Origin of the sequence: Pedobacter aquatilis, from assembly GCF_032678425.1 — a bacterium.
Lineage (GTDB): Bacteria > Bacteroidota > Bacteroidia > Sphingobacteriales > Sphingobacteriaceae > Pedobacter > Pedobacter aquatilis_B.
The window spans coordinates 1,268,772-1,326,442 of record NZ_JAVTSG010000001.1; the positions used below are offsets into that span (position 1 = coordinate 1,268,772).

General features: G+C 35.3%; 48 protein-coding genes and 1 pseudogene (2 of these 49 cut by a window edge). 28 read left to right on the forward strand and 21 right to left on the reverse strand.

Going from position 1 to position 57,671, the window contains the following annotated elements:
* From R2Q16_RS05390 to R2Q16_RS05405, 4 genes and pseudogenes are all read left to right on the forward strand, one after another.
* Positions 1–379: pseudogene (locus R2Q16_RS05390) on the forward strand (glycoside hydrolase family 9 protein); it begins 1,421 nt to the left of the window's first position.
* Positions 380–450: 71 nt separating this feature from the next.
* A complete protein-coding gene (locus R2Q16_RS05395; RefSeq protein WP_316735779.1) occupies positions 451–1,104 on the forward strand; it encodes a polysaccharide deacetylase family protein in 654 nt (217 codons plus the stop codon).
* A gap of 59 nt (positions 1,105–1,163) precedes the next feature.
* Positions 1,164–1,349, forward strand: a complete 186-nt coding sequence (locus tag R2Q16_RS05400; protein WP_316735607.1) for a hypothetical protein — start codon at positions 1,164–1,166, stop codon at positions 1,347–1,349.
* Positions 1,350–1,408: 59 nt separating this feature from the next.
* Positions 1,409–1,975, forward strand: coding sequence for a DUF2911 domain-containing protein (locus R2Q16_RS05405; protein WP_316735608.1), 567 nt, complete (start codon positions 1,409–1,411; stop codon positions 1,973–1,975).
* 238 nt (positions 1,976–2,213) lie between these two features.
* Here R2Q16_RS05405 and R2Q16_RS05410 read toward each other — a convergent pair whose 3' ends face one another.
* The 5 genes from R2Q16_RS05410 to R2Q16_RS05430 form a co-directional block, all read right to left on the reverse strand.
* Positions 2,214–3,074 (reverse strand): AraC family transcriptional regulator, encoded by an 861-nt coding sequence (locus R2Q16_RS05410; RefSeq protein WP_316735609.1) that lies wholly within the window; start codon positions 3,072–3,074, stop codon positions 2,214–2,216.
* A 115-nt stretch (positions 3,075–3,189) separates the two neighbouring features.
* A complete protein-coding gene (locus R2Q16_RS05415) occupies positions 3,190–3,816 on the reverse strand; it encodes a response regulator transcription factor (RefSeq protein ID WP_316735610.1) in 627 nt (208 codons plus the stop codon).
* A 26-nt stretch (positions 3,817–3,842) separates the two neighbouring features.
* Positions 3,843–6,758, reverse strand: coding sequence for a two-component regulator propeller domain-containing protein (locus tag R2Q16_RS05420; protein WP_316735611.1), 2,916 nt, complete (start codon positions 6,756–6,758; stop codon positions 3,843–3,845).
* Between the two features lie 47 nt (positions 6,759–6,805).
* Positions 6,806–9,181, reverse strand: a complete 2,376-nt coding sequence (locus R2Q16_RS05425) for a phosphocholine-specific phospholipase C (RefSeq protein WP_316735612.1) — start codon at positions 9,179–9,181, stop codon at positions 6,806–6,808.
* Between the two features lie 69 nt (positions 9,182–9,250).
* A complete protein-coding gene (locus R2Q16_RS05430) occupies positions 9,251–10,756 on the reverse strand; it encodes a glycerophosphodiester phosphodiesterase family protein (RefSeq protein ID WP_316735613.1) in 1,506 nt (501 codons plus the stop codon).
* A 432-nt stretch (positions 10,757–11,188) separates the two neighbouring features.
* On the opposite strand from R2Q16_RS05430, the gene R2Q16_RS05435 reads away from it, so the two are divergent.
* The 4 genes from R2Q16_RS05435 (at position 11,189) to R2Q16_RS05450 (ending at position 17,631) form a co-directional block, all read left to right on the forward strand.
* Positions 11,189–11,821 carry a GIN domain-containing protein gene (locus R2Q16_RS05435; protein WP_316735614.1) on the forward strand — a complete coding sequence of 211 codons (633 nt, stop codon included), beginning with the start codon at positions 11,189–11,191 and terminating at the stop codon, positions 11,819–11,821.
* A gap of 204 nt (positions 11,822–12,025) precedes the next feature.
* Positions 12,026–13,885, forward strand: a complete 1,860-nt coding sequence (locus tag R2Q16_RS05440) for an ABC-F family ATP-binding cassette domain-containing protein (protein ID WP_316735615.1) — start codon at positions 12,026–12,028, stop codon at positions 13,883–13,885.
* Between the two features lie 116 nt (positions 13,886–14,001).
* Positions 14,002–15,864 carry a tRNA uridine-5-carboxymethylaminomethyl(34) synthesis enzyme MnmG gene (mnmG, locus tag R2Q16_RS05445; RefSeq protein WP_316735616.1) on the forward strand — a complete coding sequence of 621 codons (1,863 nt, stop codon included), beginning with the start codon at positions 14,002–14,004 and terminating at the stop codon, positions 15,862–15,864.
* A gap of 123 nt (positions 15,865–15,987) precedes the next feature.
* Entirely contained in the window at positions 15,988–17,631 is a 1,644-nt protein-coding gene (locus R2Q16_RS05450) for an Ig-like domain-containing protein (protein WP_316735617.1), read from the forward strand.
* On the opposite strand, the gene R2Q16_RS05455 is transcribed toward R2Q16_RS05450, so the two are convergent.
* Positions 17,632–18,147, reverse strand: a complete 516-nt coding sequence (locus R2Q16_RS05455) for a gamma carbonic anhydrase family protein (RefSeq protein WP_316735618.1) — start codon at positions 18,145–18,147, stop codon at positions 17,632–17,634.
* Between the two features lie 58 nt (positions 18,148–18,205).
* A complete protein-coding gene (gene nadB / locus R2Q16_RS05460; protein WP_316735619.1) occupies positions 18,206–19,792 on the reverse strand; it encodes an L-aspartate oxidase in 1,587 nt (528 codons plus the stop codon).
* Between the two features lie 395 nt (positions 19,793–20,187).
* Here nadB and nadA point away from each other — a divergent pair, with 395 nt between their 5' ends.
* From nadA to thiL, 3 genes are all read left to right on the forward strand, one after another.
* Entirely contained in the window at positions 20,188–21,240 is a 1,053-nt protein-coding gene (gene nadA, locus R2Q16_RS05465; protein ID WP_316735620.1) for a quinolinate synthase NadA, read from the forward strand.
* Positions 21,241–21,324: 84 nt separating this feature from the next.
* Complete coding sequence (locus R2Q16_RS05470) at positions 21,325–22,557, forward strand: dicarboxylate/amino acid:cation symporter (RefSeq protein WP_316735621.1); 1,233 nt, start codon at positions 21,325–21,327, stop codon at positions 22,555–22,557.
* 90 nt (positions 22,558–22,647) lie between these two features.
* Complete coding sequence (thiL, locus tag R2Q16_RS05475; protein ID WP_316735622.1) at positions 22,648–23,688, forward strand: thiamine-phosphate kinase; 1,041 nt, start codon at positions 22,648–22,650, stop codon at positions 23,686–23,688.
* 95 nt (positions 23,689–23,783) lie between these two features.
* On the opposite strand, the gene rmuC is transcribed toward thiL, so the two are convergent.
* Positions 23,784–25,151, reverse strand: a complete 1,368-nt coding sequence (gene rmuC / locus R2Q16_RS05480; RefSeq protein WP_316735623.1) for a DNA recombination protein RmuC — start codon at positions 25,149–25,151, stop codon at positions 23,784–23,786.
* A 117-nt stretch (positions 25,152–25,268) separates the two neighbouring features.
* Here rmuC and purU point away from each other — a divergent pair, with 117 nt between their 5' ends.
* Positions 25,269–26,108: a formyltetrahydrofolate deformylase gene (gene purU, locus R2Q16_RS05485; protein ID WP_316735624.1), complete on the forward strand. Its 840-nt coding sequence runs from the start codon at positions 25,269–25,271 to the stop codon at positions 26,106–26,108.
* A gap of 9 nt (positions 26,109–26,117) precedes the next feature.
* Here the strand turns inward: purU and R2Q16_RS05490 are convergent, their stop codons facing one another.
* Positions 26,118–27,251, reverse strand: coding sequence for an FAD-binding oxidoreductase (locus R2Q16_RS05490; RefSeq protein ID WP_316735625.1), 1,134 nt, complete (start codon positions 27,249–27,251; stop codon positions 26,118–26,120).
* 85 nt (positions 27,252–27,336) lie between these two features.
* Here R2Q16_RS05490 and R2Q16_RS05495 point away from each other — a divergent pair, with 85 nt between their 5' ends.
* Positions 27,337–28,032, forward strand: coding sequence for a zinc metallopeptidase (locus R2Q16_RS05495; protein ID WP_316735780.1), 696 nt, complete (start codon positions 27,337–27,339; stop codon positions 28,030–28,032).
* A 680-nt stretch (positions 28,033–28,712) separates the two neighbouring features.
* Here R2Q16_RS05495 and apaG read toward each other — a convergent pair.
* Complete coding sequence (gene apaG / locus R2Q16_RS05500; protein ID WP_316735626.1) at positions 28,713–29,099, reverse strand: Co2+/Mg2+ efflux protein ApaG; 387 nt, start codon at positions 29,097–29,099, stop codon at positions 28,713–28,715.
* Between the two features lie 37 nt (positions 29,100–29,136).
* Positions 29,137–30,144, reverse strand: coding sequence for a tRNA dihydrouridine synthase DusB (gene dusB, locus R2Q16_RS05505; protein ID WP_316735627.1), 1,008 nt, complete (start codon positions 30,142–30,144; stop codon positions 29,137–29,139).
* A gap of 43 nt (positions 30,145–30,187) precedes the next feature.
* Here dusB and R2Q16_RS05510 point away from each other — a divergent pair, with 43 nt between their 5' ends.
* Genes R2Q16_RS05510 through R2Q16_RS05520 form a run of 3 tightly spaced genes read left to right on the forward strand, consistent with a single transcriptional unit; the run spans position 30,188 to position 32,158 of the window.
* Entirely contained in the window at positions 30,188–31,114 is a 927-nt protein-coding gene (locus tag R2Q16_RS05510; RefSeq protein WP_316735628.1) for a type II CAAX endopeptidase family protein, read from the forward strand.
* On the forward strand, positions 31,095–31,301 hold the full coding sequence (locus tag R2Q16_RS05515; protein WP_316735630.1) for a putative signal transducing protein: 207 nt from the start codon (positions 31,095–31,097) through the stop codon (positions 31,299–31,301). Before R2Q16_RS05510 ends, R2Q16_RS05515 begins: the two co-directional genes overlap by 20 nt.
* Positions 31,302–31,348: 47 nt before the next feature.
* Positions 31,349–32,158, forward strand: a complete 810-nt coding sequence (locus tag R2Q16_RS05520) for a phosphatidate cytidylyltransferase (protein WP_316735631.1) — start codon at positions 31,349–31,351, stop codon at positions 32,156–32,158.
* A gap of 373 nt (positions 32,159–32,531) precedes the next feature.
* Here the strand turns inward: R2Q16_RS05520 and R2Q16_RS05525 are convergent, their stop codons facing one another.
* Together R2Q16_RS05525 and R2Q16_RS05530 are read right to left on the reverse strand one after the other, a co-directional pair.
* A complete protein-coding gene (locus R2Q16_RS05525) occupies positions 32,532–33,200 on the reverse strand; it encodes a class I SAM-dependent methyltransferase (RefSeq protein ID WP_316735632.1) in 669 nt (222 codons plus the stop codon).
* Between the two features lie 66 nt (positions 33,201–33,266).
* Positions 33,267–33,653 (reverse strand): acyl-CoA thioesterase, encoded by a 387-nt coding sequence (locus R2Q16_RS05530; RefSeq protein ID WP_316735634.1) that lies wholly within the window; start codon positions 33,651–33,653, stop codon positions 33,267–33,269.
* A 310-nt stretch (positions 33,654–33,963) separates the two neighbouring features.
* Between R2Q16_RS05530 and R2Q16_RS05535 the strand changes: the two genes are divergently transcribed.
* The gene (locus R2Q16_RS05535; RefSeq protein WP_316735635.1) at positions 33,964–36,660 is read left to right on the forward strand and encodes a M14 family metallopeptidase; all 2,697 of its coding nucleotides are present in this window, start codon (positions 33,964–33,966) and stop codon (positions 36,658–36,660) included.
* 43 nt (positions 36,661–36,703) lie between these two features.
* On the opposite strand, the gene R2Q16_RS05540 is transcribed toward R2Q16_RS05535, so the two are convergent.
* Positions 36,704–37,351 (reverse strand): hypothetical protein, encoded by a 648-nt coding sequence (locus R2Q16_RS05540; RefSeq protein WP_316735636.1) that lies wholly within the window; start codon positions 37,349–37,351, stop codon positions 36,704–36,706.
* A 120-nt stretch (positions 37,352–37,471) separates the two neighbouring features.
* Here R2Q16_RS05540 and R2Q16_RS05545 point away from each other — a divergent pair, with 120 nt between their 5' ends.
* Positions 37,472–38,188 (forward strand): DsbA family oxidoreductase, encoded by a 717-nt coding sequence (locus R2Q16_RS05545; RefSeq protein WP_316735637.1) that lies wholly within the window; start codon positions 37,472–37,474, stop codon positions 38,186–38,188.
* A gap of 170 nt (positions 38,189–38,358) precedes the next feature.
* On the opposite strand, the gene R2Q16_RS05550 is transcribed toward R2Q16_RS05545, so the two are convergent.
* Both R2Q16_RS05550 and mfd read right to left on the reverse strand, forming a co-directional pair.
* On the reverse strand, positions 38,359–38,577 hold the full coding sequence (locus R2Q16_RS05550) for a DUF3820 family protein (RefSeq protein WP_316735638.1): 219 nt from the start codon (positions 38,575–38,577) through the stop codon (positions 38,359–38,361).
* 1 nt (position 38,578) lies between these two features.
* Positions 38,579–41,917: a transcription-repair coupling factor gene (gene mfd, locus R2Q16_RS05555; protein ID WP_316735639.1), complete on the reverse strand. Its 3,339-nt coding sequence runs from the start codon at positions 41,915–41,917 to the stop codon at positions 38,579–38,581.
* A 240-nt stretch (positions 41,918–42,157) separates the two neighbouring features.
* On the opposite strand from mfd, the gene R2Q16_RS05560 reads away from it, so the two are divergent.
* The 5 genes from R2Q16_RS05560 (at position 42,158) to R2Q16_RS05580 (ending at position 46,682) form a co-directional block, all read left to right on the forward strand.
* Positions 42,158–42,460: a DUF2752 domain-containing protein gene (locus R2Q16_RS05560; protein WP_316735640.1), complete on the forward strand. Its 303-nt coding sequence runs from the start codon at positions 42,158–42,160 to the stop codon at positions 42,458–42,460.
* A gap of 4 nt (positions 42,461–42,464) precedes the next feature.
* Complete coding sequence (locus tag R2Q16_RS05565; protein ID WP_290240845.1) at positions 42,465–42,833, forward strand: NINE protein; 369 nt, start codon at positions 42,465–42,467, stop codon at positions 42,831–42,833.
* 383 nt (positions 42,834–43,216) lie between these two features.
* The gene (locus R2Q16_RS05570; protein ID WP_316735643.1) at positions 43,217–44,314 is read left to right on the forward strand and encodes a Nif3-like dinuclear metal center hexameric protein; all 1,098 of its coding nucleotides are present in this window, start codon (positions 43,217–43,219) and stop codon (positions 44,312–44,314) included.
* Positions 44,314–45,057: a zinc ribbon domain-containing protein gene (locus R2Q16_RS05575; RefSeq protein WP_316735644.1), complete on the forward strand. Its 744-nt coding sequence runs from the start codon at positions 44,314–44,316 to the stop codon at positions 45,055–45,057. Before R2Q16_RS05570 ends, R2Q16_RS05575 begins: the two co-directional genes overlap by 1 nt.
* A 143-nt stretch (positions 45,058–45,200) precedes the next feature.
* Positions 45,201–46,682 carry a tetratricopeptide repeat protein gene (locus R2Q16_RS05580; RefSeq protein WP_316735645.1) on the forward strand — a complete coding sequence of 494 codons (1,482 nt, stop codon included), beginning with the start codon at positions 45,201–45,203 and terminating at the stop codon, positions 46,680–46,682.
* Here R2Q16_RS05580 and R2Q16_RS05585 read toward each other — a convergent pair.
* The 4 genes from R2Q16_RS05585 to rsfS form a co-directional block, all read right to left on the reverse strand.
* Positions 46,679–47,752: a ketoacyl-ACP synthase III gene (locus tag R2Q16_RS05585; RefSeq protein WP_316735646.1), complete on the reverse strand. Its 1,074-nt coding sequence runs from the start codon at positions 47,750–47,752 to the stop codon at positions 46,679–46,681. The genes R2Q16_RS05580 and R2Q16_RS05585 overlap by 4 nt on opposite strands.
* Positions 47,753–47,823: 71 nt before the next feature.
* Complete coding sequence (locus R2Q16_RS05590) at positions 47,824–48,468, reverse strand: lactate utilization protein C (RefSeq protein ID WP_316735647.1); 645 nt, start codon at positions 48,466–48,468, stop codon at positions 47,824–47,826.
* A gap of 89 nt (positions 48,469–48,557) precedes the next feature.
* Entirely contained in the window at positions 48,558–50,585 is a 2,028-nt protein-coding gene (gene ftsH / locus R2Q16_RS05595) for an ATP-dependent zinc metalloprotease FtsH (RefSeq protein ID WP_316735648.1), read from the reverse strand.
* A 25-nt stretch (positions 50,586–50,610) separates the two neighbouring features.
* Entirely contained in the window at positions 50,611–50,985 is a 375-nt protein-coding gene (gene rsfS, locus R2Q16_RS05600; RefSeq protein WP_316735649.1) for a ribosome silencing factor, read from the reverse strand.
* Positions 50,986–51,029: 44 nt separating this feature from the next.
* On the opposite strand from rsfS, the gene R2Q16_RS05605 reads away from it, so the two are divergent.
* From R2Q16_RS05605 to pfkA, 4 genes are all read left to right on the forward strand, one after another.
* Complete coding sequence (locus tag R2Q16_RS05605) at positions 51,030–51,806, forward strand: biotin--[acetyl-CoA-carboxylase] ligase (RefSeq protein ID WP_316735650.1); 777 nt, start codon at positions 51,030–51,032, stop codon at positions 51,804–51,806.
* 7 nt (positions 51,807–51,813) lie between these two features.
* Positions 51,814–52,263, forward strand: a complete 450-nt coding sequence (locus tag R2Q16_RS05610) for a protein-disulfide reductase DsbD domain-containing protein (protein ID WP_316735651.1) — start codon at positions 51,814–51,816, stop codon at positions 52,261–52,263.
* A 123-nt stretch (positions 52,264–52,386) separates the two neighbouring features.
* On the forward strand, positions 52,387–54,090 hold the full coding sequence (locus tag R2Q16_RS05615; protein ID WP_316735652.1) for a protein-disulfide reductase DsbD family protein: 1,704 nt from the start codon (positions 52,387–52,389) through the stop codon (positions 54,088–54,090).
* Positions 54,083–55,066: a 6-phosphofructokinase gene (pfkA, locus tag R2Q16_RS05620; protein ID WP_316735653.1), complete on the forward strand. Its 984-nt coding sequence runs from the start codon at positions 54,083–54,085 to the stop codon at positions 55,064–55,066. Before R2Q16_RS05615 ends, pfkA begins: the two co-directional genes overlap by 8 nt.
* Before the next feature lie 84 nt (positions 55,067–55,150).
* On the opposite strand, the gene R2Q16_RS05625 is transcribed toward pfkA, so the two are convergent.
* Positions 55,151–55,474: a heavy metal-binding domain-containing protein gene (locus R2Q16_RS05625; RefSeq protein ID WP_316735655.1), complete on the reverse strand. Its 324-nt coding sequence runs from the start codon at positions 55,472–55,474 to the stop codon at positions 55,151–55,153.
* A gap of 284 nt (positions 55,475–55,758) precedes the next feature.
* On the opposite strand from R2Q16_RS05625, the gene R2Q16_RS05630 reads away from it, so the two are divergent.
* A protein-coding gene (locus tag R2Q16_RS05630; RefSeq protein WP_316735657.1) for a VIT domain-containing protein crosses the window boundary here: on the forward strand, positions 55,759–57,671 show its 5' portion. The gene runs 1,117 nt beyond the window's last position; the window shows 1,913 of its 3,030 coding nt (coding positions 1–1,913); its start codon is at positions 55,759–55,761; its stop codon lies beyond the right edge, outside the window.

Below are 57,671 nucleotides of genomic sequence, written 5' to 3' on the forward strand. Positions count from 1 at the left end.
TAGTGATAATAGCTTCGAAGAACTCGAACAAGCTAATTTTGATTGGCTTTTTGGCTGTAATCCATGGGGAACTAGTATGGTTTACGGCTTGCCAAATTGGGGCGATACTCCGGTTGATCCACATTCTGCTTTTACACACTTAAAAAATTATCCGATTGATGGCGGCTTGGTTGATGGCCCGGTTTACACCAATATTTACAAAGGTTTAATAGGCATTAAATTAGCAGAAGAAGATGAATATGCTGAATTTCAAAGTGATTTAGCGGTTTACCATGATGATTATGGCGACTACAGCACCAACGAACCTACAATGGATGGAACGGCATCTTTAATTTATTTACTGGCGGCTAAGGAGGCTGCATCGAAGCCAAAAAAGTAGAAGCCCTCATAAATGGGGGCGAAAGTAAATATCTGGGTGCAATTGTTCGAGGAGATTCTACAAAGAAAAAAATAGCATTAGTTTTTACTGGTGATGAATTTGCTGATGGCGGACCATCAATTATCAAAACCTTAAAGTATAAAAAGGTTAAGGCGTCTTTCTTTCTAACCGGAAATTTTTATCGAAACGAGGCTTTCAAAAAAATCATCGAAAATTTGAAGAACAATGGTCATTACCTGGGTGCACACTCAAATAAACATTTATTGTATTGCGATTGGCAGAAAAGAGATAGTTTGCTCGTTACAAAAGCAGAATTTGATGAAGATTTAATATTCAATTATAACGAAATGAAACACTTTGGCATTTCCAGAGCGGAGGCAAAATATTTTCTCCCGCCCTACGAATGGTATAATCAAAAAATTTCTGATTGGACAAATGAACAACAACTTCAGCTTATAAATTTTAGTTCTGGTACACGCTCCAATGCAGATTACACCTTCCCCGAATTAGGCAAAGTCTATCGCGGCAGCGAAGAAATTTTTAAATCGATAACTACTTATAATGAAAGTAATAAAAATGGCTTAAATGGTTTTATCTTATTGCTTCACATTGGTACAGACCCAAAAAGAAAGGATAAGTTTTACAACAAGCTAGGCAATTTGATTACTTATCTGCAACGAAATGGTTATGATTTAGTTAGAATAGATAAATTATTAAACCATTAAACACCTAATCCAAAGTAAAATTTAAAATAAATATTAACTTTGCCTCAAATATTAAAAAAATGAGTGTACAAGAAAACAGCAGCAATAATTTTAATTGGCTTTATTACGCATTAGGTTTATTCTTCGGTATTTTAACAGGAGCTATAATTACTCAAAATTACATTTTTGCTCTTTTAGGTGGTGTTTTAGGTTTATTAAGCGCTGGCTTATTTTTAAACGCTATTGTTAAAGGCAGAAAATACTAAATCGAATTTTTGTCGATTTTACGTTCTGTTTGGTTATTAAATTTCTAAAAACTCAGCAAATGAGGAATATTTTCATTGTTGCTTTCGCATTATTGTGTTTTACAGCGAAAGCTCAAGATTCATCTGGTGATGTAAAATTTCCGGTTGCAGATCCAAGTCCTGCGGATATTGTTTATTATCCTTTAAATGCAGCTAAAGTAAAGGCAGAAGATGCAACATTGCCAATTGTTAAGGTTGTGTATTCTCGTCCTCAAAAAAAGGGACGTGATATATTTGGCGTGCTAGAACAATACGGAAAAGTTTGGCGTTTTGGTGCTAACGAGAGTACTGAGATTCGTTTCTTCAAAAAAGTAAGCATTGGTGGCAAAAAAATTAAAGCCGGAGTTTATAGTTTATTCGCGATTCCAAATAAAGATTCGTGGACAATTATTGTAAACAAGCAAACCGACAAATGGGGCGCTTTTAGTTACGATGAATCAAAGGATGTAGTTCGTGTTAATGTGCCTGCTAAAAGTCTTACAAAACCAATTGAGTATTTCTCTATAACTTTTAACCAAAAAGACGGTGGCGCAAATTTAGTTGCGGCATGGGATAAAACTCAAATAGAGTTGCCTATAAGCTTTTAAGCAAACAACAATATTTTACAAGGCTCCGAAATTTCGGGGTCTTTTTTTTGCCCATAATTTCCTGTGAGATAAGCAAATTCTATCAAAAATAAAAAGCAAACTCCAATCCTGGTAGCTTGCTTTTTTTCTATCATTATTAACCTATCAGGTAAAACTTCTACAAAGTCTAACTTGAAAGTTCTTGTAAAAATAGTGTTCGTTACCATTAAAAAATATGTAAGAATCACTTTTTTGTATTTTAATTTAGTCTACTTTTCTTGTATTTTGATGGTGTTGTGTTAAAGTTATTTTTAAATAATCTGATGAACGAGCTTGTGCATTCAAACCCAATCATCCCAACAATTTCATTTAACGAATAATTAGAATATTGTAACAAATCTTTCGCTCTTTTCAATCTAATTTTCACCAAATATTGATATGGTGTAATGTCATAAGCTTCCTTAAATGTTCTTAAAAAATGATTAACAGATAAGCAGCAATGTTCTGCAATACCTTCAAGTGTTAAGTTCTTATTGAAATTGCTATTCATATATTCCTTTGCAATCGTTAAACGCTTTAAAACATCTTCCTTTGTTTTTTCTCTAACAAAATTTAGCTTGCCAATACGTTTATTAATCTCTTCATCATAAATTTTATAATAATTCAAAAGTGTATCGTGCATGTATTCGTTAATCAGCAATTCATCATTTAAGCCATTGTCAAGATAGTTTTTCAAAGTATTTACCTTTTGCTTGATATCAGGAGTAAAAGGATAAATAGATGCTTTAAAAGTATGTGGTTCAAACACCTCTCCTACTTCAATTTGCATATTCTTTGAAAGAGATTTATGAAAATCGTTAATAAAGTGCTCGGTAAATGACAAAGAAAATGTTCTAACAGGTGTTGAAGATTCTATACGGCTACTAAAATTAGTGCCTGCATTAAGCACAACGAAACTATCTGGATAAATATTTAAGTTCTTATTTTTTATATCGCAACTTTCAATTCCACCAAAAACAAATTTAATGGTATAATGCATGCTTTTACGCTGATAGGAAGCGTCGCAAGAACTTTCACTAACGATTGTATTTCCGTTACTTAATACCTTTGCATATTTCATCTACTTGCTTGGAGAGGTGGTTAACAATGATTGATTTCAGAATTTGTAAAAGTAAATCCAAACAAAACGTTGTGTACCACCCAAAACGGGGGATTTATTAAGAAACTGTTGTGAATCAGATGAATCGCTTTTCTTTAGCAGTTTTTATCGCCGCTGATTTTGAATTCACGTCGAGTTTTATGTAAATGTTCTTTACATGGCTTCGAACGGTTTCTTGATCGATAAAAAGTTCTTTAGCAATTTGAGTTTTAGTTTGCCCGTTTACAATACGATCTAGAATTTCTGTTTCTCTTTTTGTAAGCGGCGAATTAAGGTTTTTTTGAAAGGAATGCATTACAATCCTGGCCACATTGGTACTCATAGCGCCACCGCCTGTGCTCACTTCCCTTATCGCATCAATAATTTTAGAAGAACTTGAGTTTTTAGTAAGGTAACCGCCAGCGCCTAAAGTTAGGGCTTCAAAAACCTGCTCAGGAGAATCAAAAACAGTTAAAATAATAATATTGGCTTTTGGTAAAGTTTTTTTAATGAGCGGGAGCGCCTCCATGCCACTTGTTCCAGGCATTTGCAAATCGAGCAGAATTACATCAGGATTATTTGTTGTTAATTGCTTTTTCGCTTCGTCATATGATGAATAAGAACTTACGATTTCAAAATCATCCTCATCCTGCAAAATTGATTCGTAACCCATCCTAAGAATATCATCGTCTTCAATTAAAATAATTCTTAGTTTCTTGCTCATCCCTTTGCTTATAAAACTGTATGACGCTAATTTCCGAATTTTGTAACAAAAATCTGCGTAGAAATTAAAATTTTTGTCCCTTCGCCAAGTTTAGTTTGAATTGTATAAGTAGAATTTATCCGTTTACTTCTGGTTTGAATATTATTTAATCCTCTTCCACTTTTAATTAATTGCGGATTAAATCCTTTTCCATCATCATGAGTTAGAATTTCTATATTATTAACCTCATTTCTACTAACCAGTATAACAACATTCTGCGCCTTAGCGTGTTTCAAGATGTTATTGAGCATTTCCTTGAAAATAAGAGTCAAGTTCCTATTAAACTCCATAGAGAGCGTTATTTTCTCATATTCGGTCAATATTCCTTCAATCCTAAAACTTATCCCTGTGTTTTGAAATAAATCGATACCAAAATTTTTGATATGAGTTAAAATAGCAAATAAATTATCGCTTTTGGGATCTAAAGCCCACAAAATATCTTTCGTTCCCGAATAAAGTAAATCCGCATTTTCTCTAATTAAACGAATAAGTTCCTTTTGGTCTGATCGTTCATCACCCACCTTTTTATCGAGAATTTCAGAAAGCACATTAATCCTGGTTAGTTTGTTACCAATATCATCATGGAAATCTTCAGCTGTTTGTTTCCTAATTTTTTCTTGTTCTTCAATTTTTATTCTTTCCAGTTGTATTTTTTTTCGTTCTCTCGCTTTAAAAATCATCGAAAAAATAAGCCAAATTAATAGAATAAGCAGAATGAAAGCACAGATTTTAAACAATAAGGTATCATAAATCGGAGGAATTATTGTAAAACTAAACTGCTCAATATTTGAAGCTTTGCCATCTGCAATTGCATAAACCTGAAATGTGTAGTTGCCAGGTTTTATCGATGAATATTCAATCTCGTTGCTGTTTATCGGTGCACTAAAATCATCATCCACTCCAACCATCTTATATTTATACAAAATGTTATCCGGATTGGATAGATAGATGGCTTTAAAGCTTATTGAAAGATGATTTTGATTATTGGAAAGCTTATTTAATGTTCGGTTCACAAACTTAGGAATTATGGAAATGTCCTTATTTTTATCACTTCTATGGAATACTTTTATAAAATCGATGTATGTATGTGGCCCTATATTTTTTTCGTAATTAGCATTTGTTTTACAGCGAATTAAACCATATACGGTGCCTACAACCATGCTACTTTTATAATTTATGATTGCGCCTTGGTTGCACTCCATAATCAGCGGACTGTTACTTAAAACCTCATAACTGCCAGTTGTATTACTATAGCTAAGTTTATTAATCCCTCTACCGGTTCCGATCCATAAATAATTGCTGCTATCAACAGCCATACTGTAAATATCATTGGAGTTTATGCCCTTACCAGCAGTATATTTCTTTACTAATCCCGTTTTCCGATTCCATGAAACCATTCCATCACCCAAAGTGGCAAACAAAATGTTGTCATTATGTTTAGTAATGTTTAAAATATAAATGCTTTTTAATTCCTTTATCTTAAAGTCAAAATCAATTTTTCCATTCCTTAGGAGATAAACACCAGACGAGGTTCCTAACAAAATGCTATCGGGTTTCAGCTCATATATGCACGAGTTGTAGCCTTTTAAGCCCCCTATTTTCTGTGTTTTACCATTTTTGATGTAGAGGGTTTCCATCGAGCTATTTACCCAATAAGCACCTTCAGTATCCTGCAGCATCGAATTAAAATCAGAAGTAGTTGGTTTTAATACTTGACCAAATTTAGTTCCATCATATTTCCATAGGCCTTTATCTTGAGCTGAAATCCATACATTTTTATTTCTATCTGTGTAAGTAAAAATTATATTTCTATCCCTAAGTTCGGGATTTGAAACCCGATCGATTGTTCTTCCGTTGTATTTTAATAAACCTTTATTAGAGCTGCCTATCCAAAGGTTATTGTGCTTATCTGCAGAAACACCTGTAATCGGAAAACCTAAATTTTGCCCCTTAAAAGTTACGTATCTTATAAAAGCATCACCCTCGTATTTATACAAGCCATCACTAAAACAAGAAATCCAGATGTTATCTTCCTTATCCTTAAAAACATCATAAACCCGGCTATCACTTAAACCATTTGTATCATTAAAATAAATGGTAGTATTATTTCTGTTGAGCAAATGAACGCCCTTATCTGTTCCAATCCATAGCCCGCCTTTGCTATCTTGAGCAATTGTGTAATAGTTTGAAGGATTATTCTTAACAAATACTCTTTCTAATTTGCCTTTTGTTATAGAAAATACGCCGAGTTTGGTCGATAATACATATAATTTATCTGTATCTACATTATCAAAAAGCATTTTAGAAACACCATTTGACACGATTTCCTTCCGAAATTCCTGATGCAACTTCCAGATTCCGTTTGTTCTCTTTAAAATTCCTTTTCCTTTTACAAAAGCAAATAGTTCTCCTTGATTATTTAGTGATAAACAGGTAACAATTTCAGATTTTATTTCAGAAAATATGGGTTTTCCATGTTCAATTTTGAATAATTTCCAATTGCTTAAGCCCCAGATTTCTCCCTTTCTATCTTTTTTAAGTTGAGATATAGAACTATTTGATAATATGGTTTTTATTTTCCCATCGGAGAGAATATTTAAGCCAATTTCAGTTCCGATGAAAACTTGTTCGTTATCGTCTTCAACAATGCTTGTAATGGAGTTAGAAATCAATCCATCAGCTTTGCTGTAAGATGTAAAAATTTTACCATCGAAATTACTTACGCCGCCAAAAGTACCAAGCCACAAGGTTCGGTTTTTAGCCTGATAAATTACACTTACCTGCGATTGAGGTAAGCCCTCTTTTAAGCCATATCTTGTAAAATTATAGCTTTGCCCATACAACTTAATGTGAGCTAACAAAAAGATAATTAGGATTTTAACTGTAAGATTTCTACTCTGCATGGATATGCAAAATAAGATATTTTATCTCAATAAATAGGCAAATGAAATTACGCTAAATTATTTCCCATGTAAGGATCTGTTTCTGTAATCCTTCCGTTTTCAATCTTGCCGGCATATTGTTGTTTGAAAACGCTATTTCCGGTTTGAATTATACTGAAATCGTACCAATTTCCATTTTTTGATAAGTTTAATATAATATTGATTGATGATTTTGGCTTTAAACTAACAGTTTTGGTTTGGTTATTATATTTATTATCAATTATTTGAATATTTAAAGTTGACGAACCTATATTTTCAAAATAGAAAATCAGATTCCCACTCACTTTTTTAGAAATTGTACCTGTAATTTCAGGTTTAGCGTAGATAATTAGATTAGGATTTTTATTATTTCCCTTAAAATTCCTATAAAAACCATTCGGCCCGTTTATTGCGAAATCATAAATTCCATTATCAAAATCATCAATGCTGATTTTATCTCTTATAATATCGCCACATTTAACAGCATAAGCCCAGGTTTTGCCAATTACGCCTTTATATTTCAAAATTGTGTTCATGTTGAATGGCGCTCCAACGTTTTCTGTTTCGCTTCCAAAAATACCTTTTGCAGCCTGAAATTTAAGCTCAATTTCATTGTTCGAAAACTCAGCATCAACCAATAATTGATAAGGCAAAGCACAAGCAGGCTTTGTTCCTTTTTCTTGCTTTGGTGCATACTTTGAAGTTTCATTTGCAAAATTTTCGAAACGGTTCATTTTAGCAACTTCAACTTTATTAAGTGCCGTTGGACCAAGTTGCGCTGGTTTGTTTTTTGCATTAACAATATTGGCCACAACGATTTCACGTTTTAAAGGTTCGGGAGATTTTATTTCCTCACCATTATAAGGTCTGAAAACGGAGGTTAAATCACCGCAAAAGTTTCTTCTCCAATCGCTTATATTATTGCTTTTTAAAGCTTTACCTATTTTCTTGGATAACCATTTTTCCATAAACATTAAGGAAGAAGTATGGTCAAATACCTGAGAATTTACGAAGCCACCTTTACTCCAGGGCGATGCGACAACCATTGGAACGCGATAGCCTAATCCAATCGGACTGCCTTTTCTATTCTCATAATCAGTTGCAAAATTTATACCTTCAGAAACTTTTCCGCTTGATGGATCGTCAGGATTTGGAACCACAAAAGGCGGTTGATGGTCGAAATAACCGTCGTTTTCATCATAAGTAAGGATAAAAATAGTTTTCTTCCACACTTCAGGATTCTTGGTTAAAATATCCAGTGCTTCACTAACATACCAGGTACCATAAAGTGGCGAGCTAGTATGGTCAGAGAAACGTTGTGGAGCAACCAACCACGAAACGGCAGGTAATTTTCCACTGTCAACGTCTTTTCTAAACTGATGAAAAATATCTCCCTTTGGGATGTTAACCGTCTCTTTATTTCCCTGATCATTGGTAAAAGTAAAAGGTTCTACATCAATGTAATCTTTCTGAGAAATGTTAGTTGTAAAAGCTTTGTCAACCAGGTTTTTTTCTCGCTGAGATAGTTTATCATATTTAGCCTGAACTTCAGCCGCTGTTAAAGGTGGTTTTACTGTATTGTCTCCATTTTTTCTGAAGTAAGCAGAAAGTTTTACGTTATGCCTGCTCACATATTCAATCGGATTATCTCCGTAATTACCGCACCAATCGTCTATTTCGCCCTCGGGTAATTTGGATGTCCACAATTCATTTTGGTAAATACGCCAATCGATTCCATTATCCTCCAGCTTTTCTTGAAAAGTAGGCCAGTCTACAAAAACATTGTTTTGCGATTCAGCCTGCTCGTTATTAACTACAGCAACACGATTCAAACTTTGTTCACCACGCACAGTTCCAGTAAAAAAGAATAGCCGATTTGGGGTTGTACCTGTTAACGAAGAACAAAAATGTTGGTCGCAAACTGTAAAAGCATCTGCCAAAGCATAATAAAATGGCACATCATTCCTATCATAATAAGATAATGTCATTGCGGTTTTTACCGGAAACCATTTATCATATCGTCCGCCATTTCTGGCAGCAACCTGATCATTCCATGAATGTGGCAAACCACCTTGCCAGGTAATTTTAGTTTTATTAATATCTACGTGAAATGGCGCATAAGTATAACCTTGTCCGTCTTTTTGTAACCAAACTTTATTTCCATCAGGCTGAATGTGAGGATGTGGATCGTTAAAGCCTCGAACACCTTTCAATTTTCCAAACATATGATCGAAAGAACGGTTTTCTTGCATTAAGAACACAATATGCTCCGCATCATAAAAAGTGCTCCCCGGCTCGGCATTTATAGCCATTGCCTTTAATATAGAACTCGGAAAAGTATTTGCAAAACCAGTTGTACCAGCCAATAAAGAGGCTTTTTTTAAAAATTCTCTGCGTGAATCCATTACGAAATATTATGATGCGAAAATGTAAAGGGCGATACCACTAATCCATCTCCTGCAAAAATTTTTACACTATTTTTGATAAACCCTAACGTAATCTACTTTCATTGTTGCTGGGAAAATGGTTTCATCAATTCCTTTACTTCCACCCCAATTACCGCCAACAGCTAAATTTAAAATTAAGTGAAAGTTTTGGTCAAATGGCCAATCGCCAGCGCCCTTACCGGTATTTTTAAACGTTAAATATTTCTGATCGTCGATGTAAAAATCTATCCTATCTTCAAACCATTCTACAGCATAAACATGGTACTCAGTATATGGATTTTCTACCTTTAAGGCCTTGCCAACCTGTGTATTAATAATGTGATTAAATTTTTCGGTATGAACCGTTCCGTGTACATTATCCGGATCGTATCCTACGTGTTCCATAATATCAATTTCGCCGCTTTTTGGCCAGCCACCATATTTTGCATTGCTTGGTAAACCCCAAAATGCTGGCCATAAACCCCTGCCTTTGGGTAAAATCATACGAGCTTCTGCCCTACCATATTTAAAATCGAATTTACCTTTCGTAACCAAACGAGCTGAAGTGTAATGATTTTTATCCTTATCCTCCTTTAATGCAACAATGTTTAAATTACCTTTTTTAACAATCGCATTTGCGCTATCGGCCTTTGTGTAATATTGGAATTCATTATTTCCATAGCCATCACCTCCAACATCGTAACCCCAGTTTTTTGCTAAAGGAAGTCCGGCGTCGTTAAACTCGTCGCTCCATTTTAATTTCCAGCCTTTTGCTGTTGGTGTATTTTTTAGCTCTTGAAAAAGTAGTTCAGGCTCGTTGGTTGTAATAAATTCTACATTATGGGCTAATAACCATTGCATTTCCGGAGCAGTATTTATCGTCCACGCGTTTACCGTTAAACCCAACTTCTGTGCATTTTCTATCCAATTGTCTTTCTGATAAACACTATAGTGATAATCTGCGCCGGTTAATTTATCTGCTTTCATTTGTTCGGCAGTAACATCACCTCTTAAATAAGCAACTTTGGCATTCGGAAGCAATTGTAAAACACGTTTACAATAATCATAATCGAAACTGATGTATTCTGTCCAATCTAGAGCTTTAAGTTTTTTAACCATTTCAACGCATTTATTGGTTACTTCAATACCGCGTTCCTTGCTAATTAAAGATGGTTTTATCTCCAGAATAAGTTTTGTAGTTTTTTGCTTCTTTCCGGCAAGCAGATAACTTTCAAGTGTTGGAATTTTTTCGCCATTACTCATGGTTTTGGTTAGCAATTCCTCATATTTTACAGTTTCGATTTTTAACCCTTGAAACTCCGGGTCGTGATTTACAACTAAAACACCATCTGCAGTCATCCAAACATCAAATTCAGAACCGTAACAACCAATACGCACGGCTTCATTTAATGCAGCTATCGAATTTTCGGGTAATTTATTTTTTTTCCAGGCACCACGGTGTGCGATAACCTGATTTTTGTTCCAGTTAAATTTTTGTGCGAAAGATGCGGTAAAAATGAAGACCATAAAGGCTGAAATAAATATTCGTTTCATATCTGGTTTTGACTGTTTTTTTGCCCAAAAGTATGGGTTTGTAATTAAAGTTAGTTAAGTTTTATGTAACCATAGTATTAATCGATTGAATTTCTTGGAAAGAAGTTGCTGCCTATTATATGCGTTAGTTGGGTAACAGGTTGAACCCAAAAACGATTTTCATTGAAGATTAAACCCGATTAAAGTGAAAAGCCCGCACGCGAGGTACGAGTGCGGACTTGTAACGAAAAGCTGGGCTGAAGTTTCCTATATCTACAGGAACTTGCTTTTTAAATTATTTTATTTCGGTTTCGTCTAATAATTACGGGCGTTCGTCTATAATTATTTCAATCTGGTATAATACAGCGAATTACTGTGCAACGTTTTCGCGGTATCGCAGTCTTATATTCAAAACAACAACAAAAAGATTTAAGAAATTTAAAATATAAGATCATGAAAAATTCTATCAAAAATTTATTCGCAGCAGCTTTAACAACAATTGTTTTAGGCGCTTCAAGTGTAGCAGCAATTGCTTCGGAAAACAACAACAGTTATACGAACTTAACTGCGGTTAAAAATATCAGCAAAATAAAAATCAGCGGTAATGTAAATTTAATTTTAGTTCAAGATGCTAAAGAAAGTGTTGAGGTTTATGATAGCTACTATACAAAAAATGCCCTTGTGCAACAACAAAATGGCGAGTTAAGAATTAGCTCTTTTAACAATGAGGCTTTAACTGTTATTGCGCATGTAAATAATATCACAGATATCGAAGCATCGAACAATGCATCGGTTAAAACATCGGGAAACTTTAATCTATTAAACCTTAATGTGGTTTTAAATGATAAAGCAACTGCTGATATTACTGCCAATACAATTAGTTTAAGTACAAATATTAATGGCACCAGCAAGCTTAACTTAAGTGGAACTACCGAAAATTACAATGCTATTTTAAGTTCATCGGCAAAGGTTGGCATGAATGGTTTCACTGCAAAAGATAGCAATGTGAGCGCTGCACAGATGGTAATTTATAATGCAAATCGTTTTAATGATATAAAATTAGAGTTATTGGAAACGATAATTTAATAGAAGATAAAGTTTAGTTTTAGTTAATGATAGAAGCAGCGGCGGAGCGATTCCTCCGCTGTTTTGTTTTTGGGGAATTTAGATAATCAATATTGTGCCATATTTAACTGTAAAATTGGCCTATAGAAATACAATTTATTCTTCCAAATATATTATCCGTACTTTTGTAGCAATTTTCCTTTATAAATTCGAAATACAAAGAAATTGAGCACACTAATTGCGGCAGAAGGCTTAGGTCATGGTTATCATGATGAATGGCTATTTAAAAATTTAACCTTAGGTATTAACTATGGGCAGCGGGTAGCGTTGGTTGGAATTAATGGTGCGGGCAAAAGCACACTTTTAAAATTACTAGCGGAACGTTTTCCTCCGCTCGAAGGAAAAATTGTAAAAAACAAAGCCGTTAAAATTGGTTTTTTAGATCAAGAACCTCAATTTACTGAAGGCTTTTCTATTAGTGACCATATCTTTTCTTTAGAAAATAAACAACAACAGTTGATAAAGGAATATGAAGAACTGATTGAAAATCCGAATCCGGATGAAAAAACACTTAACCGTTTATACGAAGAGTTGAGCGAGCATAATGCCTGGGAATACGAGCATGAGATAAAAACCATTTTAAACAGAATGGGCATTACTCACTTGCAACAAAAAATATCTACACTTTCGGGCGGACAAAAAAAGCGGTTAGCTCTTGCTAAGCTACTTATTGAAGATCCTGAAATTTTAGTTTTGGATGAACCAACCAACCATTTAGATATCGATACAATTGAATGGTTAGAAAAACTTTTAACTACCGGGCAAAAAACAATTCTCTTAGTTACGCACGACAGGTATTTTTTAGATAATGTTTGCAATACAATTGTAGAGTTAGATAGAGGCAAAATTTTTAACTACAATGGAAATTACGCTTACTTCTTAGAAAAGAAAGCTGAACGGGAAGCTTTAGACGCAACGGTTTTACACAAGAACCAACAGCTATTAAAGAAAGAATTAGAGTGGATGAGGCGCATGCCACAGGCTCGTGCTACGAAATCTCAAGCTAGAATTGATGCTTTTTATGATTTAGAGGCAAAAACCAAGAAAAAGTCTGACAATCAAAGTGTTACATTAAAAATGAAAATGTCTCGACAAGGAGGCAAAATTATTGAGTTGGAACACATCGCTAAAGCTTTTGATGAACGAAAAATTATAAATGACTTTAGCTATACTTTTAAAAAAGGTGACAGAATTGGTTTAGCTGGTAAAAATGGAACCGGAAAATCCACACTTCTTAATATTATTACCAGTCAACTTACTCCAGATTCTGGCTTAGTTGATACTGGTGAAACTACTGTTTTTGGTTATTACAAACAAGGCGGTTTAACTTTCGATCCGAAAGAACGAGTAATCGATATTGTTAAGTCTGATGCCGAATACATTAAAATGGCTGACGGTTCAGTGATTACTGCTTCTGCCCTACTTACGCTTTTCCTCTTTCCACCGAAGAAGCAACATGGCATGGTAGAAAAATTAAGTGGCGGAGAAAAGAAGCGTTTAAACTTAATGAAGGTTTTAATGCAGAATCCAAACTTTTTAATTTTAGATGAGCCGACTAACGATTTAGATATTGATACGTTAAATGTTTTAGAAGAATTTCTAGAAAATTTTCCAGGCATATTAATGTTGGTTTCCCATGATAGATATCTGTTAGACAAAATGAGTGACCAGCTTTTTATTATGGAAGGCGAGGGTGTTGTAAAGATTTACAATGGAAATTATTCTGAATATAGATTGAGTTTAGAACAACCTAAAAAAGTTGAAGCAAAGAAAACTCAAGTTGAAACTATAGAAACAGCACCAATAAAAGCTAGCAAAAAGCTTAGTTACAAAGAACAAAAAGAACTTGAGGAAAGCGAAAAAGGAATGGAAGAAATGGAAGCTCAAATCCAAAAACTTACTGAAAGTTTATCAAATATTGCTGCTGCTGACTATTTAAAAATTCAAGAGGTTTCAAAAAACATTGAAGACTTAAAGCTTAAACTTGATGAATATACAATGAGGTGGCTTGAGCTTTCAGAATAAACAAAAAGAACTTTTACTTAATTTCTGAGTTTGTTTCACGTGGAACATTTAAGGTTTTTTAGTAAGATATTAATTAATAAAACAATTGTTCCACGTGGAACATTAGACATAATAATATGTTTTCTAAATACGATTTGATTGTTGTTGGCGCTGGACATGCAGGCTGTGAAGCTGCTGCTGCTGCTGCCAACTTAGGATCATCAGTTCTACTTATAACAATGAATATGGGCACTATTGCTCAAATGAGTTGTAACCCTGCAATGGGCGGTGTAGCAAAAGGACAGATAGTCCGGGAAGTTGATGCAATGGGTGGTTATTCTGGTATAATATCAGATAAATCAACTATTCAGTTTCGTATGCTCAATAAATCAAAAGGACCTGCGATGTGGAGTCCGCGAGCACAAATTGATAGAATGAAATTTGCCGAAGAATGGAGGTTGGCGTTAGAAAACACGGCAAATCTAGATATGTGGCAAGACAGTGTTGTAGGCTTATTAGTTAAAGATAATACTGTATATGGCGTAAAAACTTCTTTAGGTATTGAAATAGAAAGTAAGGCAGTTGTGCTAACAAATGGAACGTTCTTAAATGGTATCATTCATATTGGAGAGAAGAAATTTGGTGGAGGCCGTACTGCAGAAAAATCATCAACAGGTATAACTGAGCAATTGGTAGAACTAGGTATGGAAGCTGGAAGAATGAAAACCGGTACTCCACCTCGTGTTGATGGAAGAAGCTTAGACTATTCAAAAATGGAAGAGCAGTGGGGCGACAATGATAAAAGCAAATTTTCATTTACGGATACAGTAGTTTCTACAGACCAACGTTGCTGTTGGATAACTTATACAAACAGCGAAGTTCATGAAACTTTAAAAGAGGGTTTCGAAAAATCTCCAATGTTTACCGGGAGAATTAAAGGTTTAGGCCCAAGATACTGTCCATCGATTGAAGATAAAATTAATCGTTTTGCGGAGCGAGATAGACATCAAATCTTTGTTGAACCGGAAGGATGGAATACTTGTGAAATTTATGTAAACGGATTTTCAACTTCGCTTCCTGAAGATGTACAATTTAAAGCACTAAGATTAATACCAGGTTTTGAACAGGCTAAAATGTTTAGACCAGGCTATGCAATTGAGTATGATTTCTTCCCACCTACCCAATTATCTTTAACACTAGAAACAAAATTAATTAGTAATTTATTTTTAGCCGGACAGATAAATGGAACTACTGGATATGAAGAAGCAGCTTGCCAAGGTTTCATGGCAGGTATAAATGCACATCAAAAAATCAATGATAAACACGAGTTAATCATGAAACGTTCGGAAAGTTATATTGGTGTTTTAATTGATGACCTGGTAACTAAAGGAACTGAAGAGCCTTACAGAATGTTTACTTCAAGGGCTGAGCATCGTTTATTATTAAGACAAGATAACGCTGATATTCGCCTCTCTCCTATTGGCCACGAATTAGGTTTGATCTCTGATGAACGTTTAGAAAAAGTTAATCAAAAAGTTGCTGCTGCAGATGCTTTAGTTAAATTTACGAAGACCCAAGGTATTGAAATGGCCGATGCAAATCCTATGCTAGAAAATTTAGGTTCTAGTGCATTAAATCAAAATGTAAAAATTCATAGCTTAATTGGCAGACCACACGTAGGCTTACAAGATATTATTAAAGTAAGTAAACCTTTGGCAGAAGCAACCAAAAATTTAGACGAAGAAACAATAGAACAAGCTGAAATTAAAATTAAGTACGAAAGCTATTTTGAAAAGGAAAATGAAATTGTAGCAAAAATGCTTAAGATGGAAGACAAAGAAATTAAACCGGATTTTGATTATAACAAAATTGTTTCAATCTCTAAAGAAGCTCGTGAAAAATTATTTAAGATAAAACCAAGAACTTTAGGACAAGCATCAAGAATTTCGGGTGTTTCACCATCAGATATTTCAGTTTTAATGGTTTATATTAATAAGTAATTGATAATCAGTTATTTAAAGTAAATAATATTAAATAAAAATTACACATCACAGAATTGAATAAAAAACTTTTTTAACCTTACTGTTCCAAAAACTATTAAAACGTCTTAGAACGCTTAAAATATGCCAAATTTTAAATCACAGTATTTTAATCTAATAAATTTAATTGCCTTAGCGATTATCGCGTGTTTTTTTGGCTGTGCATCGCCCCAACCCATTACTGGAGGTCCGCAAGATAAAACACCACCGAAAGTTTTAAGTATAACACCGAAAAATTTGACAAGGAATTTTAATGCTAAAAAAATTGTAATTGATTTTGATGAGTATTTTAAAATTGTTGATGAAACAAAAGAATTTACAATTTCACCAGAACTAGAAAAAGCGCCGATTCTTAAAATCAAAAAAAGATCTTTAGAAATTTCGATTGCAGACACGTTAGAAAAAAACACAACCTATACTTTAAATTTTGGTAAAGCCATTGCCGATATAAATGAAAGTAATGTTCTGAAAAATTTCAGTTATGTTTTTTCTACAGGGCCAGAAATTGATTCCCTTTCTTTAAGTGGAAATGTTACCAATGGTTTTACAGGTGAAAGTGAAATGGATGTCACTGTTTTAATATTTCCTGTGGAGCGAGATACATTATTTGGCAAGAAAAGACCATCAATTTATACTTTAACGGATAGTTCAGGAAATTACAAATTGAATAACCTAAGAAAAGGAAAATATAAGGTTTACGCCATCAAAGAAGCTAGGGGTGGTGGAGATAAAATATATCAACAAATAAGTGATGAAGTTGGCTTTTTAAAGGAGCCAATCACAATTGAAAAGAATGTTGAAAATGTTAACCTTACTGTTTTTAAAGAACTAGCCCCGGAATTTAGAATTACAGAGAACAAGCTTAATAATGATGGAAGCATTAGTTTAAGCTTTACTCAACAGCTTAAAAAGCCAGAGATAACGGTAACTGAACCTGCCGCAATAGACGCTGGTAAAAGGGTTGTGTTTACTAAAAATAATGATTCTGCTAAAGTTTGGTTGAATGATTTGAGCTTCGATTCAATAAAAGTGGCCATTAAAGATCAGGGAAAAGTTTTACAAACCATTAATTTAAGCAGAGCAAAAAGAGATACTTATATTAGGGACATCACAGCTACAGATAATGCAGCTTCTGGTAAGCTCAATCCATTCCAACGATATACATTAAATTTCAACTTACCGATTACTGCCGCTGATGCATCAAAAATCACTTTGTTAGATGATTCTATAAAAAGAACAACTTTTCAGTTATTAAAAGATAGTACCGATTTTCTTAAATATTATATTGTATTCCCTTGGAAAGCTAAACGAAATTACGATATCAAGTTTTCAGCTGGCGCCTTTACTGGAATTTTCAACTCGAAAAATAAAGAATTTGTAAAGAAATTTACGTTAGATGCAACGGATAACTACGGGAATCTCGCATTGAATGTTTCCATTCCGGATACCGCCAAAAGTTATTTAGTTGAAATTCTGAACGATAAAAAAGTACTGATTAAATCGTACAACATCAGATCAAATATTAAACTTAACTTTAATAATTATCCTGCTGCAAAGTATTTAATCAGAGTAGTTTATGATGAAAATAAAAATGGAATCTGGGACACAGGTAATGTAAAAAATGGTTTTCAACCAGAAAAAATATGGTATTCAAAAGATGAAATTTCCTTAAGGCCAAACTGGGATATTGAAAATAACTTAACTATCCCTCCCCCACCAAAAGATTAATTATGGATTGGTAAACCAACCCGAATACATAATATAGTTATCAGGTAACTTATTTAATAAAGCCCTTTGCTCATCAGTAATGGGCTTTATTCTTTTTGCAGGAGTTCCGGCATACAAAAAGCCAGTCTCGCAGATGGTATTTTCCAGAACGACAGAACCTGCAGCAATAATGCAATATTCTTCAATAACTGCATTATCCATAACAATTGCACCCATTCCAATTAGTACATTATCTTTAACTATACAACCATGAACAATTGCATTATGTCCAACAGAAACACGATTACCAATATGTGTAGATGCTTTTAAATATGTAGCGTGAATTACAGCACCATCCTGGATATTTGACTCATTTCCAATTGTAATCGTGTTTACATCGCCTCTAATAACTGCATTAAACCAAACTGAACAATTATTGCCAATAACTACATCACCTACAATCGTAGCATTTTCTGCAATGAAATTATCTTTTCCTATTTCTGGATATTTATTTTTTACTGGTAGTATTAAAGGCATAATTATAATGTTAGATGGAAGATGTAAAATGGAATGTAATTAATGATGTCACAGTCAGCTAAAATACAGTATCAATCAATTCTTTAGCATGATTTGGATAATCTGTTGTAAAATGTAATCCTCTACTTTCTTTACGCTGCATAGCTGATTTAATAACCAAATAAGCCGTTTGAATTACATTTCTCAATTCACACAATTTAACAGAAACTTTGTTCATTTTATAAAATTCTTCCGTTTCCTGATAAATTAAAAACAGTCTACGATGGGCTCGTTCCAAACGGAAATCTGAACGTACAATACCTACATAATCACCCATTATCTTTTGCAATTCGCGAAGATTATGGGTAACCAACACATCCTCATCACTCTGTGTAACACCTTTAGAATCCCACTCCGGAATATTATCAGGTATCAAATTATCTTTAAAGTTTTCAATTGCGTCTTGATAAATACGATGAGCAAATACAGTTGCTTCTAGTAAAGAATTAGAGGCCAAACGATTAGCACCATGCAAACCGGTAGATGAACATTCGCCACACGCATATAAATTTTTAATAGATGAGCGACCATATTCATCAACCAAAATACCACCACACATATAATGTGATGCTGGGGTAACTGGAATGAAATCTTTGGTCATATCAATACCTATTGATAAACATTTAGCGTAAATATTTGGAAAATGCTTCAAAATATCTGCCTTTTTCCTCATGGTGATATCTAGATAAACAAAATCATCACCAGACTTTTTCATTTCATTATCTACTGCTCTTGCTACTATATCGCGTGGTGCTAATGACTTACGTTCATCATATTCATGCATAAATTCTTCGCCATTTTTACGTCGAAGTACACCACCGAACCCGCGAACAGCTTCAGAAATTAAAAAAGATGGATACTCTCCTGGATGATATAAAGCAGTTGGATGGAACTGAATAAACTCCATATTTCTAACTTTTCCTTTAGCACGATAAACCATAGCCATACCATCACCTGTAGCAATAACAGGATTAGTTGTTGCAGAATATACGTGACCAGCACCACCTGAAGCCATAACGGTTACGTTTGCCACAATCTTTTCCACATCGTTAAGCTCTGTGTTAAAGGCATATATCCCATAACAGTTAATATCTTCAGTACGTTTATCCACAAACTCACCAAGGTGATGTTGGGTAATTAACTCCAATGCAAAGTAGTGTGTTAATATCTCTATGTTCGGATTCTCATGAATTTCCTTTAAAAGCACCCGTTCAATTTCATAACCAGTGATATCTTTATAGTGCAAAACACGGTGTTCAGAATGACCGCCCTCTTTAGCTAAATCATAAAAACCAGCATTGTCTTTATCGAAATTTATACCATAGTCTATAATCTCCTGAATTCGCTGAGGCCCCTCTTTTACAACGATTTCCACAATTTTTTTATCGCATAAACCATCGCCCGCAATCAAAGTATCGTCTATATGTTTTTCAAAAGAATCGTCCTTATCCACAACAACAGCAACACCACCTTGCGCATATTTTGTATTCGATTCATCTTCGTTAGATTTTGTAACGATTAAAACCTTACCATATTTAGCCGCTTTAAGTGCAAAACTCAAACCCGCTATACCTGAACCAATTACCAGAAAATCTACTTTTCTCATCTAAAAAACATTTACTTTATCAACGCTGTTGATAACTATAGAACAACTGTTAGTTTTATGTAGAAATAATTCTAACAAATAAATTTGAATGTTTAAAGCTACTCTAAAAAGACAATTTGCCACAATCTTTTACCCAATTTTTAAGCACATTTGTACAAGTAATTAACTTTTCACACACTTATAAACAATTAACATTCCAGTATTGATAAAAATTGAGACATTTTTCGATAGTGCTGAAAATCAATCTTATCATATTACAAAAATGTAATCTAAATGTTAGTAAACGATTAACAACTTACATTAAAGAACTTTATTTCAAAACTTGCCAACAATACTAACACACTAATAAACAAACAAGATTTATTTATTTAAAATAACTTATTAATTATTGAGACGTGGAAAGCTTTATCTTTGACCAACGTCAAAATTCAAAAAAGGAAAATTTAAAAATGAACATAGATGTCTTAGAAGAAATTAACAAAAAAGGATTTGTAGAGGAAGATATTGACCCGACACTAGACTTGTTTGTTGAAATCGAGAAATTAAAGAAAGAAAAGAATGCGATTATTTTAGCGCATTATTATCAAGAACCTGATATTCAAGATATTGCAGATTATATTGGAGATAGTTTAGGATTATCTCAAGAAGCTGCAAAAACTGATGCAGATGTGATTGTATTTGCCGGTGTGCATTTTATGGCAGAGACAGCGAAGATATTATCGCCTACAAAGAAGGTTTTATTACCCGATGTAAAAGCAGGTTGTTCTTTGGCCGATAGTTGTCCACCACATTTATTTAAAAAATTTAAGGAGAAATATCCCGATCATTTGGTGATTACTTATGTAAACTGCACAGCTGAACTAAAAGCTTTAAGTGATATTGTTTGTACATCAACCAATGCTGTTCAAATTGTAGAAAGTTTACCGAAAGACCAGAAAATAATTTTCGGACCAGATAGAAATTTAGGTGCCTGGGTTGCTAAAAAGACTGGCAGAGATTTGGTATTATGGAATGGGGCTTGCATGGTTCATGAAATTTTTTCCCAGGAGAAAATCACCAAGTTAAAAGAGCGTCATCCAAACGCAAAATTTATTGCACACCCAGAATGCGAAGAAGCTGTTTTAAAAATGGCTGATTATATTGGTTCTACTACAGGTTTGTTAAAATATGCCATTTCTAATCCTGCAAATGAATTTATTGTAGCAACGGAAAGTGGTATTATTCACCAAATGGAAAAAGCTTGTCCGGATAAAACTTTTATTCCGGCGCCGCCTAATAACAGTTGTGCTTGTAACGATTGTCCGTATATGAAAAGAAATACTTTAGAAAAACTATATTTATGTCTTAAAAATAGTTCTCCGGAAGTAACTGTACCTGAACATATTATAGAACAAGCTCGTAAACCAATTCAAAGAATGTTGGATATTTCAGCAGAATTAGGATTATAAAAAGGAAAGTCGTTATTGCGAGGAACGAAGCAATCTACTAGTGAGATTGCTTCGTTCCTCTCAATGACGGTAAATACATAATAGATGAAAATAAACGACATTCTAAAAAATTATTCCGGCCTGCTTTGGCTATTACTCGGTATAACTGTTGGTAGTATCGTGGGTTTAATTTTTGGAAAGCGTGTTGAAAGTATTAAACCATTAGGCGATATATTTTTAAATCTGTTGTTTACCGCCGTAATTCCGTTAGTGTTTTTCGCAGTTTCATCTGCGATAGCAAATATTGATAGATCGAAAAAACTAGGGAAACTATTAACCATTATGGTGCTTGTTTTCCTATCAACGATACTAATTTCAGCGATATTGACATTAGTGGCAACCTGGATTTTTCCGATTCATCAAGAACTTGGCAATAATGTTTTACCCCTAGAGAACGAAAAAATTCAATCCTTTGGAGAACAAATGACCCAACTATTAACCGTTGGAGAATTCTTCGAAATTGGAAGCCGGAAAAATATGCTGGCGCTGATAATTTTTTCCGTTTTAGTAGGTTTTTCAACTTTATATTCAGGTAAAGATGGCGATGGCTTCAAAAGTTTTTTAGTATCGGGAAATGAGGTAATGAAAAAGCTTATCATACTGATAATGAAACTTGGACCTATTGGTTTAGGTGCTTATTTTGCTTATCAGGTTGGTGTTTTCGGACCACAACTTTTCGGTACTTACGCCAAGGCTTTAGGTTTGTATTACGGAGTTGGGGCATTTTATTTCATCGTATTTTTTACCTTATATGCCTTTATTGCAGGAGGTTTCAAGGCAATAAAAATCTTTTGGAAAAATAATATTGTACCCTCTTTAACATCTGTTGGCACCTGTAGCAGCATTGCAACCATCCCTGCAAATTTAGAAGGAACTTCAAAAATGGGTGTTCCGGCTTACATAACGAATGTGACGATTCCGCTTGGCTCTACGCTTCATAAAGATGGTTCGAGCATTAGTTCTATCGTTAAAATAGCGGTTGTTTTTGCCATTTTTGGTAAAGATTTAACAAGTGTAGATACTATTCTTTTGGCCTTAGGCATTACAGTTTTGGTAAGTATTGTTGAAGGTGGAATTCCAAATGGTGGTTATATTGGAGAATTATTAATGATTTCTGCTTATCAATTGCCACCAGAAGCCTTACCGCCAGCAATGATAATTGGCACCTTAGTAGACCCGATGGCCACTTTATTAAATGCTACCGGAGATAACGTTGCCGCCATGCTAATTGCCAGATTTACAGAAGGAAAAAATTGGATGGATAGTAAATTATCTTAGTAAAAATGTCATCCTGAGCTTGTCGAAGGACTCGCTTATAACTTAAAATAAAATCAAGGGCTTCGCCCCATTATTGCAAAAAGTAAAATTATGTTTGAGAATAAAGACCGTACAGATATAAATGAATTAGGTGAATTTGGCTTGATTAAGCACTTAACCACCAATTTCAAAATTAAAAATGATTATTCGGTAAAAGGTATTGGAGATGATGCTGCAGTGTTAGATGCAAAGGGAAAACAAACCTTAATTTCTACTGATTTATTGTTAGAAGGCATCCATTTCGATTTATCGTATGTACCATTAATGCACTTAGGTTACAAAGCAGTTCAGGTTAATTTGAGTGATATTTATGCCATGAATGGTAAGGCAAGCCAAATAACAGTTTCTATTGGTTTGTCTAGTAAGTTCCCTTTAGAAGCTGTAGAAGAAATTTATAAAGGAATAGAATTGGCTTGTAATAAGTTTAATATCGATTTGATTGGTGGCGATACTTCATCAAGTAAACAAGGTTTAGTAATAAGTATTACAAGTATTGGATATGCTGATGCTGATAAAGTTACTTACAGAAATGGTGCAAAAGAACATGATTTACTTTGTGTTTCTGGCGATTTAGGTGGCGCTTATGTAGGCTTACAAATCTTGGAGAGAGAGAAATTAATTTATCTGGAAAACCCTCAAATTCAACCAGATTTAGAAGGAAAAGATTACATCATCGAAAGGCAATTGAAACCTGAGGCCAGAATGGATATTGTGGCTTTGTTAGAAGATATGAGCATCAAACCGACTTCAATGATTGATATTTCCGACGGTTTGGCTTCTGAAATTTTGCATCTTGCAACACAAAGCGATAAAGGAATAACCATTTACGAGGAAAAAATTCCTATCGACCCAATGACTTACGAAACTGCCCGCGAATTGGGTATTGACCCCACAGTTTGTGCATTAAGCGGCGGCGAAGATTATGAATTGCTATTTACCATCAGTCAGGATGATTATAAAAAACTAAAACACGATGTAGATATTACGGTTATTGGTCATGTAACGGATAAAAATTCGGGATGTAAAATGGTTTCAAAATCAGATAATGTACATGAATTGAAAGCGCAGGGCTGGAACGCTTTTAATAAGTAATTAAGGTTATTCTTAAACTACTCGTCATTGCGAGGCACGAAGCAATCTTAACTGAGTAGACTGCTTCGTGCCTCGCAATGATGAATTTTTCATATCTACTCTTCATCCAAATACTTTCCATCAATCTGCTTTGTTGCTTTGGCGCCAAGTTTTTTGATTTTTTCTGAAGTATTTACCAGATTTCCAGAACCATCTGATAATTTATTGATTGCCTTATCGTAAGCATCCTGCCCATTTTTGATGTGTTTACCAATAGATTCCATATCCGAAATAAAGCCAACAAATTTATCGTACATACTTCCGCTTAAGCGAGCAATTTCGAGTACATTTCTATTCTGTCTTTCCTGTTTCCACATGCTGGCGATGGTGCGTAAAGTGGCTAACAAAGTTGATGGGCTTACAATAACCACCTTTCTGTCCCAGGCAAAATTGAAAAGTTCTGCATCTTTTTGTACAGCAATACTAAAAGAAGATTCTATAGGTACAAAGAGCAGAACAAAATCAGGAGAATTAATTTTATACAAATCATGATAGTTTTTTGCAGATAACTCTTGAATATGATTCTTAATTGAAGTTAAATGCTGTTTTACATAGCCTTCACGCTCTTCATCAGTCTCCGCCGATACAGAACGCTCATACGCAACCAAACTAACCTTAGCATCAACAACAAGATGTTTACCATCTGGCAAATCAATCACAACATCTGGTTGGTACCGACCGCCTTCGGCGGATACTAGCGAGGCTTGAATGCGATATTCCTGATCGCGTACTAAGCCCGAACGTTCTAAAACTTTTTCTAAAATTACTTCGCCCCAATTTCCTTGTTTCTTACTATCGCCCTTTAGTGCTTTGGTTAAATTATTTGCATCTTCCTGAATAAGCTTACTTTGTATCTGCAGTTCAGAAATTACACCTTTCAGAATATTTCGCTCATCTGATTCAGCTTTATAAACTTTCTCCACTTTTTCTTCAAAGGCTTTAATATTTTCTTTCAGTGGATTTAAAATCAAATCCAAGTTCGTTCTATTTTGCTCAACAAAACGAATAGATTTTTCTTCAAGAATTTTATTTGCAATGAGTTCAAAATCCTTATTAAACTTTTCTTGATTTTGCTCTAAACTAACTTTCTGAGCAGCTAATTTTTCTTTCTCTGCCTGATAAAAAGAACGCGTACCTTCCAATTCACGATTTGCATCTGCAAGTCTATCGCGTTCGGTTTGCAGCTCTTCAATTAAGCGTTGCTGTTCTTGTTTCAATAGTAATGTTATATGCTCTTTTTCTGCTAATAAATTAGAAACACGTTCGTCAGCTTTAGCCATACTTATCTTTAATGCATCATTTTCAGCTTTCAGTTTTTCAAACTCTTCAACAGAAATGATTGAAATAGAGGTTGGTTTCTTAAGAAATAAAAGAATAATAACAACCAATATGACAATAAGTAAAACGATAGGGACAAATTCCATAATGATAATATTTTTAGTAAAAATGAAGATTAAAAACAGATATACCAAAAAATATTAGTTAATATGAAATGGATATAACGAAAAAAAATATTTATAATTGAGCTTTCAATATTGCAAATGAGCGAATTAACCATACTAATTTCATGTCCGGATAAAGTTGGCTTAGTAACCAACATCACTCGGGTTTTAGCGGCACATCAACTAAATATTGTAGCCATGCGAGAATTTGTTGATGAGGCAAACAAATCATTCTTTACGCGTATTGCCTGCACAGGAAATTTAGATGTTGAGCAAAAACTGGAAGAAAAACTTTTAGAAAATCTACCTGAATTATCAGAAGTAAACTTAATAAACCATAAGGAAAAACAGATAGCTGTTTTGGTTACAAAAGAGTACCATTGTCTTGCAGAGATTTTAGTTAAAAATCAATTTAAAACATTGGGGGCAAATGTTAATTGTGTAATTGGCAATTATGATGGTTTAAAAGATTTTACAGAAAGCTTAGGTATTCCGTACTATTATATTTCTCATGAGAACAAGGATAAAAACACTTTCGAAGCAGAAATAAAAGAAGTTATTAATCAATTTGAGGTTGACTATATTGTTTTGGCAAAGTTTATGAGAATTTTATCGCCAGACTTTGTGAAGGACTATTCAGGAAAAATAATTAACATTCATCATTCATTTTTGCCGGCATTTATTGGTGCAAATCCGTATAAGCAAGCTTTTGAACGAGGCGTTAAGATTATTGGGGCAACGGCTCACTTCGTTACTGATAATTTGGATGAAGGTCCGATAATTACCCAACATACTTCGCATGTCGATCATAATTTTGGTGTAAAGGAAATGGTAAGAGCCGGAAAAGAAATTGAAAAAAAGGTGCTTTTAGAAGCGCTGGAATTAATTTTTGAAAACCGTGTTTTTGTAAGCGGAAATAAAACAATCGTGTTTAAATAAATAAAGCGATTAACTATTTAAAACCATTTCTGCCACATCTGCTCCGGTTTGGCTACCCACAGCCACACCCATTCCATTGCATCTAACGGCACAAAAAACATTTGGTAATGCTTCAGTTATTATAGGTTCTAGCTTTTTTCCAAAAGCCATAATTCCGCTCCACCTGCAATCAATTTCAAATTTGGTATCAGGCAAAATAACTTCGTTTAATAGTTGCTCTAAAACATCCTGAACTTTTTTTGTTAATCCCAATTCGGTAGTTTCCTCAGCCTTAAAATCTAAATTTCTACCACCTCCCAGCATAATTCTATCATTTATATTTCTGAAATAATAGTAGCCTTTGTCGTAATGAAAAGTACCTGCAATTTTTAAATTTTTAATGGGTTTGGTTATCAAAACCTGCCCTCTGCCTGGCGTAACATCTAAATCTGGAATTAATTTTTTCACAAAGGCATTTGTAGCTACAATAATTTTCTTCCCGCTAAAATTACCTTGTTTTGTTTTTACTAATTGAATGTAATTTTGAGCAATAATTTCATCGACTGCACAATTATTAAATATATTAATACCCAGATGTTGAGCATATTCAATCAAGGCCAACATCATTTTTCCGGTATCTATTTGCGCTTCATATTGATTTTCTATAATACTATCAATGCCATTAAAACCAAAACTTTTTATTTTGCTATTACTTACAGAGAAAGATTTAGAGCCAATAATTGGCTGTATTAAACTGTTGTAATGTTCAATTTTGACTACACATTCAGTAGACAAAATTTTATCTTCAGGTTTAAACAGTTCATAACCGCCCAATTGCTTGTAATCAATAATATCATCGCCTAAAAGGGTTCTTAACTTTAATAAACCTTTCCATCGTTTTTCTATTAATACAGCAAGCTGCTCTGTACCTGAAATACTTTCTTGTTCTATCAGTTCAGAAATGCTTCCAAAGCAAGCAAAACCTGCATTTTTTGTGCTCGCCCCTGAAGGTAAAAACCCACTTTCCAATACTGCAACTTTTAAAGTTGGTTCTGAAATTTTAAGATGAATTGCTGCATTTAAACCAACAATTCCGCTGCCAATCACAATTACATCAAAATCAAAAAATGAAGTTTTTTCCCAGTAAGAAAATTGGTTATTCATATTTAAAAATAGTACAAATATGTTGGTTTTTAATATGGGATCGCTTTTTGATATATCGGTAAATGAAAAACATACATACAAGAAAATGGGAATTTATTTAATTATAATCGTCCCGGTATTACTGCTTAGCATGTTTGTACAATGGCGTTTTAGGCATAAGTTTTCTAAATATGCTGAAATGCAACTAAGTTCAGGCTTATCGGGTAAGGAAGTGGCAGAGCGAATGCTGCATGATAATGGAATATTCGATGTGAAGGTGATGAGTACCGAAGGACAGCTTACAGATCATTACAATCCAACAGATAGAACGGTAAATTTAAGTACCGATGTTTATTATAGCCGAAGTGTTGCGGCAGCGGCAGTAGCCGCTCACGAATGTGGTCATGCTGTTCAACACGCAAAATCATACAGCTGGTTAAACTTACGCAGTACGATGGTTCCGGTGGTAAGCATCTCTTCAAATTTGTTGCAATGGGTATTGTTAATTGGCGTAATGTTATTGGTTTTTGCAGTAACACCAATTGTTTTGGCAATAGGTGTGGTAGGCTTGGCATTGGTTACTATATTTAGTATTGTAACCTTACCAGTAGAGTTCGATGCCAGTAACCGTGCTTTAGCTTGGCTAAAAAATAACCAGGGCGTAATGCAAACACAAGAAGAAAACACACAAGCTAAAGATGCGCTTTGGTGGGCAGCAATGACTTATGTAGTTGCAGCTATTGGTGCATTAGCAAATTTACTTTACTACGCCTCTATGCTTTTTGGACGAAGCAGGGATTAAAATATTTTCATTTACCTATGAAGATTACAAAGCGGTTCGGGATTAATTTTCCGGCCGCTTTTGTGTTTAGGAAGAATCCTTGTTTCTAATCTTCAAAATATTTATATAATTTGAAGCGCAAAATCCGTAATGCTTCGGTTATTCCAGACCCGCCAATACTGCAATCTTTTGGCTTGGAAACGCCGCCTGGTAACTTCCGAAGTCTAATGAACATTTTGAGGGGAAACTTCTTAAGTTTATAAAGCCAAAAGTATTTCCGTTTATGTCGGGGCTAGTTATCAAAAGTGGTAGTTCTTCTGCTTTAGGCTGAGCAAGAATTACCAACCCTGTCGTCATTTCGACTTTACGGAGAAATCTTTTAAAACTGTTTTAAAAGGTTTGACTATTGCTATTTAGATTCTCTAAAGGGCCGAAGATTTCTCGGCTGCGCTCGAAATGACGGGCGGGGGATGTGAACAACTATACCGTCATTTCGACCTTGTGGAGAAATCTTTTAAAGTTATTTAAGCATTAGTTTACCACTTAGATAAGCAAGCTTAGCCTTTGAAAAACATGCCTCTGTTCTCCAAACCCGATAGAGCTAAATAGCCCGGAGCGAGGCACGAAGCGAGGACTATAAGCGATAGCGGGACTTTCGGCCGCCAGAGCCACCTAACTTTGCTTTACAAAAAAATAAAAAACTAATTTAATCTGTAAGGAGCCACCAACTGAAATTCGGGAATTTCTACTTCGAATTCAGCATTATCAACCAACCTATTCATTAAATAAGTGCCTTGCATGCTGCCAATGTCAGTTTTTAAATTACAACCCGAAACATAAACGTGGCTTTCGCCAGGCTCGATAACTGGCTGTAAACCAACAACACCTTCGCCTTCAACTTCTCGTCGGCTGCTATTTGAATCGAAAATAAACCATTGGCGGCGCATCAGCTGAACAGGATAATCAGAAAGATTTGAAATTTCTATGCGGTAAGCGAACATAAAATGCTCATTAGCCGGATTGGAATATTCCGGTTGATAGATTGTTTCTACTGAAACTTGAACGCCATCTGTAATTGCTGTAACCATGATGATTGTAACGAATATAAGAAAAGCCTTTCAAAAATCAAGCCATTACACTTGCGCTGTTATAGTCGGCAAATTTTTCTGCCACTTCGTCTAAAATGCTGTGAATGTTCGCATAATCTGGCTCAGAAACCAACCTCATTCTGTAAGGTTTAAAATCTGGTAGGCCTTTAAAGTAATTTGCATAATGGCGGCGCATTTCGAAAATTCCGGTTTTTGGACCTTTCCATTCTATGGATTTATCTAAATGCGTGCGACAAACATTTATGCGCTCTTCAATAGTTGGTCCTGCCAAATGCTCACCGGTTTTAAAGAAATGTTTAACCTCGCGAAAAATCCATGGATAACCAATAGCCGCCCTACCAATCATAATCCCATCCACTTCATATTCCATTCGCCAGTTGGCTGCTTTCTCTGGGCTATCCACATCGCCATTTCCAAAAATTGGAATTTTAATGCGTGGGTTGCGCTTAATTTCTCTAATCAAAGTCCAATCGGCTTCGCCTTTGTAAAGCTGTGCCCTGGTTCTGCCATGAATAGTTAAAGCTTGGATGCCAACATCCTGAAGTCGCTCGGCAACTTCGTAAACATTTTTAGTATCATCATCCCAACCTAATCGGGTTTTTACAGTAACGGGTAAATGCGAAGCTTTAACTACAGCTTCGGTCATTTTAACCATTTTATCGATATCGCGAAGTAAACTAGAGCCAGCACCTTTACAAACTACGTTTTTTACGGGGCAGCCGTAATTAATATCAACCAAATCCGGATTGGCAGCAGAAGCAATTTCTGAAGCTTCACGCATGTGGTCGATATCGCCACCAAAAATCTGAATACCAATTGGGCGTTCGTATTCAAAAATATCTAGTTTTTGAAGGCTTTTCGCGGCATCACGTATCAATCCTTCAGAAGAAATAAACTCGGTGTACATTAAATCTGCGCCATTCTGTTTGCAAACAAAACGAAACGGCGGATCGCTTACATCCTCCATTGGCGCAAGCAATAATGGGAATTCACCTAAATCTATATTTCCTATCTTAACAGACATTTTCTATCTTCAACAATTAATAAAACACACAAAGGTACAAATAATGAATGTTGTAACACCTAACAAGGAAGAAATCAACCCTTTCCTGCAATTACTTTTACTTTTAGCTTACGCGATTATAGGTGGTATTGTATTTTCGATTATATCTGTAGCAGTCATCTTCGCAATGCATGGTATGGCTGTAATTAAAGATTTTGCACTTATTACTTCTGGTGACCCAAAATATACAGGTGCATTGAAAATTTTACAAATCGGCACGTCAATCGGCATGTTTATTTTACCGCCAATCGCCCTTGCGCTAACAAATGGAATAAAAACTACAGCATTTTATGGTTTCAAAAAACCAACATTTTTATTATTTGTGCTGGTTTTTGTGATTATGATTTTCTCTATGCCATTAATGGAATGGACAGCAATTTGGAATCAAAAAATGGCTTTGCCGCAAAGTTTAAAATGGTTAGAAGATTGGATGAAGGAAAGTGAAGAAGCTGCAATGAAAATGACGATTCAGCTTTTAACAGTCAGAAATAATTGGGATTTTGTAGTAAACTTAGTGATGATTGCTGTTTTGCCTGCCATTGGCGAAGAATTAATGTTTCGAGGTGGCGTTCAGCGTTCAATAAATAAAATGTTTGGTAACCATCACGCAGCAATATGGATTTCGGCCATTATTTTTAGTGCGATACACATGCAGTTTTATGGTTTTGTACCGAGAATGCTTTTGGGTGCTGGTTTTGGCTATTTGTACTATTACAGCGGTAGCATTTGGTATGCGATGTTGGCGCATTTTTTAAATAATGCTTATGCGGTTTGTGTATCATTATACCTGCAGAAAAATAATATTCCATTAAATAAGGCCGATGAACCATTGGGTTTTCCGTGGTATGGCTATTTAATTAGTGCAATAATTACCATAGCTTTGTTTAAATTTTTTAAAGATACCGCACAACGTGATCGAAAACTGGGTTAAAGTATATACAACCGGCGATGCATTTGCAGCCGAAGTATTAAAACAGGGATTAATCGAAGAAGATATTCCTGCTGTTGTTATAAACAAACAGCTATCGGCTTATAATATTGGAGAAATTAATGTTTTGGTAAATAAGGCCGATTTCGATAAAGCCATTGAATATATCGTAAAAAACGAAATTGAATAATGTTTGCAAATCGTTCATTATCCATCTAACATTTTCCATCATCCGTTATGAAAACGAGAGCAATAACAGCCTTTTTCTTCACCATCGTAATGCTTGGTTCCGTATTTTTAGGTTCTTATGTTTTTACAGTTTTCTACCTTATTTTAAGCGTACTTTCTTTGTTCGAGTTTTATAAACTCATCAAAAATTCTGGCATTCGTCCACATAGAAATATTGGTTTAGTGGCAAGTGCACTCATATTTTTAATGGCAGCGGGCTTACACTATTTAAACTACGATGTTAAATATCTTTTGCTTTGCATACCGCTAATATTTTCGGTTTTCATTACAGAACTCTATAAAAAGAGCAAAATTCCGTTTGCCAATATCTCGTACACTTTTGTGGGTTTTGTTTACGTAACCATTCCATTCTGTTTTTTCCACGCTTTAGGTTTTCTTCGCGATTGGAATACATTCGATTTTCACCTCCCGATTGCCTTTCTTTTAATGCTTTGGGCAAACGATACCGGTGCGTATATGTTCGGTGTTAAATATGGAAAGCGAAAATTATTTGAGCGCCATTCGCCTAAAAAAAGCTGGGAAGGTTTTTTCGGTGGCATGTTTACCAGCGCATTGGTTGCCTACGGTTTATCATTTCTGTTTACAGAAAATACACCAGTTGTTTGGGTTGGAATGGCAATTTTAATCGCCAGTTTTGGTACACTTGGCGATTTAGTAGAATCGATGTTAAAACGTAGTTTGGACACCAAAGATAGCGGTGGTTTGCTGCCAGGTCATGGCGGCTTGCTCGATCGGTTTGACGGTTTGCTCCTTGCCGCTCCTGTTGTTTATGCTTATTTATACCTCATTTTGTATTAAAATTAGAATAAATTAAGCGCTGATATTTTGCGTTTATATGAAGCAGTGTATCTACGTTCTACTATAATCCGCCCTAAAAAATTTTTGGGGCTGCAATGACAAGGCCCAAGAAGAATCTTTAATACAAAAATTTTAAGCCGGCACTTTTGTTTCTTTTGGTGACAAAAGAAAAAAGCCCGTCTGGCTAAGATAAATAAACTTCATTTGATTCAAAATATTATTTAAAAAGCTTCTGAAGTACAATAAACTTACATAAGTCCGGCTTTTTACTACAATCTTTTTTGCGAAAGGGCATTGCTTTATTAAGGACAAGAACAACAAAAAAGGATTGTCGCTTCAATCCGGTTTATTTAATGCAACTCTGTGCTACTATTCAATTGCTACTAGCCGAAACCACATAATAATCCCTACTAACTTTGAAGCCTGCATTGCTTTGAATCTGTTCGTTTTTTAATTCTGATTTTACGATTTTAAAACCTGATATTTCTAAAACTGTCAAAACTTTTTGCTCATCATATAAATTGAAACCAAACTTGGTAAAAGGCAGAGTTTCCATAAAGGTTTTATCAGCAAAGGCTATAATAAATGAACCTTTTGGTTTTAAAACGCGTTTAATTTCTGCTAAATATTGGGTAGGATTTTGCCAGAAATATATCGTATTAACCGTAAATATCTTATCGAAAAATTCATCTTCAAAGGGTAAAACTTCTCCATTAGTTAAAAAGAATGAAGCTCGGGTTTCTGCAATAAATTCAGCATTTAATTTTTCCGCTTCAATAATAATAGTTTTAGAAATATCGGCACCGAAATAAGTAACATAATTAGCTTTGTTTAAAAGCGCTGCAACATGAGCGGCATTACCATGTCCAAGTTCTAAAACAATATCTTTCGGTTTTAAATCTAAGGCTTCAATTGCGGTAGTCGTCATCCCGATGTTGCTAATGTTCATCATTTCTCCGGTTTTAATACCGTATTCACCATCCGGGCAACTTAACTGGCGGGCAATTTCCTTTAAATGTTCTTCAGGTATTTGATTTTCCATAATGCAATTTACGCAGTTAAAGGAGGCAAACCTTATATCTTTCTTAAAGAATTTTATAATATTATTCTACTTAATTACCTGAACAGGCTTCTTGTTTTCATCAATGGCAACAAAGGTGAAGTCGCCATGTACGGCTAATTCTCTGCCTTCCGCATACATTTGCTCAATGTAAATTTCTACATTAACCTTTAAACTGGTATTACCAACTTTAGTAACCTGACCAATTAATTCGATAATTGTTCCGGCAGGGATAGATTTTTTAAAATCAATCCTATCGTTGCTAACCGTTACCATAATTTGTCTGCTGAAACGGGTCGCCGTAATAAACGCAACCTCATCCATCAGGTGCATAGCTGTACCGCCAAATAAAGTGTCGTAATGATTTGTTGTGTTCGGGAAAACGGCTTTAAATATACTGGTTTTAGATGTTTGTATTCTTTCTTCTAGGGTCATGATTGAGGTTTAAAATATTACCACGGAAATACAGATTTACAAGGAATCTATTTATCAAGCATTTTCTTTTTTAATGTCTTCCGCGTTTTCTTTACTTCCGCGGCAAATGTATTAATTATTAAAAATGTTCTTAAACTAAAATACATTTCGGTTGATGGAAAATATAAAGTTAAGAACTTACATCAGCAACAAACAAATGCTGTAACAACGGAGAAAGGAAGCCGTAAATTAAGTAACAAATTTACAGCAGAGAATTTAAAGCGGCTTTTCTGATTATATTTGATTCCAACCAACCAAACTTTCCTTGATTATGATTAAAAACTACTTTAAAAAGCTGTGCTTTGCTTTTTTAATATTGAGTAGCGCTTTCGCTGTTGCTCAAGAAGTGCCAAGTCCAAAAAGCCATTTTGGATTTGATATCGGAGATGATTATCAGCTGGCAAACTATACACAAACTGAAGCTTATTTTAAAAAACTTGCCGAAACTTCTAAAAGAGTTAAGCTAGTTGATATTGGAAAAACCGAAGAAGGCAGAAGTCAGTATATGCTGGTTGTAAGTTCTCCAGAAAATTTAAAAAAACTAGATAGATTTAAAGAAATTTCGCAGCAACTGGCGCATGCCGAAATTACAAAAGAACAAGCTAAAGCGCTTGCACAAGAAGGTAAAGCAGTGGTTTGGATAGATGGTGGCTTACACGCAACCGAGGTTGTCGGCGCACACCAACTTATTCAAACAGCTTATGAGTTTGCATCAAAAACAGATGCTGAAACTATGAGGATTTTGGACGATGTAATTATCCTTTTCACACACGCCAATCCCGATGGGCAGGAATTGGTTAGTGACTGGTATATGCGTGAAAAAGACCCGAAGAAAAGAACAACCTCTGGTTTGCCACGATTGTATGAAAAATACGCCGGACATGATAACAACCGCGATTTCTTTATGCTAAACTTAAAGGAAACGCAAAATATGGGTCGCCAGCTTTTTGTAGAATGGTTACCTCAAATTATGTATAATCACCACCAGGCAGGTCCTGCCGGTACCGTAGTTGCCGGGCCTCCATACCGCGATCCATTTAACTATGTTTTTGATGCTACAATTTTAACGAGTTTAGACGCAGTTGGCGCAGCAATGCACAACAGAATGAATGTTGAAGGTAAGCCTGGTTACACACAAAGAGGTGGCTCAGTATTTTCAACATGGTACAATGGCGGTTTGCGCACCACAACCTATTTTCATAATATGATTGGCTTGTTGACGGAAATTGTCGGCAGCCCAACCCCTTCTGAAATTCCTTTGGTTCCATCAAGGTTATTGCCTAACGGCGATTCGCCAAATCCAATAACACCAAGAAAATGGTTCTTCAAAAACTCAATTGATTATTCCGTTTCGTTAAATTATGCGGTTTTAGGTTATGCACAACGTTACCACGATGAATTGCTTTTTAACATTTATCAAATGGGCAGAAATTCTATCGAAAGAGGAAATAAAGATAATTGGTCTTTCTCGCCTAAAAAAATTGATGCAATAAATGCTGCGGCAAAAGCACAAACAGCTGTTGTTGGTGAATTTGGAAGAAGAACAATTAGCACAAAGGCTTTTGATACCGTAATGACAGCTCCTGCAAATCGTGACCCAAGAGGTTATATTTTATCGGCAGATCAGCCTGATTTTAACTCTGCAATTAAATTCTTAAATGCTTTGATTAGAACCGGAATTTTAGTGCAGAAAGCAACTTCATCATTTACAGTAGCAGGTAAAAAATATCATGCCGGAAGTTACATTGTTAAAACCGATCAGGCTTTCCGTCCGCATGTTTTAGATATGTTTGAACCGCAAGATCACCCCAACGATTTTAAATACGAAGGTAGTGCACCAACAGCACCATACGATGCTGCTGGCTGGACTTTAGCTTATATGATGGATGTTAAATTTGATAGATTTCAGGAAGATTTTACAGGGCCATTTGAAAGAATTCCATTCGGACAATTATTAAAGCCTGAAAATAAGATTCCTTCGGGCTCAAATTATGTGTTAAGTGCAACGCAGAATGATTCTTATGTTGCAGTAAATGATCTTTTAAAAGCAAAGGCTGATGTTTATCGTTCGCCTGAGAATGGTGATTTTTATGTATCAGCATCTGCGAATGCAAAAAACATTCTTGAGAAAGCAAATATTAAATTGAAATCGGCCAATGCGCCAAGCAATAAACAAAAAATTAATGCTGGAAGAATCGCGATTTGGGATACTTACGGAGGTTCTATGGCTTCTGGTTGGGTACGTTGGATGATGGAGCAATACCATTACAATGCTACAATAATTTATCCGCAAGATATTGATGCCGGGAATTTAAAATCGAAATACGATGTGATTTTATTTGTTGGAGGAGCAATACCAGCGTTGCCAACAGCAGGTTCAACAGGTCGTGGTGGCGGCGGTTTTGGCGCACAAACGGCTCAAAATGTTCCTGAAGAATATAAAAAACAAACAGGCAGAATCACTCCTGAAAAATCAATTCCTCAAATTAAAAAATTTATTGAGGATGGTGGAAATGTAGTTACGATTGGTTCTAGCACAAATCTTGCTTATCATTTAGATTTACCGATTCGGAATGCGATGATGGAAATTGTTAACGGTGTAGAAAAAAGACTTCCTGACGAAAAATACTACGTTCCTGGTAGCGTGCTAAATGTCGAGGTTGATAATTCGCAACCTGCAAACTGGGGAATGGAAAAAGAAGCTGATGTTTATTTTGATAATAGCCCGGTTTTTAAATTAACTGGCGATGCCATTGCAAATGGTAAAATAAAACCTTTAATGTGGTTTAATTCTGCAACGCCATTGCGTAGCGGTTGGGCATGGGGACAAGCCTATCTACAAGATGGTGTTACTGCTTTTGAAGCCAAAATTGGCAAAGGGAAATTATTGGCTTTTGGTCCGGAGATTGCTTTTAGAGCACAAACGCACGGCACATTTAAGTTGATATTTAATCAGCTTTATAAATAAACCAAAAAAAGTCCCGATTCTTATCGGGACTTTTTTCTAATCACTATTTAGCGTAAGGAAAATTTCTTGAAACTTTTCTCATCATATGCTCAACTAAGTCATCTGTTGATGATGTAATGCTATCATTCATTGTTTTAAAGAACCTCCAAAGCAAGTCGCCAGATGCTCCACTATTAAGGGTAAGCGTAAGTGTTCCTGTTCCTGTTTTTCCACCAAAACCTCCAAATAAAACTGCTGAAGCAATTGCTCCTGCTTCGCTTTTGGTTTGTTCTGTCTCAAAACTACCACCAATAACAGCATCGACGCCTAATATCTTTGCAATTTCATCTTTAGTCGATTCATCCAATTTATCAGCAATTCCAGCCTTCTTTAACAAAATATTTGTTTTATCGACATCTTGAAACTCTACTGTGTAGTCATTCGCCTTTCTTAAAAGAAAAGTATACATACTCGATTGAATTGACTTAGACATTGTTTTTTCTTGATCGCGGTTTGCTTCTGCATTGAAGTTCTTAGGCATTTTCTTGTAAGAAATTTTGGTTGCAAAAGGTAAAATCGCTACAACTTTGTGTGTTGCCTTTTCGGCTTTAAGTTTTGGGCTTTCAAAAACTTGTTTAGAGCCTTCGAATTGGGCATTTGCTGCATACGCAGTTGTTACTACTAAGAGTGTTAATAGAAATTTTTTCATCATTAAAATTTGTTTGTTTTCCCAAACATATAAAATTTTATAGATTTTTTTAATGTAAATAAAAACAGTTTGATTTTACTTTTGGCTTACTTTGCTTAAGAAGCAATCGCCTAATTTTACATTATGAAAGTAGAAATCTGGTCGGATATAATGTGTCCGTTTTGCTATATCGGTAAACGTCATTTTGAAAGGGCGATTGATAAGTTACCATTCAAAAATGAAATAGAAGTGGAGTGGAAAAGTTATCAGCTTAACCCTGAGTACCACAATGAAAATAATGAAACCATTTACGATTATTTGTCACGAAGTAAGGGAATGCCGATAGAGCAAGCGAAACAAATGACTAAACAGGTTTCCGACATGGCTTCGAATGCTGGTTTAAACATGAATTTTGATACCAATGTGCCTGCGAATACTTTCAATTCACATCGTTTAATTCATTTGGCCGCAAAACATGGTTTACAAGATTTGGCAGAAGAAAAGCTTTTTGAAGCGCATTTTGTTAGAAGCCTGAATCTTGGTGATGATTTAATTTTAATTCAGCTTGCTGAAGAAATTGGCTTAGATAAATCAGAAGCTGAAGAAGTTTTAAGCGGAAATGAATTTGCTGAAGCTGTTCGATATGATGTTTACGAAAGTCAGAATTTAGGCATTCGTGGCGTTCCTTATTTTGTAATGGATAGAAAATATGGTGTTTCTGGTGCACAACCAGTTGAGGCATTTGAAGATGCTTTGAAACAAAGTTTCACAGAGTGGAAATCAGCGCAGCCTAAAACACAAATCACATCATTAAATAAAAATGACGATGCAGTTTGTGATGAAAATGGTTGCGAGATATAGATAATTTTCCCGCAGATTACGCTAATCAACGTAGGTATATAAAGTTCCGTCATTGCGAGGCACGAAGCAATCTCTTAGGCGAAAAAGATTGCTTCGTGCCTCGCAATGACGATTTTTTTAAGGATTTGGTTTCGACTAGCTTTGAGCCCTTATAGGCCTAAATTTAAAACCTAATGTTTCCCACTCTTCAATGGCGTTAATAAATATTCCAAACCATTAACCCTAATCTCGAACATTGTTGCCATTAAATCTCCAAGTTTTCCCTTTGGGAAACCTTTATCTTTATACCAAAGCAAATAACTTTCGGGGATATTGCAAATTAAATAGCCTTTGTATTTTCCATAAGGCATTTGCATTTTAACTAATTCGAGCAACAATTCAGGGTTCATCTTAATCAATTAGTTCTAACACCTGAATTGCTTCTTCAACATTGTTAATATTGTCAAAAGCAATACGCAATGTGTTTTTAACCTCTTTTAAATTACACATTCGTGGATGATTTTGAGCAAAACCTAAAATTTTGCTAAACGTTTCCGTATCAAAATATTTCGATTGTTTATCATTTAAAAAGTAACCACGCAAAGTGTTTTTCTTAAAACTGATTTTTTCGAAACCTAGTTTTTTACCTAGCCACTGTAGTTTTACTACGCTCAACATCGTTTTAACTTGAGGCGGCACAGGACCAAATCTATCGGCCAAATGCTTTTCAAATATGGCTAAATCCGTTTCGTTTTCCAGTTTAGATAATTCGGTGTAGAGATTATATCGCTCCGTAATATTAGTGATGTAAGCATCCGGAATGTAAAGCTCCAAATCGGTATCAACCTGTGTAAAACCTACAAACGGACGAGCAGGCTCATTTTCGAACAATCCTTTAAACTCCGCTTCTTTTAATTCCTGAATGGCTTCATCTAAAATTTTATGATACATTTCGAAGCCAATTTCGGCGATGAAACCACTTTGCTCTGCACCTAATAAATTTCCGCTACCGCGGATATCTAAATCTCTCATGGCAACATTAAAACCACTGCCCAAATCTGAAAATTCTTCAATGGCACTCAAGCGTTTCCTGGCCTCAGAGGTTAACGTTGAAAGTGGTGGCGATAAAAGATAACAGAAAGCCTTTTTGTTACTTCGGCCTACGCGACCACGCATCTGATGTAAATCGCTTAAACCAAACATATGTGCGTGATTGATGATGATTGTATTGGCGTTCGGAATATCCAAACCAGCTTCAATAATGGTTGTAGCAACCAAAACATCTTTTTCTCCGTTGATGAAATCGAGCATCACATCTTCAAGTGCATCACCATCTAATTGCCCATGGGCGATACCGATTCTGGCCTTTGGCACAAGCTTTTTAATTAATCCGCCAAGTTGTGGCAAATCATTTACCCGGTTATGGATAAAGAAAACCTGTCCGCCTCTATCCAATTCAAACTGTACCGCTTCTTGAATTAATTTATCGTTAAAAACATGTAATTCGGTACTAACTGGCTGCCTGTTTGGTGGTGGTGTACTAATTATCGATAAATCTCTTGCGCCCATTAAAGAAAAGTGCAAGGTTCTTGGAATTGGCGTTGCTGTTAGGGTTAAAGTATCAACATTTACACGTAAAGCTTTCAACTTTTCTTTTGCGGTTACACCAAATTTTTGCTCTTCATCAATAATCATGATGCCGAGGTCTTTAAACTTCACATCTTTGCTTAGCAAGCGATGTGTACCAATCAAAATATCAACCTTACCATCTGCTGCTTCGGCAAGCGTATCTTTAATCTGTTTGTTTGTTTTAAAGCGATTTATATAATCTACCGTAACCGGAAAATCTTTTAAACGCGAAGAAAAAGTTTTAAAATGCTGTAAAGCTAAAATAGTTGTTGGAACCAAAATTGCGGCTTGTTTACCTTCTGCCACGGCCTTAAAAGCAGCACGAACAGCAATTTCTGTTTTACCAAAACCAACATCACCACAAACCAACCTATCCATTGGGTGTGGCGATTCCATGTCTTTCTTTACATCTTGAGTAGCCTTCAGTTGGTCGGGCGTATCCTCATAAATAAACGAAGCCTCTAACTCAGTTTGTAGATATCCATCGGGAGAAAAAGCCGTGCCAGCCTGCGTTTTGCGAATGGCATAAAGCTTAATCAAATCCCGGGCAATGTCTTTAACTTTTTTTTTAGTAGTTTTTTTTAATTTGTCCCAGGCATCGGTACCTAACTTATTCATTTTTGGAACACCACTTTCCTTGCCGCTATACTTCGCGATGCGATTTAGTGAGTTAATGTTTACGTAAAGCAAATCGTTGTCTGCATAAATCAAACGAATCATTTCCTGCACTTTGCCATTAACTTCAACTTTCTCTAAACCTGCATATTTACCAATTCCGTGATCAATGTGGGTAACGTAATCGCCAGATTTGAGCTCCCTCAAATCTTTTAAGGTAATGGCTTGACTTTTCTGATAACCTTTTTTAAGCTTGTATTTATAGTAACGGTCAAAAATCTGGTGGTCGGTGTAGAAAGCGGTTTGAATTTGCGCATCAACAAAACCCTCACGCAACATGCTGTTTATTGGCGTAAACTTGGCGCTTTTATCAATGTCGTCTAAAATGGCATATAAACGCTCAATTTGTTTAGGCGAATCAGTAAAAATAAAGTTAACAATTCCAGCTTTTTCGTTTTCTTTTAAATTGTGAATCAGTAGGTTAAAATCTTTATTAAAAGAAGGTTGCGGACGAGTTTCAAAATCAAAACGATTATCAGTTTGATAAAAAAATTGTTTACCAAATTCAATTATCGGGAAATCCTGAAGGTGATCGCCAAGTAGTTTTTCGTCGGTAAAAGCAAATTTCGGGTCAATCCACTCTGGGTTTTGGGCCTTATCATTTGCCGATAAAGCTTTCCAAAGTTCAACAGCTTTTTTAAAGCCTGCTTTTACAATATCAAGCGTAAATTCTATATCCTTAAACCAAAGTTGGGTATCGGCATCAATGTAATCTAAAATGCTAATATTACTTTCAGTTAAAAACTTAGCCTGCACATTTGGCACAATGGTAAGCGATTTTGTATCGGTAACCGAAAGCTGACTTTCAATATCAAAACTGCGGATGCTTTCCACTTCATCGCCAAAAAACTCAATACGGAAAGGTAAATCCGAAGAAAAAGAAAAAATATCTACAATACCACCACGGATGGAAAACTGCCCCGGTTCGTAAACAAAATCACGACGGTCGAAATCATAATCAATTAAAAATTCATTAATAAAATCGATGCCGAGTTTAGCGCCAACGGCAATTTCTAAAGTGTTTTTTTCTAACGCAGAACGATCGATAACTTTCTCTGCAATCGCTTCAGGATAAGAAACCACTATTTTTCCATATTCTGAATCATGGTTAAGCTCATTTAAAACTTCGGCACGAGCCAAAACATTTGCAGTATCAACTTGGGTAAAATCAAAAGATTTACGGTAAGAAGATGGAAACAATAAAACCTGTTTATCCAGCACGCTTTCTAAATCCGACTGAAAATAAGCCGCCTCTTCCCTATCGGGAAAAACAAATAATAAAGGTTTGTGTAGCAGAAAGTAAGAAGAAAGTGCCACAACGGCATCGGCAGAGCCTACCAATCCTCTTAATTGAATTTTTGGGTTCTTTGCTGCATTTAAAGCTTTTGTAAAGGCAGTAACCCTATCGTCGGTTTTGTATCGGTTTATTAAATCGCGGATGTTCACTAATACAAATTTAAGGTTTATTTATCAATTGGTGTTTTTATAATACAATTAACCATGAACCAGCATTAAGGTTTTTTACATACTTTTGATTTTTAAAACAAATCATCTCAAATCCATGAACTCGAACTCTTCGAATCAAAAAAGTCATTTGTCGTGAATTATTGGCAATTGGTCGAAATAAGGCAAAATCCTGTAACAATATATTTCTAAAGGCCTCTAAACCATATAAATTGATAAATAATGAAATACTTTAAAAGCTTTCCGATAGAATTATTTTTCTGGATTACAGCTTTAGTATTATTGGCAACATCCAATGCTCATGAACATCATTTTACACTTTGCCCACTGGCAAATTTAGGTTTTGAAAGTTGGTGCCCCGGTTGCGGATTAGGCCGATCGATAAGCCATATTTTCCACGGAGAATTTAGCGAAAGTTTTAAACAACATTGGTTTGGTTTTCCGGCGCTGGCAATTATTGGTTACAGAATAATAGTTTTAATTAACAACATAACACAAAACAAGCACACAATATCAAAAATATAGCATTATGGATATTTATCAATCACCTCTAATGTCGTTACCAGGTATAACGCCAGAAGAATTTTCATACTTACAACAAGCAACTACAGGTTTAACCGAGCAACAATTGCGCAACTTTCTGATGGTTTACAGCAGCAAGAGAAAAAACCCATCAGATATGCTAATTTTCTGTATCATCGGTTTATTGGTGGTTCCCGGGTTACAACGTTTCATCATTGGTCAAATCGGAATGGGGTTACTTTACTTATTTACCATTGGCTTGTGTTTTATCGGTTCAATAGTAGATATTATTAATCACAAACAACTTGCGTTTGAGCATAACCAAAAAATGGCTTTCGAAAGCTTACAAATGGTTAGAATGGGTGGTTTTCAATAATCAAATATTAAAGCTCAACTAATTTATTGATTAGAAAAGCAACAACAGAACCTTTTTTATTGTTCGTCCCGCTATACATTTCAAGTCCGCACCCGATGAAGAATCGGGTTTGCGGGCTTTTCATTTCTATCGGGTTTAGGTTGCAAGGATTGTTTAAGAATTAAAAGACGATGGTTCGAAATGTCGTCATCTCGATTGAAGCGCAGCGGAACAGAGAGATCTTTGAACATTATGATTCCATTATAAAAGATTTAGCTTCGCTGAGCACTTCGCGGTTCTCGGCTTCGCTCGAAATGACGGCGAATAAATTTCCTCTCAAAAAAGCAGGGTGTCTAAATTTATTTCCTCCTAAACAAAAACCTCAAATTTTCTATCTTTATACCATGAGATTATCAGAAATTACCAATTACCTCGAAAGCATTGCACCGTTAAATTACCAGGAAGATTATGACAATTCTGGTTTAATTGTTGGCGATCCAAATATGGAAATTCGTGCAGCTTTAGTAGCCCTTGATTGTGTAGAGAAAATTGTTGATGAAGCAATTTCAACTGGTTGTAATCTTATCATCACCCATCATCCAATTGTTTTCAAAGGCTTAAAAAAATTCAACGGGAAAAACTATGTAGAACGAGTTGTGTTAAAAGCCATTAAAAATAATGTTGCTTTATATGCAATACATACCAATTTGGATAGTGTGCACACGGGTGTAAATGCCCGAATATGCGAAAGATTGGGTTTAACAGGAATAAAAGTTTTGGCACCAAAATCCGGAATTTTAAAGAAATTGGTAACATTCTGTCCGCAGGCGCAAGCAGAACAACTGCGCCAGGCGCTATTTTATGCAGGAGCAGGTAATATTGGTAATTATAGTGAAACCAGCTTCAATACCAACGGAACAGGAACTTTTAAAGGAAACGAATCTGCAGATCCTTATGTTGGCGAGAAAGGAGTACAGCATCATGAAGCTGAAGTGCGGATAGAAACTATTTATCCGATACAGGCGCAAAGAAAAATTTTGGTCGCACTTTTCGAAAACCATCCTTATGAGGAAGTAGCTTACGATATTTATAACCTTGAAAACAAACATCAACAAGTCGGTTCGGGTATGTTGGGCTGGTTGGAATATGATATGGAAACCTATGACTTCCTCCATATGGTTAAAGATAAAATGAATGCCAAAGTTGTTCGCCATACATCGGTTTTACCTAAAAGGATTAAAAAAGTTGCGGTTTGTGGTGGTTCTGGCAGTTTTCTTTTAAAAGAAGCTATTGCTGCAGGAGCCGATGCATTTATTACTGCCGATTTTAAATATCATGAGTTTTTTGATGCAGAAGAAAAAATCATCATTGCAGACATCGGACACTTTGAAACTGAACAATTTACATCAAATTTATTGGTTGAAATTATTCAGAAAAAATTTACTAACTTTGCAATCCGTTTAACGGAGCAAAATACAAACCCCATAAATTACTTGTTTTAATGGAACAAACCGTAGAACAAAAGCTAAAAGCTTTATACGAATTACAAAATATCCACACAAAAATCGATAAAATCCGTCAGGTTAGAGGTGAGCTTCCAATGGAAGTTGCCGACTTAGAGGACGATGTGTTAGGATTAGAAACCAGAATCCAGAAAATTAAGGCAGAACTTGATGATCTTGAAGATTCTATCGTTACCCGTAAAAACACAATTAAAGATGCGCAAGCAGCTATTAAAAGATACGATTCTCAATTAAAAGAAGTTAAAAACAACCGTGAATACGATGCTTTAACTAAAGAAATTGAAATACAAGGATTAGATATTCAGGTTTCTGAAAAGAAAATTAAAGAACACGGTTTCGAAATTACCTCAAAAACTGAAATTTATCAGGCAGCATTGACTGACTTAGAAGGTAGAAAGAAAGATTTGGAAACTAAGAAAAGCGAATTGGACGTAATTACTGGTGAAACTGAGAAAGAAGAGCAAGCTTTACAGGCTAAAGCTGATAAATCGGAGCCAAATATCGAAGATCGTTTATTAGTTGCTTACAAACGTTTACGCAAAAATGCTGTAAATGGTTTAGCTGTTGTAACTATCGATCGCGATTCTTGTTCAGGATGTTTTAACCAGATTCCACCTCAACGTCAATTAGATATTCGTCAACGTAAAAAAATTATCGTTTGCGAGCATTGCGGACGTATTTTGGTTGATGAGGCTTTAACTCAAGAAGTTGCGGAAGCTTAATCCGAAATAGAAATTTTAAAAAGCCTCGAAATTTTCGAGGCTTTTTTGTTTTTAACGCAAAAACCAATGTAATTGTAGTTATATTTAATTTCGGGAACAATATTTGCTCATAAGCATTAAAATTTACACCCGAATATTATAGCATGACTAAAAGCTTACGATTACTTTTTCTAATCGCTCTCTTAACTCCTTTTTCTGCGTTTTCAAATTTTGATTTTAATGCCAATTGCCTTAATGCTTACAAAAGTATTTTTGAGTTAAAACTTGGTAATGCCAGAGCATACATCTCAACAGAAAAAAAACTTAGACCAAATAATTCGATTATTCCTCTATTGGAAAATTATGTAGATTATTTCGTTCTGATAACATCAGATAGCAAGGCTGATTTCGATAGATTAAAGAGTAACAAATCTGCCCGCTTAGATAAAATTAGTGATGATGATAAAAACTCTCCGTATTATCTTTACGCCCAGGCAGAAATAAATCTTCAGTGGGCTTTAGCAAGAGGTCGTTTTGGAGAGTATTTCAACGCTGCATTAGAAATACGCAGGGCAAATAATTTGCTGCAAGAAAACGCAAAGAAGTTTCCAAACTTTGTGCTTAATACAAAAGGATTGGGCTTAATTAACGCAGTTATGGGCAATTTACCTGATGGCGCTTTAAAAAGTACACTTGCAACATTCGGCATAAAAGGGAATTTACAAAATGGTTTAAATATGTTGGATAGGCTATCTGAAAGCTTGCCAAAAACATCTTACGAGCCATTTTACGAAGAGTTGGTTTTTTATTATTCCTATGTTTTAAGTGATGTTGCGCATAGCCCGTCTGCGTATGCAAAAACCATGAAGTTTACAGAGCGTATTGCCGATTCTAGCTTATTAAAAAGCTATTTACAAGGCTACATTTGCATTAAAACTGGCCACAACGAAGAAGCAATTTCAATTTTGGCAAAACGCCCAGAGGGACCTATTTATCAGCCATTCCCTTATCTGGAATATTTGGAAGGCGTAGCGCACTTAAATAAATTAGACTTGAATGCGGCAAATTATTTGAATAAGTTTTTACAAACGAACAAAGGCGTTAATTACATTAAAGATTCAAATCTTAGATTAGGATGGATAGCACTCTTAAAAGGCGACAGAAGTGGTTATTCATCATATGCAAAGAAAGTTATTGATGGTGGCTACAGCTATTATGATAAGGATAAACAGGCTCAAAGTGAGGCAACGGCTCCAGCTCCACCAGTTGATTTATTAAAAGCCAGGCTACTTTTTGATGGTGGGTATTTTACCAAAGCACTTCAACAGCTTGATGACAAAGAGATTGGAAATTATTCATCTGAAAAGGATAAAACAGAGTTTACTTATCGAATGGGGCGTATTAATGATGATTTAGGTAAAGATGATGCCGCAATTAATTATTATCAATCTACGATAAATCAGGGCAGAAATTTAAAATATTTCTTTGCGGCCAATGCAGCCCTGCAAATGGGTAAGGTTTACGAGAAAAAGGGAAATAAGATAAAAGCGAAAGAGGCTTTCAATACAGCTATCGGCATGAGAAATCATGAGTACGAAAACAGTATTGAAAGCCAGGCAAAAGCCGGGTTAAAACGGCTTAATTAAAATCTATAAACAAAAGCATTGATGTGCATTCCTGCGCCGACAGAAGCAAATACAGCTATATCACCTTTTTTTACTTTATAGCCCTTTACTTGCTCTTTAAGCACTAAATCTAATAAGGTTGGAACAGTTGCAACGCTGCTGTTCCCTAACCATGAAATAGTCATTGGAACAAGGTTCTCAGGTACAGTATCTAAGCCATAAAGTTTAAATAGACGTTTCATTATCGCGGTGTCCATTTTACCATTAGCTTGATGTACAAACACAATGTTTACATCTTCAACACTTAAACCGGCTTTATCAATGGCCTTTTTAATAACCTGAGGCACTTGAACCACTGCAAATTCGTAGAGTTTGCGTCCATTCATTTTAAGATAAAAGTTGCCACTTGTTTCTTCTGGGTGAGAACCTTTGCCCATGGTTAACAAATTGCCGTAGTTTACGGCGTGTGTTTCTGTTTTATGAGCAAGTATGCCTTGTTTAGCATCTGTTTGAGCCTCAAATATTACTGCGCCTGCACCGTCAGAGAAAATCATGCTGTCTCTATCATGTGGGTCGATAATTCTGGATAGTGTTTCGGCACCGATAACCAAAACCCGTTTTGCATCGCCGCTTTTTATAAAATAATCGGCTTGTATTGCACCTTGAACCCAACCTGGGCAGCCAAAAATAATATCATAAGCTACACAATCCGGGTTAAGAATGCCCAATTGTTGTTTTACCTTTGATGCTAACGATGGCAAAACATCAATACGATTACTATTTAATGGAATATCTCCAAAATTATGACAGAAGATGATGTAGTCTAACGTTTCTTTATCAATGCCGGCGTTTTCGATTGCCTTTTCAGCTGCTTTTGCACCAATTTGATTGCTTAATTGATCCGGACAAGCATAGCGTCGTTCAACAATTTCTGTAATCTCAGAGAATTTATGAATGATTTCAGAATTTTCCTTTTCTAAGCGATTACCGTTCTCAAAAAAGACAGAATTTAGAAACTCATTTCCAGAAATTATATTCTCAGGAATATAACTCCCGGTTCCGGTTATTACCGTATTTATTGTTGTGCTCATAATTATAATACCACATACTAAAACGGTATGTAGTATAAAACTATGGTTAATAAATTATAAATGAAAATTTTTTAACTAAAATCATCAATTAAAAAAACAAAAAGCTCTTTTGGGCCGTGTGCACCTAAAACCAACGTTTTTTCAATATCAGCGGTTCTGCTTGGGCCTGTGATATTGCTAATCATTGATGGGATTTGGTTTCCATATTTGTTCTTAAGCATTTGAAAAGCATCTTTCAAATCTAAAACAAGTTGACTGGTTTTAGCAATGACAATATGATGGTGAGGAAAAATACTTAATCTTCTACCGGCTGCGCCTTGATTACTCACCATGACGCTTCCATTTCTGGCAATTAAAGATTCGCACAAAGTGATACCTACTTCTGCTTGGTCGAAATCTTTGTCGGTTTGGTAAAATGGAAATTCATACTTCGAAAGGAAAACCTGCAATTCTGGTTCCCAACAATAAATTTTGCGCCATTTGTACTGGTCAGCGAGTTGAAGCATATTTTCAAAAAAATCAATCCCATCCTCGCAAAAGATAAAATTTCCAGCAACGGCGCTGAGTTGTTCTGCAAATAAAACCTCCAATTCATCCGTGTTTTTTTTGTACAGAGGTGATTCTTCCAAATTTGGATAAGGATTTTCACGCTTTTCTAAAAGCGCTTTTCTTATCTTTTTTAGCATTTGCTCCTTCGCCGTAGTATTGTCTTTCATCAACCTAAAAAAATAAAACCTTGGATGTAGAAATCCAAGGTTTCAAACTTATGCATAAATGTTATTTTTTAAAAGGATTTATTTTTCCGTTAAGCCTCAATAGGAGGAATATTATTTGTTCCGGAACCATGCGGAGTTTCTACTGCATTCTCAGAAACAAAAAGGCGTTTTCCAAAAATGGTTTCTAAATCATCCTTAAACAATACTTCTTTCTCAATTAAAATATCAGCCAGTTGAATTAATTTATCTTTATTTTCTTCCAATAAGTTAATCGCTCTTTGATATTGCCCCTCAATTAAAGCAGAAATTTCTTTATCAATAAGTAAGGCAGTTTCTTCCGAATAAGGTTTGTTGAAATTATATTCGTTTTGACCTGAAGAATCGTAATAAGTAATATTTCCAAGCTTATCATTCAAGCCATAAATGGTAATCATTGCTCTGGCTTGTTTGTTTACTTTTTCTAAATCGCTCAGGGCACCTGTAGAAATCGTATCAAAAATTACTTTCTCAGCTGCACGGCCACCCATCGTAGCGCACATTTCATCAAGCATTTGGTGCGGACGAACGATTAAACGTTCTTCAGGCAAATACCAGGCTGCACCTAAGCTTTGTCCGCGAGGTACAATTGTAACTTTGATAAGTGGTGCAGCATGTTCTAACATCCAACTAACAGTTGCGTGGCCAGCTTCATGAATCGCAATTGCTCTTTTCTCTGAAGGTGTTACAATTTTGTTTTTCTTTTCTAAACCACCAACAATTCTGTCCACGGCATCTAAAAAGTCTTGCTTATCTACCGCAGATTTATTTTTTCTTGCAGCAATTAAAGCCGCTTCGTTACAAACATTCGCGATATCTGCTCCTGAGAAACCAGGTGTTTGTTTCGCTAAAAATTCGGTATCTAAACCTTCTGCCATTTTAATTGGTTTAAGGTGAACTTCGAAAATTTCTTTACGCTCTCTAACATCTGGTAAGTCAACATAAATTTGTCTGTCAAAACGACCAGCTCTTAATAAAGCTTTATCTAAAACGTCAGCACGGTTTGTAGCCGCCAAAATTATAACGTGTGTGTTGGTGCCAAAACCATCCATCTCAACTAAAAGTTGATTTAATGTATTCTCACGTTCATCATTTCCACCCATTACACCATTTTTACCACGAGCACGACCAATCGCATCAATCTCATCGATAAAAATAATACAAGGTGATTTATCTTTTGCTTGCTTAAATAAATCTCTAACACGAGAAGCACCAACCCCAACAAACATTTCTACGAAATCAGAACCTGAAAGCGAGAAAAATGGAACTTGAGCTTCACCGGCAACCGCTTTTGCTAATAAAGTTTTACCTGTACCTGGAGAACCGACAAGCAAAGCGCCCTTAGGAATTTTACCACCTAAAACGGTATATTTTTGAGGATTTTTTAAGAACTCTACAATTTCCTGAATCTCTTCTTTTGCACCTTCAAGTCCGGCAACATCTTTAAATGTTACTTTTAAATCATTTTTTTCATCAAACAATGTTGCTTTTGATTTTCCAATGCTGAAAATCTGACCACCGCCACCAGCACCACCGCCCATTCTGCGCATCATAAATATCCAAAAACCGATTAATAATAATACCGGAAGAATAATACTCAAAAACCAGCTCGCTAATGGATTGCTACGAGTATCTTTTTCTGCAGGAATTTGTTGATCAGCTGGAAGGTTTTTCTGTGTTTCTGCAAGTTTTTTATCTAATGCATCAAAACTTCCTTCATTAAAATAAAAAGTTGGTCCGGTTGCTGAACCGAATGAGTTTTTTGATTTAAAATCTTTATAAAGAGGCTTCTTTTCTAAACTATCTTTTTTGATGAAGACTTCAACTTTAACTAAATCTTCCGATTTATAGGCAACAATGCGTTGAACATCGCCTTTTAAAAGCATTTTAGAAGCAAAATCGTTGTAATCAATTTTCTTAGTCGTATCGCCAGTGAAGAAATACTGTGCGGCTACAATTGCAATAATTATAGCTGCGTAAACCCAAAAAATATTAAATTTTGGTCCTTTTTGGGGTTTCTTAGGAATGTTTGGTAATTTCTTTCCCGGTTTGTTTTCGTTTGTATTTTGATTATCGTTCATTTCTGTTTTTCAAAATTTTGAATGGTTAAGCGCTTTGGTAATTTGTGCTTTCAGCATCGCCCCATAATTCTTCAATGCCATAAAAGTGGCGCTTCTCGGTTTTAAAAATGTGCACAACCACATCAAAATAATCTAATATTATCCAATCTGCCGATTCGAAACCTTCTTTATGTCTAGGATCTGCCTGAGTGGCTTTATATATCTCCTTTTCTACACTATCCGCAATAGCTTTTACCTGCGTACCAGAATTGGCGCTGCAAATAATAAAAAAATCGGCAACAGAGCTGTGGATATTACGAAGGTCTAACCGCACTATATCTTCCCCCTTTTTTTCCTGAATACCATGAACGGCTAACTCAGAAAGGTATGTAGAAAGGTTTACAATTTTCTTTTTTACCATTAAAATGCTTTAATTTTGGAATTAAAATACTATAAATTCAACACTTGCAAAATAACACTTTTTCAACACTATTTGTTGGTCAAAATATCATCAAATTAAAAGAGGTTGATTCTACTAACAATTATTTAAAGAATTTGGCTTCAAATTCCGAGCCATTAACAGAAGGTACTGTAATTATGGCAGACCATCAATTTGCAGGTAGAGGACAACAGAATACAATTTGGCAAACCGAACCATGCAAAAACATTAGTGCAAGTGTATTTTTAAAGCCTGCCTTTTTACCTATCCAAAAGCAGTTTTATTTGAATATTGTGGTCAGTGTGGCCATAAGTGAAGCATTATCTTTTTTTTTACGCCATGAAGTAAATGTAAAGTGGCCTAACGATATCTATTACAAAGGCAAAAAACTTGGCGGCATATTGATAGAAAATTCACTGTCAGGTTCTATTTTAAAATCATCGGTAATTGGCTTTGGTTTGAATATTAATCAAGAACGATTTCTACCAGAATTGAATGACAAAGCCACCTCTGTATTTCAAATTTTACATAAGAATGTTGATTTACAGCTTGTAATGGAAAAAATATTCGTTTATATGGAGAAATACTATCTAAATTTGAAAGCAGAGAAGTATAGTTTTCTTCAGAATGCCTACTTAAAACAACTTTTAAACTTTGAAACCGTCGCCAAATACAAGCAAAACGGTCAGGTTTTTGAAGGAATTATAAAAGGCGTTCGAGAAAACGGTATTTTAGCTATGGAAATTGATGGAGAAATACACGAATTCAATTTTAAAGAAATAGAGTACATACACACAAAATAAACACACAATGAAAAAAATCACCTTGGCACTTTCTTTAGTGCTCTTTACTATTGTGGGCGCATTTGCTCAAATAGAAAGACCCGTAACATGGTCTTACGTTGCAAAAAAAGTAAGTAAAACGGAAGCGGTATTATATATCAAAGCTTCTATTGATGATAAATGGCATATTTATTCGCAAAATGTTAAGAGCGGCGGACCAGTAAAAACAACTTTCGCATTTGTGCCTTCTAAAGATTATAGCCTTGTTGGTAAGACAGCAGAACCTAAGGCAATAACCAAATACGAAAATACTTTTAAAATGAACGTTAGTTATTTTGAAAATCAGGTTATTTTTCAGCAGAAAATTAAATTAAATAAAAGCACAACTGCAGTAAAAGGTAAAGTAGAGTTTATGACTTGTAACGATAGAGAATGTCTTCCTCCGGAAGAAGTTGAATTCAGCATTCCTGTAAAATAAACTTAAGAATAAACAGAAAGAGTTCCGATAATTCGGAACTCTTTCTGTTTAAAGTAAAATCTATATTGATGGTTCTTCAACATTGAACGTTTTCCTTAATTTCGCCATTTCAAAACACACACAATGAAAAAGGTTATATTGTTACTTATGTTTTTTGCGATGCTGACCGCATTGCCGATTGCAAAAGGTAATGCACAAAATCAACAAGACACTGTTACTGCAAGTGTACCTGATGATATTCAATTTACAGAAGTTGGCTCAGCAGAAGATAAAGCTGCGAATAATGAAATAAAAGATTCAGTACCCAAAAACACAACCAAAGCTATTAAAGCCGTTGATGCGCCAAAAGCAGCTGAAACTGTTAAAGACTCACTTTGGACAATTTTTATTGCTGGATTAATTGGTGGCTTTATCGCGTTTTTCTTGCCTTGTATTTACCCAATGGTGCCTTTAACTATAAGTTTTTTTACTAAAAGAGCTGAAACAAAAGGAAAAGGAATAAGAGGCGCAATCATTTATGGCTTATCAATCATTGTAATTTATGTTGCGCTTGGCTTTATCATCACCTTGATTTTTGGTGCAGGTGCTTTAAATGAGTTAGCTACTGATGGCATATTTAACATATTCATATTTGCAGTATTGCTCATCTTTGGTATCTCATTTTTGGGTGCGTTTGAAATTACTTTACCAAGTTCGTTTGTTAATAAAATTGATTCAAAATCAGACTCTAGGGGTTTAGGTGGGATATTTTTCATGGCGGCAACTTTAGCCGTTGTTTCATTTTCATGTACTGGTCCGGTTATTGGTTCTGTGTTGGTTGCTGTAAGTAGCACCGGAGATTACTTAGCGCCAGTTGTGGCAATGTTTGGCTTCTCATTATCATTAGCACTAATTTTTACAGTTTTTGCAATATTCCCAAGTTGGTTAACTTCTTTGCCAAAATCCGGTGGCTGGTTAAATTCCGTAAAAGTTGTTTTAGGTTTCTTAGAAATTGCCTTAGCACTAAAGTTTCTATCAACCGCAGATTTGGCTTACCATTGGGGGATTTTAGACCGCGAGGTTTTCATTTCAATCTGGATTGTTATCGCGTTTATCCTTGGTTTTTATTTGTTAGGAAAAATCAAATTTTCTCACGATAGTGATGTCTCTTATGTGTCAATACCTACATTATTTTTAGGTGGCGCCGCTTTTGCGTTTGCTTTTTACTTAATTCCGGGTTTATTTGGTGCACCTTTAAAGGCGGTTAGCGCATTGGTTCCGCCATTATCTACACAAGATTTTGTAATTGGTCAGGAAAGTGCATCTGCTGCTCCTGCCGTTGCTCATGCAAAAAGGAAATATGCTGATTTCCTTCACATTCCACATAATATTGATGGATTCTTTGATTACGAAGAAGCATTGGCTTATGCTAAAGAAGTTAAAAAACCATTATTTTTGGATTTTACAGGTCACGGATGCGTTAATTGCCGAGAAATGGAAGCCAGAGTATGGTCTGATCCCCGTGTACTGAAAAAATTAAAAGAAGATTACATTGTAGTTTCTTTATATACCGATGATAAAACTGATTTGCCTGAAAATGAACAGTTTGAATCGGTTGTGTTAGGTTCAAAAGACAGCCCGGCGAAGGTAAATACAGTAGGTAAAAAATTTAAACATCTACAAGCTGAAAGATTTAATACGATTTCGCAACCATATTATGTACTTTTGGGTACCGATGAAAAAGAATTAGTAACTCCGCCAATAGGAGTTGAATTTGACATAGAAAAATATTTGCAATATCTCGATAAGGGATTATCGGAATTTGCCAAGAAACAAACAAATGAATAAGATAAAAAACATTGGTGTTTTAACCTCCGGAGGCGATTCTCCGGGCATGAATGCCGCAATTAGAGCTGTAGTAAGAGCTTCAATCTATTACGACATTGAAGTAACAGGTTTTCTTCGTGGATACGAAGGTTTAATCAATGATGATGCTTTGCCAATGGATCGTAAATCTGTTGCAAATATTATTCAAAGAGGCGGTACAATTTTAAAAACGGCTCGTAGCGATGCTTTTAGAACCACAGAAGGCAGACAAACCGCTTACAATAATTTAAAAAACAGAGGCATCGATGCTTTAGTGGTTATCGGTGGTGATGGAACATTCACTGGTGCAAATATCTTTGCGCAAGAATTTGACTTCCCTATAATCGGTTTGCCAGGTACAATTGACAATGATTTAGCTGGAACCGATCTGACCATTGGCTATGATTCTGCAATTAATACGGTTATCGATGCGGTTGATAGAATTAGAGATACGGCCGAATCTCACGACAGGCTTTTCATTGTAGAGGTTATGGGTCGCGATTCTGGATTAATCGCTTTGCGTAGTGGTATTGGTGTTGGTGCTGAGGCGATTATGATTCCGGAAGCAAACATGAATGCCGATGACATTTTACATAAATTAGAGCATAGTCGTAAAGATAAAGCCTCTAAAATTATTATTGTTGCCGAAGGAGATGATACCGGTGGCGCTTTTAAGGTTGGCGAAATTTTACAAGAAAAATATCCGCATTACGATACAAAGGTTTCAGTTCTAGGGCACATTCAGCGTGGTGGAAAACCAAGTTGTATGGATAGGGTTTTGGCCAGCCAATTAGGTGTAGCTGCTGTAGAAGGTTTAATAAATGGCGAGAGAAGTGTGATGGCGGGACAAATGAACCGAGAAATAGTTTTTACTCCTTTCGATCATGCAATTAAACACATTGATGCTGAAAAAGTAAGCTCGAAATGGTTGAAACTGATTGATATTTTATCTTTTTAAAAATAAAAATACTGCAAAAAGAAAAGTCCTTCCCGCACCGGAAGGACTTTCTCATTTATGCTCGGCTTACTCCGAAACAATTTTTTAATCTTCTAAAATTACTGCGGTACCACTAGCCGTAACCATAAGCATGCTGCCGCCCGTTCCAACCGTTTCGTAGTCTAAATCTACACCAACAATAGCATTTGCGCCCATCGCGGCAGCATATTGTTGCATTTCATTAACCGCAATGTCTTTACCCTCACGCAAAACACGCTCGTAAGAGCCAGAACGGCCGCCAACAATATCCCTTATCCCTGCAAACATATCTTTGAAAATATTGGCACCAATAATGGTTTCACCCGTTACCAAGCCAATGTATTTTACTATTTTCTTGCCCTCAACAGAAGGCGTTGTGGTTACTAACATAGTTTCGATTTTTTTGATATTTAGAATATGATTTTCTTAAAATGTTACAATTTTTTTTGAAAAGCTTGGCTTAATGCTATTAGGTTTATTCCGTCCCGCTTTCCGTTTCAATCTTTTGTTAATGTCAGTCTGAGCTTGTCGAAGACCTACATCAAAAGTATTTTCACTTCAATCGGGTTTAATTTCCGCAGGTTTCTACTACTATTTTCGGCAAAATCAAATCGCCAAAAAATAAATTTATGCAATCTCTTAACATTCTGCATCAATAGGTAAAACCTGATATTATGAAAACATCTAAAATCCTACTCATCCTAATTTGCATTTTAGCCCCATATTTTGCCATTGCACAAATGCCAGTACTAAAAGTTCAAGGAGTTAGTAACGAACAAAAAGAAGCTGTAAGTTTAAAAAAACTAAATATCGATGTTCAAATAACTGGCAATATTGCTACGACAGTTATGACTATGACTTTCCATAACGGCACAAACCGAATTTTAGAGGGCGAGTTAACATTTCCAATGCCAGAAGGGGTTACGGTTAGCAGATATGCGCTTGATATAAATGGTAAAATGCGTGAAGCCGTTCCGGTAGAAAAAGCTAAAGCTACAGAGGTTTTCGAAAGTATCGAACGCCGTCGGGTAGACCCAGGTTTGCTTGAAAAAGTAGAAGGTAATAATTTTAGAACAAGAATTTATCCATTACCTGCAAATGGAAATAGAACCATAATTATCGGTTACGAAGAAGAATTAAAGTTTAACAACGGTAATGCATTACGCTACCATTTGCCATTAGATTATAATCAAGCAATCGAAAATTTTAGTTTAAAAACCACCGTTTTCGAAAGTGTTTTAAAACCCGAGCTAAGCGAACAGCCAGATGGTAAATTCGACTTAAAAGCAAATGGAAATACCTATGTTGGCGAGATAAATAAAATCAATTATCAGCCAAAAAATGGTTTAACCATTAACTTGCCAAAGCGTAATGATTTGCCCGAAGTACAAATGCAAAAAGCTTCAAATGGCTATTATTTCCTAGTTAATGTTTTCCCTAAAACCCAAAACAAATCAAAACAGTGGGGAAATCATATTGGCTTAATTTGGGATAATTCATTAAGTGGATTACAACGCGATACCAAAAAGGAAATAGAATTGCTTGGTTTAATAATTGCTCAGAAAAGGAACTTAACAATAAGTCTTGCTACACTTAATAATCAGTTTAAAAATACGGGTACATTCATTATTTCAAATGGAAGTTGGACCAAACTAAAAGAGGCATTAGAAAAAATTGTTTATGACGGTGGCACCAACTTTAGTTCGGTAAATCAACAATCGCTTCAGGCTGATGAATACATTTTGTTTAGCGATGGCCTTTCAACTTTTGGGAAAAATACAATCGCAATAAATAAACCTATTCATACAATAAATACATCTTCGAAAGCAGATTATAGTACGTTAAAATACATAAGCCTTAAAACTGGTGGGCAATTTATAAATCTGAATTCGAATTCTACCAAAGAAGCATTTGAAGAATTAAACCAACAAAATTTGCAGTTTTTAGGCATTAAAAATGGTTCAGATGTTCGCCAAACTTATCCGTCAATTCGGGCAAATGTAAATGGTCACTTCGCCATAGCCGGAATTTTAAATGGATTAAATACCGAAATTACGCTCCAGTTTGGCTACGGAAATACAGTAGTTTCCGAGCAAACAGTAAGATTAAATGGAACTGAACATGCTTTAAATAGTATAGATGTGAGTAGAGTTTGGGCGCAAAAGAAAATCGCCGAAATGGATATTCAGTACGAAGCGAATAAAGATGATATCAGTGTTTTAGGTAAGCAGTTTGGAATTGTAACCAGAAATACTAGTCTAATTGTTTTAGAAAATCTGGATGATTACTTACGTTATGATATCACGCCCCCGGCAGAATTAAGAGCGCAATATGATATTGTTTTAAAGCAACGCAGAGCGGATATTAAAGAGCGAAAAACAGATTTATTAAACGCTGCGGTTGCAATGACAAAAGATTTAAAAACATGGTGGAATACAAATTTTTACTACAAAGAGCCAACTAAGAATATAAATGATTATCCAACGCCAATAAGAGATGCAGTTGCAACAGAGCGGGTTGTTATAAACAATCCTATTGCAACGCCCGCTCCACGACCAGTAAGTACGCCACCAGCACCACCACGAGC

Bases quoted from the DNA above. Each gene is read 5' to 3' on its own strand.
- R2Q16_RS05425 (WP_316735612.1), bottom strand. From the start codon at position 9,181: ATGGATTCACGCAGAGAATTTTTAAAAAAAGCCTCTTTATTGGCTGGT.
- R2Q16_RS05455 (WP_316735618.1), bottom strand. From the start codon at position 18,147: ATGCCTTTAATACTACCAGTAAAAAATAAATATCCAGAAATAGGAAAA.
- R2Q16_RS05525 (WP_316735632.1), bottom strand. From the start codon at position 33,200: ATGGAAAATCAAATACCTGAAGAACATTTAAAGGAAATTGCCCGCCAG.
- purU (WP_316735624.1), top strand. From the start codon at position 25,269: ATGAGCGAATTAACCATACTAATTTCATGTCCGGATAAAGTTGGCTTA.
- thiL (WP_316735622.1), top strand. From the start codon at position 22,648: ATGTTTGAGAATAAAGACCGTACAGATATAAATGAATTAGGTGAATTT.
- R2Q16_RS05410 (WP_316735609.1), bottom strand. From the start codon at position 3,074: ATGAAATATGCAAAGGTATTAAGTAACGGAAATACAATCGTTAGTGAA.
- rmuC (WP_316735623.1), bottom strand. From the start codon at position 25,151: ATGGAATTTGTCCCTATCGTTTTACTTATTGTCATATTGGTTGTTATT.
- pfkA (WP_316735653.1), top strand. From the start codon at position 54,083: ATGAATAAGATAAAAAACATTGGTGTTTTAACCTCCGGAGGCGATTCT.
- R2Q16_RS05535 (WP_316735635.1), top strand. From the start codon at position 33,964: ATGATTAAAAACTACTTTAAAAAGCTGTGCTTTGCTTTTTTAATATTG.
- R2Q16_RS05615 (WP_316735652.1), top strand. From the start codon at position 52,387: ATGAAAAAGGTTATATTGTTACTTATGTTTTTTGCGATGCTGACCGCA.
- R2Q16_RS05400 (WP_316735607.1), top strand. From the start codon at position 1,164: ATGAGTGTACAAGAAAACAGCAGCAATAATTTTAATTGGCTTTATTAC.
- R2Q16_RS05415 (WP_316735610.1), bottom strand. From the start codon at position 3,816: ATGAGCAAGAAACTAAGAATTATTTTAATTGAAGACGATGATATTCTT.
- dusB (WP_316735627.1), bottom strand. From the start codon at position 30,144: ATGTCTGTTAAGATAGGAAATATAGATTTAGGTGAATTCCCATTATTG.
- R2Q16_RS05430 (WP_316735613.1), bottom strand. From the start codon at position 10,756: ATGAAACGAATATTTATTTCAGCCTTTATGGTCTTCATTTTTACCGCA.
- R2Q16_RS05540 (WP_316735636.1), bottom strand. From the start codon at position 37,351: ATGATGAAAAAATTTCTATTAACACTCTTAGTAGTAACAACTGCGTAT.
- R2Q16_RS05550 (WP_316735638.1), bottom strand. From the start codon at position 38,577: ATGAACCCTGAATTGTTGCTCGAATTAGTTAAAATGCAAATGCCTTAT.
- R2Q16_RS05565 (WP_290240845.1), top strand. From the start codon at position 42,465: ATGGATATTTATCAATCACCTCTAATGTCGTTACCAGGTATAACGCCA.
- R2Q16_RS05545 (WP_316735637.1), top strand. From the start codon at position 37,472: ATGAAAGTAGAAATCTGGTCGGATATAATGTGTCCGTTTTGCTATATC.
- mnmG (WP_316735616.1), top strand. From the start codon at position 14,002: ATGTTTTCTAAATACGATTTGATTGTTGTTGGCGCTGGACATGCAGGC.
- R2Q16_RS05420 (WP_316735611.1), bottom strand. From the start codon at position 6,758: ATGCAGAGTAGAAATCTTACAGTTAAAATCCTAATTATCTTTTTGTTA.
- R2Q16_RS05585 (WP_316735646.1), bottom strand. From the start codon at position 47,752: ATGAGCACAACAATAAATACGGTAATAACCGGAACCGGGAGTTATATT.
- R2Q16_RS05610 (WP_316735651.1), top strand. From the start codon at position 51,814: ATGAAAAAAATCACCTTGGCACTTTCTTTAGTGCTCTTTACTATTGTG.
- ftsH (WP_316735648.1), bottom strand. From the start codon at position 50,585: ATGAACGATAATCAAAATACAAACGAAAACAAACCGGGAAAGAAATTA.
- R2Q16_RS05450 (WP_316735617.1), top strand. From the start codon at position 15,988: ATGCCAAATTTTAAATCACAGTATTTTAATCTAATAAATTTAATTGCC.
- apaG (WP_316735626.1), bottom strand. From the start codon at position 29,099: ATGGTTACAGCAATTACAGATGGCGTTCAAGTTTCAGTAGAAACAATC.
- R2Q16_RS05510 (WP_316735628.1), top strand. From the start codon at position 30,188: ATGAATGTTGTAACACCTAACAAGGAAGAAATCAACCCTTTCCTGCAA.
- R2Q16_RS05590 (WP_316735647.1), bottom strand. From the start codon at position 48,468: ATGAAAGACAATACTACGGCGAAGGAGCAAATGCTAAAAAAGATAAGA.
- R2Q16_RS05530 (WP_316735634.1), bottom strand. From the start codon at position 33,653: ATGACCCTAGAAGAAAGAATACAAACATCTAAAACCAGTATATTTAAA.
- R2Q16_RS05495 (WP_316735780.1), top strand. From the start codon at position 27,337: ATGGGAATTTATTTAATTATAATCGTCCCGGTATTACTGCTTAGCATG.
- R2Q16_RS05405 (WP_316735608.1), top strand. From the start codon at position 1,409: ATGAGGAATATTTTCATTGTTGCTTTCGCATTATTGTGTTTTACAGCG.
- R2Q16_RS05435 (WP_316735614.1), top strand. From the start codon at position 11,189: ATGAAAAATTCTATCAAAAATTTATTCGCAGCAGCTTTAACAACAATT.
- R2Q16_RS05580 (WP_316735645.1), top strand. From the start codon at position 45,201: ATGACTAAAAGCTTACGATTACTTTTTCTAATCGCTCTCTTAACTCCT.
- R2Q16_RS05625 (WP_316735655.1), bottom strand. From the start codon at position 55,474: ATGTTAGTAACCACAACGCCTTCTGTTGAGGGCAAGAAAATAGTAAAA.
- R2Q16_RS05560 (WP_316735640.1), top strand. From the start codon at position 42,158: ATGAAATACTTTAAAAGCTTTCCGATAGAATTATTTTTCTGGATTACA.
- rsfS (WP_316735649.1), bottom strand. From the start codon at position 50,985: ATGGTAAAAAAGAAAATTGTAAACCTTTCTACATACCTTTCTGAGTTA.
- R2Q16_RS05570 (WP_316735643.1), top strand. From the start codon at position 43,217: ATGAGATTATCAGAAATTACCAATTACCTCGAAAGCATTGCACCGTTA.
- nadB (WP_316735619.1), bottom strand. From the start codon at position 19,792: ATGAGAAAAGTAGATTTTCTGGTAATTGGTTCAGGTATAGCGGGTTTG.
- R2Q16_RS05490 (WP_316735625.1), bottom strand. From the start codon at position 27,251: ATGAATAACCAATTTTCTTACTGGGAAAAAACTTCATTTTTTGATTTT.
- R2Q16_RS05575 (WP_316735644.1), top strand. From the start codon at position 44,314: ATGGAACAAACCGTAGAACAAAAGCTAAAAGCTTTATACGAATTACAA.
- R2Q16_RS05470 (WP_316735621.1), top strand. From the start codon at position 21,325: ATGAAAATAAACGACATTCTAAAAAATTATTCCGGCCTGCTTTGGCTA.
- R2Q16_RS05520 (WP_316735631.1), top strand. From the start codon at position 31,349: ATGAAAACGAGAGCAATAACAGCCTTTTTCTTCACCATCGTAATGCTT.